General features: G+C 64.6%; 51 protein-coding genes (2 of these 51 running past the window's edge). 28 read left to right on the top strand and 23 right to left on the bottom strand.

What is annotated here, in order from left to right; genetic code table 11:
* The 4 genes from MJ8_RS12710 to MJ8_RS12695 all read right to left on the bottom strand — a co-directional run.
* Window positions 1-942: the 5' portion of an ABC transporter permease gene (locus tag MJ8_RS12710; protein ID WP_201414685.1), read on the bottom strand. It extends 36 nt beyond the left edge of the window; only the first 942 of its 978 coding nucleotides appear in the window; its start codon is at window positions 940-942; its stop codon lies off the left edge, out of view.
* A gap of 79 nt (window positions 943-1,021) precedes the next feature.
* Entirely contained in the window at window positions 1,022-1,999 is a 978-nt protein-coding gene (locus tag MJ8_RS12705; protein WP_201414684.1) for a sugar ABC transporter substrate-binding protein, read from the bottom strand.
* A 23-nt stretch (window positions 2,000-2,022) separates the two neighbouring features.
* Window positions 2,023-3,225, bottom strand: coding sequence for a mandelate racemase/muconate lactonizing enzyme family protein (locus MJ8_RS12700; RefSeq protein WP_201414683.1), 1,203 nt, complete (start codon window positions 3,223-3,225; stop codon window positions 2,023-2,025).
* Entirely contained in the window at window positions 3,225-3,944 is a 720-nt protein-coding gene (locus MJ8_RS12695; protein WP_201414682.1) for a FadR/GntR family transcriptional regulator, read from the bottom strand. The genes MJ8_RS12700 and MJ8_RS12695 overlap by 1 nt, the downstream gene beginning before the upstream one ends.
* Before the next feature lie 106 nt (window positions 3,945-4,050).
* Here MJ8_RS12695 and MJ8_RS12690 point away from each other — a divergent pair, with 106 nt between their 5' ends.
* Window positions 4,051-4,950, top strand: a complete 900-nt coding sequence (locus MJ8_RS12690) for an SMP-30/gluconolactonase/LRE family protein (RefSeq protein WP_201414681.1) — start codon at window positions 4,051-4,053, stop codon at window positions 4,948-4,950.
* A gap of 166 nt (window positions 4,951-5,116) precedes the next feature.
* Window positions 5,117-5,821, top strand: a complete 705-nt coding sequence (locus tag MJ8_RS12685) for an SDR family oxidoreductase (RefSeq protein ID WP_201414680.1) — start codon at window positions 5,117-5,119, stop codon at window positions 5,819-5,821.
* Between the two features lie 45 nt (window positions 5,822-5,866).
* On the opposite strand, the gene MJ8_RS12680 is transcribed toward MJ8_RS12685, so the two are convergent.
* From MJ8_RS12680 to MJ8_RS12670, 3 genes are all read right to left on the bottom strand, one after another.
* Window positions 5,867-6,097, bottom strand: coding sequence for a hypothetical protein (locus MJ8_RS12680; RefSeq protein ID WP_201414679.1), 231 nt, complete (start codon window positions 6,095-6,097; stop codon window positions 5,867-5,869).
* Between the two features lie 64 nt (window positions 6,098-6,161).
* On the bottom strand, window positions 6,162-6,392 hold the full coding sequence (locus MJ8_RS12675) for a hypothetical protein (RefSeq protein ID WP_201414678.1): 231 nt from the start codon (window positions 6,390-6,392) through the stop codon (window positions 6,162-6,164).
* Window positions 6,393-6,481: 89 nt separating this feature from the next.
* Window positions 6,482-6,925, bottom strand: coding sequence for an SRPBCC family protein (locus MJ8_RS12670; protein ID WP_201414677.1), 444 nt, complete (start codon window positions 6,923-6,925; stop codon window positions 6,482-6,484).
* A 531-nt stretch (window positions 6,926-7,456) separates the two neighbouring features.
* Here MJ8_RS12670 and MJ8_RS12665 point away from each other — a divergent pair.
* From MJ8_RS12665 to MJ8_RS12655, 3 genes are read left to right on the top strand one after another with little or no spacing between them, the layout of a single operon-like run.
* A complete protein-coding gene (locus MJ8_RS12665; protein ID WP_201414676.1) occupies window positions 7,457-8,881 on the top strand; it encodes a family 16 glycosylhydrolase in 1,425 nt (474 codons plus the stop codon).
* Window positions 8,882-8,893: 12 nt separating this feature from the next.
* Window positions 8,894-10,639 (top strand): type I secretion system permease/ATPase, encoded by a 1,746-nt coding sequence (locus MJ8_RS12660; protein WP_201414675.1) that lies wholly within the window; start codon window positions 8,894-8,896, stop codon window positions 10,637-10,639.
* A 3-nt stretch (window positions 10,640-10,642) separates the two neighbouring features.
* Window positions 10,643-11,962: an HlyD family type I secretion periplasmic adaptor subunit gene (locus MJ8_RS12655; protein ID WP_201414674.1), complete on the top strand. Its 1,320-nt coding sequence runs from the start codon at window positions 10,643-10,645 to the stop codon at window positions 11,960-11,962.
* A gap of 151 nt (window positions 11,963-12,113) precedes the next feature.
* Here the strand turns inward: MJ8_RS12655 and MJ8_RS12650 are convergent, their stop codons facing one another.
* A complete protein-coding gene (locus MJ8_RS12650) occupies window positions 12,114-15,968 on the bottom strand; it encodes a BTAD domain-containing putative transcriptional regulator (protein WP_201414673.1) in 3,855 nt (1,284 codons plus the stop codon).
* 172 nt (window positions 15,969-16,140) lie between these two features.
* Between MJ8_RS12650 and MJ8_RS12645 the strand changes: the two genes are divergently transcribed.
* The 11 genes from MJ8_RS12645 to MJ8_RS12595 all read left to right on the top strand — a co-directional run bounded on the left by MJ8_RS12645 (window position 16,141) and on the right by MJ8_RS12595 (window position 26,398).
* On the top strand, window positions 16,141-17,199 hold the full coding sequence (locus MJ8_RS12645) for a class I SAM-dependent methyltransferase (protein ID WP_201414672.1): 1,059 nt from the start codon (window positions 16,141-16,143) through the stop codon (window positions 17,197-17,199).
* Window positions 17,200-17,266: 67 nt separating this feature from the next.
* The gene (locus tag MJ8_RS12640; protein ID WP_201414671.1) at window positions 17,267-17,710 is read left to right on the top strand and encodes a nuclear transport factor 2 family protein; all 444 of its coding nucleotides are present in this window, start codon (window positions 17,267-17,269) and stop codon (window positions 17,708-17,710) included.
* A 340-nt stretch (window positions 17,711-18,050) separates the two neighbouring features.
* Window positions 18,051-18,929, top strand: a complete 879-nt coding sequence (locus MJ8_RS12635) for an ABC transporter permease (protein WP_201415407.1) — start codon at window positions 18,051-18,053, stop codon at window positions 18,927-18,929.
* A 13-nt stretch (window positions 18,930-18,942) separates the two neighbouring features.
* Window positions 18,943-19,785 (top strand): ABC transporter permease, encoded by an 843-nt coding sequence (locus MJ8_RS12630; RefSeq protein WP_201414670.1) that lies wholly within the window; start codon window positions 18,943-18,945, stop codon window positions 19,783-19,785.
* Window positions 19,782-20,924: an ABC transporter substrate-binding protein gene (locus tag MJ8_RS12625; protein WP_201414669.1), complete on the top strand. Its 1,143-nt coding sequence runs from the start codon at window positions 19,782-19,784 to the stop codon at window positions 20,922-20,924. The genes MJ8_RS12630 and MJ8_RS12625 overlap by 4 nt, the downstream gene beginning before the upstream one ends.
* A complete protein-coding gene (locus tag MJ8_RS12620) occupies window positions 20,917-22,074 on the top strand; it encodes an ABC transporter ATP-binding protein (protein ID WP_201414668.1) in 1,158 nt (385 codons plus the stop codon). The genes MJ8_RS12625 and MJ8_RS12620 overlap by 8 nt, the downstream gene beginning before the upstream one ends.
* Before the next feature lie 203 nt (window positions 22,075-22,277).
* Complete coding sequence (locus MJ8_RS12615) at window positions 22,278-22,526, top strand: DUF1127 domain-containing protein (protein WP_201414667.1); 249 nt, start codon at window positions 22,278-22,280, stop codon at window positions 22,524-22,526.
* 247 nt (window positions 22,527-22,773) lie between these two features.
* The gene (locus MJ8_RS12610; RefSeq protein ID WP_225248237.1) at window positions 22,774-23,352 is read left to right on the top strand and encodes an OsmC family protein; all 579 of its coding nucleotides are present in this window, start codon (window positions 22,774-22,776) and stop codon (window positions 23,350-23,352) included.
* A gap of 59 nt (window positions 23,353-23,411) precedes the next feature.
* Window positions 23,412-24,638 (top strand): flavin-containing monooxygenase, encoded by a 1,227-nt coding sequence (locus MJ8_RS12605; protein WP_201414665.1) that lies wholly within the window; start codon window positions 23,412-23,414, stop codon window positions 24,636-24,638.
* Between the two features lie 12 nt (window positions 24,639-24,650).
* Window positions 24,651-25,946 (top strand): NAD(P)/FAD-dependent oxidoreductase, encoded by a 1,296-nt coding sequence (locus MJ8_RS12600; RefSeq protein WP_201414664.1) that lies wholly within the window; start codon window positions 24,651-24,653, stop codon window positions 25,944-25,946.
* Window positions 25,943-26,398 (top strand): MaoC family dehydratase, encoded by a 456-nt coding sequence (locus MJ8_RS12595; protein WP_225248236.1) that lies wholly within the window; start codon window positions 25,943-25,945, stop codon window positions 26,396-26,398. Before MJ8_RS12600 ends, MJ8_RS12595 begins: the two co-directional genes overlap by 4 nt.
* Before the next feature lie 18 nt (window positions 26,399-26,416).
* Here the strand turns inward: MJ8_RS12595 and MJ8_RS32305 are convergent, their stop codons facing one another.
* The 7 genes from MJ8_RS32305 to MJ8_RS12560 all read right to left on the bottom strand — a co-directional run bounded on the left by MJ8_RS32305 (window position 26,417) and on the right by MJ8_RS12560 (window position 33,725).
* On the bottom strand, window positions 26,417-27,952 hold the full coding sequence (locus tag MJ8_RS32305; RefSeq protein ID WP_225248235.1) for an alpha/beta hydrolase: 1,536 nt from the start codon (window positions 27,950-27,952) through the stop codon (window positions 26,417-26,419).
* A gap of 168 nt (window positions 27,953-28,120) precedes the next feature.
* Window positions 28,121-29,077, bottom strand: coding sequence for a DMT family transporter (locus tag MJ8_RS12585; protein ID WP_201414663.1), 957 nt, complete (start codon window positions 29,075-29,077; stop codon window positions 28,121-28,123).
* Window positions 29,078-29,180: 103 nt separating this feature from the next.
* Window positions 29,181-29,462 carry a hypothetical protein gene (locus tag MJ8_RS12580; RefSeq protein ID WP_225248234.1) on the bottom strand — a complete coding sequence of 94 codons (282 nt, stop codon included), beginning with the start codon at window positions 29,460-29,462 and terminating at the stop codon, window positions 29,181-29,183.
* A 205-nt stretch (window positions 29,463-29,667) separates the two neighbouring features.
* Window positions 29,668-30,819, bottom strand: coding sequence for an NAD(P)/FAD-dependent oxidoreductase (locus MJ8_RS12575; protein ID WP_201414661.1), 1,152 nt, complete (start codon window positions 30,817-30,819; stop codon window positions 29,668-29,670).
* 13 nt (window positions 30,820-30,832) lie between these two features.
* Entirely contained in the window at window positions 30,833-32,152 is a 1,320-nt protein-coding gene (locus MJ8_RS12570) for an aspartate aminotransferase family protein (protein ID WP_201414660.1), read from the bottom strand.
* Window positions 32,153-32,286: 134 nt separating this feature from the next.
* The gene (locus MJ8_RS12565; protein WP_201414659.1) at window positions 32,287-33,264 is read right to left on the bottom strand and encodes a GlxA family transcriptional regulator; all 978 of its coding nucleotides are present in this window, start codon (window positions 33,262-33,264) and stop codon (window positions 32,287-32,289) included.
* A 113-nt stretch (window positions 33,265-33,377) separates the two neighbouring features.
* Entirely contained in the window at window positions 33,378-33,725 is a 348-nt protein-coding gene (locus tag MJ8_RS12560; protein ID WP_201414658.1) for a VanZ family protein, read from the bottom strand.
* A gap of 206 nt (window positions 33,726-33,931) precedes the next feature.
* On the opposite strand from MJ8_RS12560, the gene MJ8_RS12555 reads away from it, so the two are divergent.
* From MJ8_RS12555 to MJ8_RS12535, 5 genes are all read left to right on the top strand, one after another.
* Entirely contained in the window at window positions 33,932-34,459 is a 528-nt protein-coding gene (locus tag MJ8_RS12555) for an imm11 family protein (protein WP_201414657.1), read from the top strand.
* A 221-nt stretch (window positions 34,460-34,680) separates the two neighbouring features.
* Window positions 34,681-35,541: an FAD binding domain-containing protein gene (locus tag MJ8_RS12550; protein ID WP_201414656.1), complete on the top strand. Its 861-nt coding sequence runs from the start codon at window positions 34,681-34,683 to the stop codon at window positions 35,539-35,541.
* On the top strand, window positions 35,541-36,017 hold the full coding sequence (locus MJ8_RS12545; RefSeq protein ID WP_041001557.1) for a (2Fe-2S)-binding protein: 477 nt from the start codon (window positions 35,541-35,543) through the stop codon (window positions 36,015-36,017). Before MJ8_RS12550 ends, MJ8_RS12545 begins: the two co-directional genes overlap by 1 nt.
* Before the next feature lie 3 nt (window positions 36,018-36,020).
* A complete protein-coding gene (locus MJ8_RS12540) occupies window positions 36,021-38,285 on the top strand; it encodes a xanthine dehydrogenase family protein molybdopterin-binding subunit (RefSeq protein ID WP_201414655.1) in 2,265 nt (754 codons plus the stop codon).
* Between the two features lie 192 nt (window positions 38,286-38,477).
* Entirely contained in the window at window positions 38,478-38,723 is a 246-nt protein-coding gene (locus MJ8_RS12535; RefSeq protein ID WP_041001561.1) for a MoaD/ThiS family protein, read from the top strand.
* 222 nt (window positions 38,724-38,945) lie between these two features.
* Here the strand turns inward: MJ8_RS12535 and MJ8_RS12530 are convergent, their stop codons facing one another.
* The gene (locus MJ8_RS12530; protein WP_201414654.1) at window positions 38,946-39,170 is read right to left on the bottom strand and encodes a DUF768 domain-containing protein; all 225 of its coding nucleotides are present in this window, start codon (window positions 39,168-39,170) and stop codon (window positions 38,946-38,948) included.
* On the bottom strand, window positions 39,167-39,538 hold the full coding sequence (locus MJ8_RS12525; protein ID WP_201414653.1) for a DUF768 domain-containing protein: 372 nt from the start codon (window positions 39,536-39,538) through the stop codon (window positions 39,167-39,169). The genes MJ8_RS12530 and MJ8_RS12525 overlap by 4 nt, the downstream gene beginning before the upstream one ends.
* 233 nt (window positions 39,539-39,771) lie before the next feature.
* On the opposite strand from MJ8_RS12525, the gene MJ8_RS12520 reads away from it, so the two are divergent.
* The 3 genes from MJ8_RS12520 (at window position 39,772) to MJ8_RS12505 (ending at window position 44,658) form a co-directional block, all read left to right on the top strand.
* Window positions 39,772-39,975 (top strand): hypothetical protein, encoded by a 204-nt coding sequence (locus tag MJ8_RS12520; RefSeq protein ID WP_201414652.1) that lies wholly within the window; start codon window positions 39,772-39,774, stop codon window positions 39,973-39,975.
* A gap of 9 nt (window positions 39,976-39,984) precedes the next feature.
* The gene (locus MJ8_RS12515; RefSeq protein ID WP_201415648.1) at window positions 39,985-40,338 is read left to right on the top strand and encodes a hypothetical protein; all 354 of its coding nucleotides are present in this window, start codon (window positions 39,985-39,987) and stop codon (window positions 40,336-40,338) included.
* 639 nt (window positions 40,339-40,977) lie between these two features.
* A complete protein-coding gene (locus MJ8_RS12505; protein WP_201414650.1) occupies window positions 40,978-44,658 on the top strand; it encodes a hypothetical protein in 3,681 nt (1,226 codons plus the stop codon).
* A gap of 32 nt (window positions 44,659-44,690) precedes the next feature.
* Here the strand turns inward: MJ8_RS12505 and MJ8_RS12500 are convergent, their stop codons facing one another.
* Window positions 44,691-45,098 (bottom strand): DOPA 4,5-dioxygenase family protein, encoded by a 408-nt coding sequence (locus MJ8_RS12500; RefSeq protein ID WP_201414649.1) that lies wholly within the window; start codon window positions 45,096-45,098, stop codon window positions 44,691-44,693.
* Between the two features lie 638 nt (window positions 45,099-45,736).
* Here MJ8_RS12500 and MJ8_RS12495 point away from each other — a divergent pair.
* The 3 genes from MJ8_RS12495 (at window position 45,737) to MJ8_RS12485 (ending at window position 47,753) form a co-directional block, all read left to right on the top strand.
* Window positions 45,737-46,282: a hypothetical protein gene (locus MJ8_RS12495; RefSeq protein WP_201414648.1), complete on the top strand. Its 546-nt coding sequence runs from the start codon at window positions 45,737-45,739 to the stop codon at window positions 46,280-46,282.
* A gap of 105 nt (window positions 46,283-46,387) precedes the next feature.
* A complete protein-coding gene (locus MJ8_RS12490; protein WP_201414647.1) occupies window positions 46,388-47,287 on the top strand; it encodes an SPFH domain-containing protein in 900 nt (299 codons plus the stop codon).
* Complete coding sequence (locus MJ8_RS12485; protein WP_201414646.1) at window positions 47,217-47,753, top strand: hypothetical protein; 537 nt, start codon at window positions 47,217-47,219, stop codon at window positions 47,751-47,753. The genes MJ8_RS12490 and MJ8_RS12485 overlap by 71 nt, the downstream gene beginning before the upstream one ends.
* Window positions 47,754-47,804: 51 nt before the next feature.
* Here the strand turns inward: MJ8_RS12485 and MJ8_RS12480 are convergent, their stop codons facing one another.
* The 5 genes from MJ8_RS12480 to MJ8_RS12460 all read right to left on the bottom strand — a co-directional run bounded on the left by MJ8_RS12480 (window position 47,805) and on the right by MJ8_RS12460 (window position 55,121).
* Complete coding sequence (locus MJ8_RS12480) at window positions 47,805-48,566, bottom strand: Stf0 family sulfotransferase (RefSeq protein ID WP_201414645.1); 762 nt, start codon at window positions 48,564-48,566, stop codon at window positions 47,805-47,807.
* Between the two features lie 287 nt (window positions 48,567-48,853).
* Entirely contained in the window at window positions 48,854-49,828 is a 975-nt protein-coding gene (locus tag MJ8_RS12475; protein WP_201414644.1) for a nucleoside hydrolase, read from the bottom strand.
* A 111-nt stretch (window positions 49,829-49,939) separates the two neighbouring features.
* Entirely contained in the window at window positions 49,940-52,093 is a 2,154-nt protein-coding gene (locus tag MJ8_RS12470) for an ABC transporter ATP-binding protein/permease (RefSeq protein WP_412177100.1), read from the bottom strand.
* A gap of 156 nt (window positions 52,094-52,249) precedes the next feature.
* The gene (locus MJ8_RS12465) at window positions 52,250-54,160 is read right to left on the bottom strand and encodes a putative bifunctional diguanylate cyclase/phosphodiesterase (RefSeq protein WP_225248233.1); all 1,911 of its coding nucleotides are present in this window, start codon (window positions 54,158-54,160) and stop codon (window positions 52,250-52,252) included.
* Between the two features lie 205 nt (window positions 54,161-54,365).
* Window positions 54,366-55,121, bottom strand: coding sequence for an alpha/beta fold hydrolase (locus MJ8_RS12460; RefSeq protein WP_225248232.1), 756 nt, complete (start codon window positions 55,119-55,121; stop codon window positions 54,366-54,368).
* A gap of 186 nt (window positions 55,122-55,307) precedes the next feature.
* Between MJ8_RS12460 and MJ8_RS12455 the strand changes: the two genes are divergently transcribed.
* A protein-coding gene (locus MJ8_RS12455) for a winged helix-turn-helix domain-containing tetratricopeptide repeat protein (protein WP_201414641.1) crosses the window boundary here: on the top strand, window positions 55,308-56,748 show its 5' portion. 110 nt of this gene lie beyond the right edge of the window; 1,441 of the gene's 1,551 nt are visible here — the first part of the coding sequence; the start codon lies at window positions 55,308-55,310; its stop codon lies beyond the right edge, outside the window.

Genomic DNA, 56,748 nt, shown 5'->3' with positions numbered 1-56,748 from the left:
CATCCAGGCATTGGCGACGACGGCGAAGATGGTGAGGAAGCCGATGGCGAACTTGAACCAGTTGGCGTCGACGTGGCTGAGCACAAGGCCGTTGTCGATGACGCGGATCAGCGTCGTGCCGATGATGCCGCCCATAACGGTGCCGATGCCGCCGGTCAGCGAAGCGCCGCCTATGACCGCGGCGGCGACAGCCTGCAATTCCAACCCCTCGCCGATCGAGGGCAGCGGCGAGCCCAACCGCAGCACCTGCAGCATGCCGGCGAATCCGGACAGCACCGAGCACAGCATGAAGCAGACGATCTTGACCCTGGCGGTCGGGATACCCATCGAGGCGGCGGCAGGCAGGAAGCCGCCGGTGGCTTTGATCCAGTTGCCGAAATTGGTCCGCGACAGCATGAGCGAGGTCAACACGGCAACCGCTGCGAACCACAGAAACGACATGCGGAACATGTTGCCGGGGCCGACAAAGGAGGTGAACAGCCAGTTGGGCAGGTCGATAGGCAGCAGTGGCGGGAAGCCGCCCGAGACCACGACCGTGAGCGAGCGCGCCATGAACAGCATGCCGAGCGTGGTGATGAAGCTGGGTATCGCGAAGCGGATGGTGACGTAGCCGTTGATGAAGCCGATGGCCGCGCAGACCAGCAGCCCGGCCAGCAACGCCAGCGGGAACGGGGCGCCATGCACCATCAGCACCGCCATGGTCATCGGCATCAGCGCGAAGACCGACCCGACCGAGAGGTCGAACTCGCCGCTGATCATCAGGATGGTGACACCGATGGCGACGAGGCCGGCCTCCGGCAGGATGCCGAGAATGCCGCGCAGATTGTCGGCGTTCAGGAACACGCCGTGCGAGCGCACCTGGAACAGGATGATGAGCAGCACCAGAAGGATCAGCCCCGCCAGTTCCGGCTTTTCGAGATAGGTCTTGAACAGGCGCTTCAACGAAAGGCTCCGGGGTTCGGGATTCGGTCGCACCGGCGGCGTCAGGCGCCGCCGATGCCGGTCTGGCAATTTAGGGAGCTTACCTCATCCCCTGAGCGGACAGCGCCATGATGCTGTCGGCTTCCTTCGGCCGCACGATGCCCTGGCCGGTGTCGATGTCGGAAGGAGCAAGGCCGATCTTCTTGTTGAGATAGGCCTCCATCACCGGCATGAAGCCCTGCATGTAGGGCTGCTGGTCGACGAGCGCCTGGACAAAGCCCTTCTGCATCTGCTGCAGCACTTCCGGAACGAGGTCGAAGCCGCCGAGCAACACCTTGCCGGGCGCCACGCCGCGATCGGCCAGCACGCGCGCGACGCCGGCGCACCAGAAGCCGGTGTCGAAATAGGCCGTGGTGTCGGGATGGGCGTTCAGATAAGCGCCGACCCGGTCGGAGGTGATGGCGAGATCGGTGCCGCTGTCGATGCGCTCCCACGACACGTCGCGGTCCTTATTCGCGGCCTTGTATTCCTCAAGGAACTGCATGATGCCGGCGCCGCGGCTTTCCGACCAGTTCTGGCCGGGCGCGGAAATGCCGACCAGCACCTTGATCGGGCCGTCCTTCGGGAAGCTCTCGGAAATCGCCTTGGCGAGCGAGTAGCCGGCCGGCTTGAAGCCTTGGCCGACAAAGGCCTGCCGCGCATTGCCCTTGGCGCCCTCGGTGTCGTCGACATTGACGGCGATCACCAAAACGCCGGCGTCGCGTGCCTCCTTGATGACGTCGTCGAAAGCGTGATCGTCGACGATGGAGGTCAAAAGCGCGTCAGGCTTGGCGGCGAGCGCGGCGCGCATATTGGCGACCTGCTGCTCGACCGAGCCCTCGGTCTGGGTGAAGACCATGTTGCAGGTCGCCTCGACCTTGCCGCAGGCATCGTCGAAACCCTTCTTCACCGCCTGCCAGAACGTGTTCGAGGCCGACGAATGATGGGTGAAGACGATGTTGAGCCCGTCGGCGCGGGCCACGGACTGGCCGCCGATCAGGGCGGCGCCGAGCAATAGCATTGCGGTGAGTTTCTTCATGTCTGTTCCTCCCTTTGGATTCTTCAGTTGCTTGTCCTGTCGCTGACGCGACGATGGACGGTGTAGGCGCGGCCGAGGTCCGGATTGAGCGCCAGCCCGAGCCCTGGCCCGGGCGGCACGGTGATCATGCCGTCCTTCACTTCCGGCAGCGCGGTCACCAGGTCGCGGTACCAGGTGCGGTAGAAAGCGCGCACGCTTTCCTGGACGAGCGCGTTGGGCGCATTGAGCGACAGATGCGTCGAGGCGGCGAGCACGACCGGACCGGTGCAGTCATGCGGCGCCACCGGCAGCCGCCAGGCCTCGGCCATCGAGGCGATCTTGCGCGCTTCCGACAGGCCGCCGCACCAGGAGATGTCGAGCATGACGATACCGGCCGCTCCCGTTTCCAGCAGGTCGCGAAAAGCCCAGCGACTGCCGAGCGTCTCCGAGGCCGAGATCGGTGCCGGGCTGGCCGCTGCGTAGCGCTTCAGGTCACCGAGGCTGTCCATGCGGATGGGGTCCTCGTGCCAGTAAGTCGCGTAGGGTTGCAGAGCGCGCGCGATCTTCATGGCCGGCAGGAGCTGCCACATGGAGTGGAACTCGACCATGACGTCCATCTTGTCGCCGACGGCTTTGCGAATCTTTTCAAACGGTTCGAGCGCCGCCTTCAAGTCGGCCGCGGAGATGTCGTTGCCGCGCGTCTTTTCGGCCGAGTGATCGAACGGCCAGATCTTCATGGCGGTGATGCCGTCCTCGAGCAGTTCCTCGGCCAGTTCGCCGGCGCGGGTGAGGAAGCCGTTGAGGTCGTCATAGTCCCGCCCGGCGCCGATTCCGTAATTGGCCGTCGTCTGGCCCTTGGCGTCCTTGATGTATTCGGTGCCGGCGCAGGTGTTGTAGGTGCGGATGGAGCGGCGGCTGAAGCCGCCCAGCAATTGCGCGACCGGCTGGCCGGTGGCCTTGCCGAAAATGTCCCACAGCGCGATGTCGAAGGCCGAGTTGCCGCGCACCTCGGCGCCGCTGGAGCGGAAGCCGAGATAGCCGACGAGGTCGGCAGCGAGCAGGTCGATCTCCAGGGGATCGCGGCCGATCACCCTGGGCGCGACATATTCGTGCAGATATTCCTCGACGGTGCGCGACAGGAAGAAGGTCTCGCCGAGCCCGGTGATGCCCTCGTCGGTATGGACTTCGACCCAGAGCAGGTTCGGCCGCTCCTCGATGCGGATGGTCTCTATGGCGCGGATCTTCATCACGCGATCCCCGCGTCGAGCAGTGCCTTGACGCTCTTGTCGAAATGCTCGGCCATGTGCTCGGCCGCCAGCCGTGGGTCGCCCTTGAGGATGGCGTCGGCGATATCCTCATGGCCTTTGATCATCTTGAGCTGTGCCTCGTCGGAGGAACGGGTGCGCCAGCCGATCACCCAGGTGCGGCGGGTGACGCCGCTGAAGGCGGTGACGATCAGCGAAAAGACCGGATTGTGCGAGGCCGCCGCGATCGCCTCGTGGAAGGCGATGTCATGCTCCATGACGGCCTCGGGGTTGCTGAAATTCTCGCGCATCAGCCGGGCCGACCGGCCAATGGCCGCCGCCTCCTGGTCAGTGCGGCGGAGCGCGGCAAGCGCAACGGTGCGCATCTCGATGGTACGCCTGACGTCATAGACCTGCTGCACGCTGATCTGCTGGGTGGTGATGCCGTGCTCGATCACCATCGACATCGCGCCGGTGTCGAGCTTGGCGACGGTGGCGCGGCGCCCTGCGCTCATGTCGATCAGGCGCATCGCCGACAGCGAGCGGAAGGCCTCGCGCACCACGGTGCGGGAGACGTTGAGCTGCCGCGTCATGGCGGCTTCGCTGGGCAGCGGATCGCCGGGCGCGAGACCCTCGGAGCGGATGTGCTGGGTGATCGCCTGAATCGCCGTGCTGACCAGGCCGGGGCTTGCCTCATCCGGTGAGTCCGTCTGCTCCTGCATTCCGCTCCCTCGAAAACCTGTATGACAGGTTATTATCGAATTGCTCATATTTCACGCGAAAGATATATGTCAAGCTGATTTTGGATACCTGCCCGGAGGAGCGCTCATGCACGAAACGGAACCCAAGCTGATCCACGACGCACGCGACATGGTCGGCGAGAGCCTTGTGTGGGACGAGCGCGTCGGCAGGCTGGTCTGGGTCGATATCATCGGCCGCCGGATCCATCGGCTCGATCCATCGAGCGGAGCGCATGAGCGCTGGCCGACGGGCGACCTCGTCACCTCGGTCGGCCTGCGCGCCGATGGCGGCGCCATCGTCGGCCTGCGCAAGGACATCGCGCTTTGGGATTTCGGCGGGCCATTCCGGATGCTGGCGACGATCGAGGCCGACCGGCAAGGCTCGCGGCTCAACGAAGGCGTGGTCGGGCCGGACGGCTCGCTCTGGGTGGGTACGATGGCCAACAATATCGGGCCGGACGACGCGCCGATGGCGATCACAAGCGATGAGGGCCGGCTCTACCGGGTCGGCTCGAGCGGCGATGTGAGGCGCCTCAGCGAGGATCGGTTCGGCATCACCAACACGATGGTATGGCTGCCCGACGGGCGCTTCGTCACCGCCGACACGATGAAGAACGCGCTTTACAGCTATGATTGGGACCGGAAGGCTGGACGGCTCGGCGAAGCGCGTCCCTTCTTCACCGGCTTCGAGCGCGGCCTGCCGGACGGCTCATGCCTGGACGCCGAGGGCTATGTCTGGAACTGCAGGGTGGTTGGCGGAAGCTGCCTCGCCCGCATCGCGCCCGACGGCAGGCTCGACCGAATTGTCGAGCTGCCCTGCAGTTGGCCGACAAGCTGCTCCTTTGGCGGCACGGATTTTGACACGCTGTTCGTGACCTCCGCGCGCTTCACCATGAGCGCCGAGCATCTTGCCGCCAACCCTTTCGAGGGCGGCCTGTTCGCGCTCAAGCCCGGCGTGCGCGGCGTGCCGGCCAACCGCTTCGGATGATCTCCCGGCGGCCAACGCTTGACCGCCCCAGATGACGGTGAGCGCCACTGGAGTGTGACCCGGCGCGCGAACCGCCGACGCCGTGGCGCAATCCAATCCGGTTCATGCCCTGGCCTTGGCATGCTAACAGGGTCGCTTTCAACAATTTCAACAAACGGACAGCGACATGGCAGGCGAAAAAGTAGCTCTGGTGACGGCGGGCGGCAGCGGCATGGGAGCCGCTGCGGCAAAGCGCCTGGCGGCGGATGGGTTCAAAGTCGGCGTGCTCTCCTCCTCCGGCAAGGGCGAGGCGCTGGGCAAGGAACTGGGCGGCTTCGGCGTCACCGGCTCCAACCAGTCGAACGAGGATCTGAAGCGCCTTGCCGACGGCGCGCTGGAGCGCTGGGGCCGCATCGACGTTTTGGTCAACAGCGCCGGCCACGGGCCGCGCGCGCAGATCATCGAGATCAGCGACGAGGACTGGCACAAGGGCATCGACACCTATTTCCTCAACGCCGTGCGCCCGACCCGGCTGGTGACGCCGGTGATGCAGGAACAGAAATCCGGCGTCATCATCAACATCTCGACCGCCTGGACGTTCGAGCCGAGCGTGATGTTCCCGACCTCGGCCGTGGCGCGCGCCGGGCTTGCCGCCTTCACCAAGATCTTCGCCGATACCTATGCGGCCGACAACATCCGCATGAACAACGTGCTGCCCGGCTGGATCGACAGCCTGCCTGCGACCGAGGAGCGTCGCCATGCTGTGCCGATGAAGCGCTACGGCACGTCGGAGGAGATCGCCGCGACGATCTCGTTTCTCGCATCGGACGGGGCCGCCTACATCACCGGACAGAACATCCGCGTGGATGGGGGCATCACGCGGGCAGTGTAAGCCACGCCACAAGCAGGTCGGCGCCCGGCATTGCCGGGCGCAACGTCATTTGCGGCCACGAAGGTGCAGCAGCCAGAGAAAGCCCAGCAAGACAACGACGCCGGCGATATTGCCGAAAACGTTGCTCCAAAAACGCGCCGGGTCGTCCACGCACGAAATCCAGCTGAGCCTTCCCCGGATTTCGCCGGTCTTCAGGCCGTAGGCAAGATTGTAGATCGCGAAGGCGGCGAGCGCCGCCACCAGGACAAAGACGGCGTCGTTTTTGTTGCGGTCCATGGAACACGTCTAGCCGCGTCCGATGAAATTTTGCTTATCGTCGTATGGGGTATCTCGCCTCGGATCATCCGGGCCTGCGGGAGTTGAGGACCCACAAAAAGGCTATCGAAGCCACCAAGACAATCGAATTGCCGATCACGATGTTCCAAAAGCGCGTGGGATCGTCGGCCAGCGCGACCCAATGCAACTTGCCCCGGACTTCGCCGGTCTTGATGCCGCAGGCAATGTTATAGATCGCCAGCGCTGCAAGCGCCGCCATCAGAACAAAGAGGTCGTTGTTCTTGTTGCGATCCATGGGAGCGGCTTTTATCAGCGCTTGGTGAAATTTTGCTTACCTTGGGTAAGCAGGGCGGCCACGGCAACGGCCGCCCTGCGCTTCGCGGCCTACTGATTGATCTCCGGCTCGACGAGCTTGGCAAGGTTGCGCAGCGATTCCTGCCAGCCGAGATAGCAGGCCTCGGCGGGGATGGCGTCCGGGATGCCGGCCTGGGTGATGTTGATCTCGGTGCCGACCGACACTTTCTTCAATGTCACCGTCACCTCGATCTGGCCCGGCAGGTTGGGGTCGTCGAAGCGGTCGGTGTAGCGCAGGCGCTCGCCCGGAACGAACTCGACGAACTCGCCGCCGAAGGAATGGCTGTCGCCGGTGGTGAAGTTGCGGAAGGACATCTTGTAGGCGCCGCCGACCTTGCCGTCGAACTCATGCACCGTGCAGGTGAAGCCGTTCGGCGGCAGCCACTTGGCCAGCGCATCGGCCTCGACGAATGCGCGGTAGACCTTCTCCGGCTTGGTCGCCAGGACGCGGTGCAGTTGGATGGTGCTCGGCATATCTCGGTATCCTTCCTTTTGTTGATCGATGCCCCAAGGACGAGCGGCCCCCAGCCGATCCGACAGCGGCTGTCAAATTTTTTGCCGGGCGGCTGTCATGCGTCCCGAAATGGACACAAAAGAAATGAGCGCTGCTGCGCCGGTCGGCTGGCCGGCGCCATCGCAAGCGCCGCGCTGCAAGCCAGCATCGGCCGCGACGGCGAGGCCTAAGCGGACGGTCCAATCCTGAAGCCAAACTCGACCGGCCACGACTTGAGGCCCGCTGCGACAGATACATCCATCCATGGCTATCTGCACAACCTTTGGCAGAAAACCTTGCAAAAATTAAGTAAAATTGAGAACAACTCACGCCCTAATTGCATTAGTCACCGCTTATTCTATCTTTTCAAAATATCGACAAAAAAACCGGCAATTTTCTCTGTACTATTTGCTTATTTTCGGGAACGATAGTCCGTGTTGCAAATTGGTTCGAAGCAGGTGCTCGAACCTGCAATGAGCCATCCGGGCGGGGCAGCGCGGAAGGAGTGTCCGATGAGCTTCGTCGTCAACGCGATAGGCGTTCCTCTCTACTATAGTGGCGCTTCCAATCATTGGTTTTCGGCAACGTCCGGACCGACATTCAACGGAAGCAGCGGCAACGACTCAATCTGGGCCTCCAGCGGCGTCAACGTCACCATGTATGGCGGCGCCGGCGACGACATCTATTACCTCTATTCGGCGGGCAACAAGGTGGTCGAGAACCCTGGCGAGGGCATCGACACGATCAACACATGGATGAGCTACACGCTGCCAGACAACGTCGAGAACCTCGTCGTCACCAACGCCCACAATTACGCCTTCGGCAATGCGTTGGACAACATCATCACCGCCACGGCGGGCGGCCAGACGATCGACGGCGGCGCGGGCAACGATGTGCTGATCGATGGCGGCGGCGGCGCCGATGTTTTCATTGTCGCGAAGGGCAACGGCAGCGACTCGATCGTCAATTTCGCCTCGAACGATGCCGTGCGGCTCGACGGTTACGGATTCACGTCGTTCGCCGCCGTCCACAACGCCATGATCCAGGCGGGACCCAATGTGGTGCTGAACCTCGGATCGGGCGAAATCCTCGAATTCAAGAACACCACCATCGACAAACTGCAGCCCAACAATTTCCAGCTGCCAATCGACAAGTCCGGCATGACGCTGTCCTTCAGCGACGAGTTCAACACGCTGAACCTGCACAACAGCCAAGGCGGCACCTGGGACACCAACTTCTGGTGGGGCGCGGCGAACGGCAGCACGCTCACCCGCAATGGCGAGCTGCAGTGGTATATCGACGCCAATTACGGCCCGACCAGCTCGGTGCATCCGTTCAGCACCGACAATGGCGTGCTGACGATCACCGCGGCGCAGGCGCCGGCCGACATCAGGCCTCTGATCAACAATTACGAATACACCTCCGGCATCCTGACCACCCATGACTCGTTCTCGCAGACCTACGGCTATTTCGAAATGCGCGCCGACCTGCCGGAACACGCAGGCGCTTGGCCGGCTTTCTGGCTGTTGCCGGAAGACGGCTCGTGGCCGCCGGAGCTCGACGTGATGGAGATGTACGGACAGAAGCCGAATTCGCTGCTGGTGACCGCGCACACCAACGAGACGGGCCAGCACACGACGGTCGGATCCACGGTGAACGTCATGGACACCGCCGGCTTCCATACCTATGGCCTGTTGTGGACGCCGGACAAGCTGGTCTGGACCTATGACGGCGTGCAGGTCGCCGAAGCGGCGACGCCGTCCGACATGAACAAGCCGATGTACATGCTGGTGGACCTTGCAATCGGCGGACAGGCCGGCGCGCCGCCCGACCATCTCGCCACGCCCGCCCAGATGAAGATCGACTATATCCACGCTTACACGCTGAATGAGCTGCAGCAGAGCCACTTGAACGTCACGGGCGAGCACACAGCCTAGGCGGCCGGGCCAATGTCACAGGAGAGCGCTCCGGATGCGATCAGGCAGGCCGGCCTGCGGCCGATGTTCCCGCGCGCCGTAACCGATGTCGGCCTGTTCTCGCTGCTTATCAACCTTCTGCTGCTGGTGATCCCGCTCTACCTGCTCCAGGTCTATGATCGGGTGCTGCCCTCCTCCAGCGTCGAGACGCTCGTCTACCTGTCGGTCATGGCGGTCGCGGCGCTTGGTTTCCTAGGCTTCCTCGATGCCATCCGCGCCGTCTACACGCAGCGCGTCGCAGCAATGGTCAATGACAGGCTGGGCACCAGAGCGTTCGCGGCTTCGCTCGGCTCCCGGGATGCTTCGTCGCCGCTCGCCGACCTTGCCTCGGTCTGCGCCTTCATCCGCTCGCGCGGCGTTTCGGTGCTGTTCGACCTGCCCTTCGCGCCGGTCTTCCTCGCCTTGCTCTACCTGATCCACCCGCTGTTGTTCTGGGTCACGTTCGGCGGCGCGGCGCTGCTCGTCGTGCTGGTCTTCGCCAACCAGCTTGCCATCGGCAGGAACGATGCGCTCTCGGCGGAGCGCTCGGCTTTGGCCAGCCGGGTCGAGCAGGCCTTTGCCCGCAACGCCGACACGCTGCGCGCCATGGGCATGGTGGAAAATGCCGCGCGCGCATGGGGACGGCACGTGGCCGAGGCGCTTGTCCTGCATGACCGCTCGGCCGGCGCCAACGCCGTCTTCAGCGGCGCTTCCAGGGCGCTGCGCATGATGTTGCAGCTGGCGATCCTCGGCACCGGCGCCTGGCTGGTGCTCAAAGGCGAGATGACGGCCGGCATGATCTTCGCTTCCTCGCTGGTGTCGTCGCGCGCGCTGCAGCCGCTCGACCAGTTGATCGGTTCCTGGCGGCAGCTCGTCGAAGCCAGGCGCGCATGGACGCGCCTCAGAGGAGCCTTGGCGGCGCAGCCGGCTCAGGCGATCAAGCTCATCCTGCCCGAACCGACCGGCGCGATCTCCGCGCAGGATCTTTTCTTCATCGCCCCGAATGCCACGTTCGGCGCCGAGCCGATCCTGAAGCGGTTGAGCTTCGCGATAGCCGCGGGCGAAGCGGTGGCGATCGTCGGCCCGAGCGGCGCAGGCAAATCGACACTGGCGCGGCTGCTCGTTGGCGCAGCCCAGCCAAGCGGCGGCTCGGTCAGGATCGACGGCGCCGAGCTCAGGACCTGGGACGGAAACCAACTCGGCCGGCATATCGGCTATCTGGCGCAGGAGGTGGAGCTTTTCCCCGGTTCGATCGCCGAGAACATCGCGCGCTTCGACGCAAAGGCCGACGACGCGGCGATCGTGGAAGCGGCGAAACGCGCGGAGGCGCATGAGTTGATCCTTTCGCTGCGCGACGGCTACCAGACGGCGATCGCCGGCACGCTGTCGGGCGGCGAGCGGCAGCGGATCGGGCTCGCGCGCGCCTTTTACGGCAATCCGCGCATCCTGGTTCTGGACGAGCCCAGCACGCATCTCGACGGGGCCGGTGAGACAGCGCTGGAAGCGGTGCTCGCGGCGGCCCGCGCCGCGGGGGTCACCACAATCGTGATCACGCATCGCCCCGCAATCGCAGCAGCATGCGACCGTGTGATGGTCTTGCGCGGCGGCGTGATCGAGGCGTTCGGGCCGAGCGCAGAGGTGCTGCGGCAGCCGGGTAAAGCCGCGCAGCGGAGCACGGTGGTGACCGGATCGTTCGCGCCGACCATCCGCGCCGCGCCAACTGTCGGTTACGGTTCGTAGGCGATGTCCACCCAGAGCCTCGCCTTAGACGGCCGCCCGCGCACCGATTTCCGTCGCACCGCCTTCGCCGGCTACGCAGCGATCGCGCTGCTTGCCGGCGGCTTCGGCATTTGGGCAGCGAGCGCGCCGCTGGCAGGCGCGGTGATCACCCAAGGCACGATCGCGGCGACCGGCGGCAACATCCTCGTCCAGCACCGCGAAGGCGGCATCATCAGGCAATTGCTGGTGCATGAGGGCGACCATGTGCGCGAGGGCCAGGACCTTATCCTGCTCGACCGGACCGCCGCGGAGGCCGATCTCAACCGGCTGACGAGACAGTGGATCGCGCTCAAGGCAAGTGCTGCGCGGCTGGAGGCCGAGCGCGACGGCCTCGCGACGCTGGCACCGATCGCCGAGCCTGCGCCGGCGCCGTTCCAGCAGGAGTTCCGGAACCTCATCCGCGAACAGCAGAAGGAGTTCGACGCGAGGCTTGCGCGGTTCCGCTCGGAGCAGTCGATCCTGGCGCAGCGCGTCGCCATGCATCGCGAGTCGGTCAAAGGGCTGAATGCGCAGAAAGCGGCCATCGAGCAGCAGGCCGAGGTGGTGAAGAAGGAGCTCGGCATCAAGACCGACCTGCTCGACAAGGGCCTCACCAACCGGACCGAATATTCGCAGCTCTTGCGCTCGGAGGCCGACCTGATCGGCCAGGCCGGCGCGCTGGAGGCCGACCTTGCTTCCGCCAACACGCAGATCGTCGAGGCCGAGGCGCAGACCGAGCGCGCCACGACGCAGCGCGTCGAGGAAGCGCTGACCAAGCTCGACGACGTGCGCACCAACCTCGCCGACGTCGAGGAGCGGATGCGCGCGGCAGAAGCCGTGCTGAAGCGCACGACGATCACCGCGCCGGCGGCGGGCATCGTCGTGTCCTCGACCTACAACGCGCAAGGCAGCGTGGTCGCGCCCGGCGAAAAGATCATGGAGATCCTGCCCACGTCATCCGGCCTGGTGGTGGACGCCCGGCTGCGGCCGAAGGACATTGACCAGGTGCATGTCGGCCAGCCGGCAAAGCTCCGCCTGTCGGCGCTCAACACACGGCTCACGCCGGAAGTGCCTGCCACGGTGAGCGAGATTTCCGCCGATCGGCTGATCGATCAGACCACGCACGAACCCTATTTCCGCGCCAAGCTGAAGATCACGGAGGCCCTGCCCGCCGGCGTGAAGGCCGAGCAGCTTTATCCCGGAACCCCGGTCGATGCCTTCATCAGCACGGGCGACCGGACTTTCTTCGAGTATCTGGTACGCCCGATGATGGATTCCTTCGCGCGGGCGTTCAGGGAAAGGTAGGCAACGTCAGCTCATAGCCGCGTTTAGCTTGCCGCGGTAAGCTGGATTTCGACACGGATATCAGGCAACGCGAAGCTCGCTCCGACCGTAGCGCGCGCCGGCTCCGCGCCGTCGAGCCAGTCGACCCAGGCCTTATTCTCTCGCTACGCAGTTAAGCCAGCGCTTCGACAGCGGCATCTATCGGTCGGGTAGCTTCGATAAGGCCGAGCCGCCGTCCCTCTGCGGACATTCTTCGAAGCTCCGTTTGCAAGGAAGGAGAAATTTGCTTTAAGCCGTATGCTACCAGCGCACGGCCGCGTGCCGCAAAAAAATTTGCCCAGGGCAAGGGTTCGGCTGCGGTGAACGCCTCGAGACGATCCACGTGATGGCTGGCTCCCGCCCAGTTCTCGCAGGCGAGGCAAGCGTCGATCGCGTAACGGCGAAACTGCAGATGATTGTGGCTCACCGCATTTGAAGCCAGGATCGCCTCTCCCTCTTCCAGGGCAGCGGCGCGTATCCCGGGATCATCAGTGGCCACGGCTAGAAGGCCGAGATACCAAGGGCCGAGATACGCCATCCCGGTGCGGCGGCTGACGCGCAACGCTTCTTCCAGGTCGGCGACGCCCCGCCCCTTTCGGCCGGCCAACCGATGCACGTCGCCACGAAACGCCAGAGCCTCCGCCTCGAACCGCGGCGCCTGGATCTCGCGGGCCAGGCGGAGGGACGCTTCGGCGCTATCCAACGCCCTGTCGAACTCCGTCAATGACGACCAGGCGAGGTAGGCGTTCATATGCGCGATCAGTTCGGCGCGTTTGTGGACGATCTTCCTCGACGCTTCGATCGCCGCCAGCGCCTCACTGAGCAGGCTATTGATGTCGCCGATGTAGAGGCTGGTCGCCACGACCATCGAGCGGTTCGCTGCCGCGATCCGGCCGAAGCCATTGCGTTCGGCGAGTTCCACGCATGACCGATACTGCCGATGCGCGCTGATCATCTGGCCGCGCATATATTGGGCGTCGCCGATGCCACCCAACGATGCAGCCTCGATCTCGGCAAGCCCTGCCCGTCGCGCGAGTTCGAGGCTTGACCGATGGTGCTCCAGGCAGCCGTCGATGTCCCCGCGGGGAAATAGCAGATTGCCATGGAGGAAGTGGGCGCGGGCGGCTTCCTCGTCCAGCTCGGAGCGTTCGGAAATCTCTTCCACGGCCTGTACGTCCGCCAAGGCCCGGTCAACATCGTCGGCTATGCGCTTGACCGCTGCGGCACCGAGCAGCGCCCGGCAGCGTCCGCGCTCGCCGTCCGCCAGGGCCAGCGCCTCGTTGTATGCGGCGCCGGCTTCGCCGGTGCGACCGAGGTTTAGCAAAATGTCGCCGCGACATGAGAGGAGCGCGGACCGGGTTTCGTTATCCCCCGCAAGCCGCAGGCCGCGCTCCACCAGTTCCAATGCTCGCCCATAGCGGTAAGCGCGGTTCTCGCTGGTGGCAGCGTCGAGGAAAGCCTGGGGTGCGGCCTGGTCTTCGGCCCGTTCCAGATGCTCGGCGCGCATGGTCGGATCGCGCTCGGCAAACCACTGCGCGGCGCGGCGGTGCAGCGCTTGGCGTTCCATCCGCGGTAAAGACAGATATGCGCCATCGCGCACGAGCGCATGCGCGAACAGAAGGTCGTTGCCGACGGGCTTCAGAAATCCGCGCCGGATCAGGGCCCTGCAGTCCTGCCCGGGATTTCCCAGCAAATGGCCGAGGGCATCGGGCGCAAAAAGCTGGCCGAGCACAGCGGCAACGCGCAGCGCGTGACGGTCGCCGGGCGGCAGCATGTCCAGCCGGGCAAGCACGACGCTGTGGATGGTGTCGGGCAACCGGTCCGGCCCCCGGTCGCCGCCGCGAAGCAGTTGTTCGAGAAAGAGAGGATTCCCTCCAGCGCGCTCGACGCAATTGATTGCGAAGACATCGGTCGGCGCAAGGAACTTGGCCGCCATGGCCAAGGCCTCCTGACGGTAAAGCGGTGCGAGATCCAACGTAAGCCTCGGCCCATCGCCGGCCCGCATTTGCCGGGCCGGGTCGGAAGGTTCTTCTTCAGTTCGGGCAGTCGTGACGACGAGTACTGGTCCCGTGCTTGCCGAGGCGGCAAGCGCATCCAGTTGCGCCAATGTCTCGGCGTCCGCCCACTGCACGTCCTCGACGATCAGGACGAGCGGCCGGCGAGCGCTTGCGCGCCCGACCAGTTGCAACAGCGTCTGTTCCAGCCCCTTGGCGCGCGTCGCATTATCCATCGCGTCATAGAGCGCCCGCTGGCCCTCGGACAAGGAATGCTGCATCAACCGGTGAAGGTGGATTTCCAGATCGGCGTCGACGAGGCCGCTGTCAACGCCGATGCGCGGCTCGATCGCGAGACCTTGGACGAGAGCCGGGATTGCATTGCGCTTGGCGCCGAAGTCGAGAACGAGGCCGGTGTGACATTCGAATCCCTGCTCGACGGCAAGCTTCTGAAACTCCTCAACCAGCCGGGTCTTGCCGATTCCGGCTTCGCCGCGGACATGCACGACGAGCCCCCGCCCGGTATCGAGGCACGCCTTCAGGGCGCCGGCAAACTGCGCCAGTTCGACCTGCCGGCCGACGAAGGCGGTTTTGGCGACACCCTCGAATGAGAGGCCAGCCGGCCGCCAAGCCCCGATCGGCTTTTCCGAGCCCCGGGCGACGATTGAGCGGCGTTCGGCGCGGTCTACGAGGTGCGCTACCGACTGGTGCACGGCGTCCGAGAGCAGTACCTCCCCAGCATCCGCCGCTCCGGCGAGTGCGCCGGCCAGATGGATGGCAACGCCGGTTACGCTAAACGTGCCGGCGCCATCTCGATCGAGTCTCGTGACCAGCAACCGGCCGCTCGCCAATCCAATCCGGGCCGGAGGAATGCGGTCTTCCGTCGCCGGAACCGCCCCCACGATCTCGAGGCCAGCCTGCAATGCGCGTTGCGCATCGTTGCTGTGGGCAACCGGCAAGCCGAAGAAGGCAATAGTGGTGCTGCCGAGCTGCCTGTAGACCATCCCCGCGTGGTCCGCGACGGCCTTGTAAACGATGTCTGCGAAGCGCGCGGAGAGGTCCCGCTCTCGCTCAGGATCGTCTTCGTCGGCGAGAACTGACAGGTCGCCCATCTCGACAAACATGACGACGAGCTGACGCAATTCCGATGCCGGTCCGGTCGGCTCCGGCACGATGGCAGCTTCTGGGCCGGGGGTCTGAGGCTCCTGATGTGGAGACCTTGCCGCTTCAGCAGGGTTGGCAGCGCCGGGCCGGTCCTGCTCGCGCCGCCTTTGCTGAATCTCTTGATAGATCTGCTCGGTTTCCGGTTCGGGCCGCACGCCGAGCTCGCGCTGCAGTATCTCGCGACAGACGTGAAACTGCCGAAGGGCGGCGCCGATCCGGCCCTGCCGGACATAAAGCTGCATCAATGCCCGATGGACATTTTCCTCCAGCGGGTCGAGCGGCAGCAGGCGCAGCGCCAGTTCGAGCGCCGGCGCGGACGAGCCGGACGCCATCCGGTTTTTCAACAAAGCCGTCAGCGCCTTGACGGCCATTTCGTTAAGATGTTGACGCATAGCCGCGAGCCAACTTTCGAAAGCCGGAGCCTTCGGATTGAAGGCTTCCATGAACGGCCCCTGGTAGAGCGCCGCTGCCTGCTCGTCGGATTGCGGTGTTCGGGCCGCCATCAGTTGCTCGAACTGGAGCGCGTCGACGTCGAGACAATCAGGGGCGAGAACGATCCCCTCCCCCGAGCCCCCCGCCAATTCCGACCCTTTCAATCCGAGGGCCTTGCGCAGCACGAGAAGTTCCTGGCGCAGGCTTGCCCGCGCCTGGGCCTCGCCACGATCCTCCCACAGCAATGCGGCCAGCTTGTCGCGCGACTGCGGGCGACCTCCAGCCATGGCGAGGTAGACGAGCAGCGCTTGCGCCTTGCGTGAGGCAACCGCGATCTGCCGGCCTTCCGGTGAGAAGACCTGAAGACCTCCGAAGGTGCTGAGCCGGATCTTCGCCATCGCGCTTCACCCTACGGGTGCAGGATAGAGGCGCCCACGGGCGGACAAAAGATGACAGTTATCTTTTTTGACGAGGCTTTGACGCTCGCCGCGACTTTCTTTGACGGCACCCCGCTAAACCACCCTCCCAAGACGCCAGCGATCGCCGGCTGACTCACCAAGGAGGATCAAAATGCAAGTCTATCAGGACAAACTCAACGCCTTTCTCGGCAAGATGCTTGACGACATCGGCGCCGCGATGAACGCGTCGCTGGTGCATTTGGGCGACAAGCTCGGTCTCTACAAGGCGCTCGCCGACGGCGGGCCGATGACCCCGTCGGAACTCGCCGGACGGACGGGCACCGCCGAACGCTACATCCGCGAGTGGCTGGCAGCCCAGGCAGCGTCAGGATATGTCACATACGACGCCGCCTCCGGCAGGTTTTCGATGGCGCCGGAACAGGCAACCGTTTTCGCCGACGACGACAGCCCCGTCTTCATGGCCGCGCTCGGCGACATCGTCGCTGCTACGGTGCTCGACTGCGACAAGGTCGAAGACGCCTTCCGCACCGGCCGCGGCGTCGGCTGGAACAAGCGGCATCCTTGCCTGTTCTGCGGCACCGCGCGCTTCTTCCGTACCAGCTATCTGCATCACCTGGTGCAGGAATGGCTGCCGGCGCTCGACGGTGTCGTTGAGAAGCTCGAACGCGGAGCGATCGTTGCCGATGTCGGCTGCGGGCACGGCGTCTCGACATTGCTGATGGCGGAAGCCTTTCCCAACTCGCGCTTCTTCGGCTTCGATGCCCATCCCGGCTCGATCGAAGCAGCACGCAAGGCCGCCGACGCGGCCGGCGTCGCTGACCGTGCGACGTTCGAAATTCAAAGCGCCAAAACCTTCACCGGCGATGGCTACGACCTCGTCTGCTTCTTCGATTGCCTGCACGACATGGGCGATCCCGTGGGCGCCTTGAAGCATGTGCGCAAGACAATCGCGCCGGACGGCTCCCTGATGATCATCGAGCCGTTCGCCGGCGATCGACTGGAGGACAACCTCAACCCGGTCGGCCGCATTTACTACGCCGGCTCGACCATGGTCTGCACGCCGACGTCGCTCGACCAGGAGGTCGGCCTCGCGCTCGGTGCCCAGGCCGGCGAGGCAAGGCTGCGCGAGGTGGCGAAGGCCGGCGGCTTCAGCCAGTTGCGCCGCGCCACCGAGACGCCATTCAACATGATCCTCGAAGCGCGCCCCTGAAACCGCGGCATTCGCTGCCGCCACGGCAACATCCAAGAAGCAAATCCACCACGCAAGGAGAAGAACGATGACCAGATTGATGCAAATGCTTATCGCCGCCACCGTGCTTGTCGCAACGGCTGGTGTGCCAGCGGTCGCAATGGCCGGTGACGCCGCCAGCGAAGCGCCGGTCAGGCAGTATCTGAAGGCCTGGGACGCCCGCGACGTCGAGGCGATGCTAAAGACATTCACCGACGACGCCGTCGTGATACTGCCCGCCCAGGCGCCGATCAGCGGGATGCAAAACCTGCGTGGACTGCTGACAGCATTCGTGAAGAGCTTCTCGGCGCCGGGCGCGACGTTTACGCCCGGCCAATTCACAGCAAACGGCTCCGTGGCCTATTTCCTCTGGCAGGGCGACACGCCATCCGGCCGCTATCCCTTCGGCGCCGACACCTTCGTGGTCCGCGACGGCCACATCGCCTACCTGACGCTCGCTTTCATCGCCGAACCGAAGCCGGCCAAGAACTGATCGCGCATCTTCGAGATCAATTCGGACAGAGCCGGCGCCAAACGCCGGCTCGCACTCCATTCAATCGACCGAGAACCACTCAGTTTGCGCTTGGAACGGCCCGCCAAGTCTTCATGGAGGCAGAAATGGAGCCGCCCGCAAGCGCGCGCCAACGGTCAAGCGCTAAGGCTGAATTCGCGCCGTATCGGACGTCCGGCGGCGTAATGGTGGGCTCCAGCGTTCGACTGGCCCTGGCTGAATCGAATTTGGGCCAGCGCCTGTAGACATCGCGGTGGCAATGAAACAATCTTCACTGCGGGAACATAAGCGCCTCGAAGAAGGCGCCTACCTTCGGGTGCGCATGAAGAATCGCTGGACCTTGTACGATCCACGCCTGGCCTGGATGCTGGTTGCACCGGTGCTTCTGCTGCTGATCTTCTTCCTGGTGCTGCCGATCGCGGTGATGGCGGCCTACACGTTCTTCACCTTCGTCACCGCCGGCGTCGAAAGCAGCGCGCTGACCACCGCCAACTGGCAGGAATTCTTCACCGACAGCTATTATTCCGGCTTCCTTCTGAAGACGCTGAGGGTCGGTGCGATCACCGCGCTGCTGTGCGGGGTGCTCGGCTATTTCCCGGCCTATTTCATCTGGGCGACGAGCTTCAGGCATAAGTGGCTGCTCTTGCTCCTGCTCATCGTGCCGTTCTGGATCAGCTTCACCATCCGCACCTTTTCCTGGATCAACATCCTGGGCGAACAGGGCGTCATCAACGTGGCGCTGCTCAAGATGGGCATCATCAGCGAGCCGCTGCCGATGCTCTACAACGAGGGCGCGGTGATCCTGGGGCTGCTGCACTTCCTCCTGCCCTACATGATCCTCAACGTCTATGTGAGCCTCGAGGGCATCGACCGCACGCTGATCTCCGCGGCCCGCTCGATGGGCTGCACCAGCGCGCAGGCATTCCGCGAGGTGACCTTGCCTCTCTCCCTGCCGGGGCTGGCGGCGGGGCTGCTGCTCTGCTTCGTGCTGGCGGCCGGCAGCTATGTGACGCCGCAGCTCCTCGGCTCCGGCCGCGACGCTCTGTTCGGCAACCTGATCTACGATACGATCATGGGCGAATTGAACTGGCCGATGGGCGCCACGCTGTCCATCGTGCTGTTCCTAGTGCTCGGCTTCTTCGCCGCCATCTACACCCGTTACATGGGCATGTCGCAGATCGTGAAGGGCCTTGGTGGATGATGGGATTGGGCGGATGAAGGCTGGACGACCGAACAAGGAAGGCAAATGGGCCTGGCGGCTGACCGGTTTCGTCACGCTCTTAGTCTACATCTTCATGTTCGCGCCGATCGCGGCGACCGTCATCCTGTCGTTCAACGCCTCGATGTTCGGCGGCTTTCCGATGACCGGCTTTTCGCTGCAATGGTACGCCAAGCTTATGAACAATGACGCGGTGCTGACCGCCTTCCGCACCTCGCTGTGGATCGCGCTCGTCACGGCGATAGCCACCACGGCGATCGGCGTCGCCACGGCCTTCGCGCTGGTGCGCTTCGACTTCCGCGGCAAGCAGGCGCTGAGCACGCTGGTGATCCTGCCGGCGCTGGTGCCGGAAACCATCCTGGGCGTCGGCCTCTTGGTGCTGATCAAGGCGATCGACCAGCCGCGCACCATGCTGCTTCTCGTCCTCGGCCATATCCTGTTAGCCGTGCCTTATGTGGTGCTGATCGCGCAGGCGCGCATGGTGGGCATAAGGCGGGTCTATGAGGAGGCGGCGCTGTCGCTTGGCGCCTCGCGCTTTTCGTCCTTCCGCGAGATCACGCTGCCGCTGCTCATCCCGGCGGTCGTCGGCGGCGCGCTGCTCGCCTTCACCATCTCGTTCGACAACACCTCGGCCAGCCTGTTCTGGCGGCCGGCGGGTGTCGAGACCATGCCCACCCAGATCCTTTCCATGCTCAAGATTTCGATCAGCCCGGAGATCAACGCGCTCGGCACCGTGATGATCCTGGTGACCGTCGGCATCCCGTTGATCGGCGGCGTGATCCTGCAGAGCCTGACCAAGTTGAAGAGACGCGGCGAACCAAAGGAGGAAGCACGATGAAACTGACGACTACCAAGCGGCTGGAACGGCTGCACGACCGGTATGCCAACGGCGATCTGAGCCGCCGCACTTTCCTGACGCTGACGGCGGCGGCCGCCGCATCGGCGGGCCTTTCCATGCCGTGGATGGGCCGGGCGCTCGCCGCAGTCGAAGAAGTCCGCTTCGACGGCTGGGGCGGCACGGTGCAGGACGCGATCGACAAGTTCGCCTTCCAGCCCTACACGGCCAAGACCAAGATCAAAGTGGTGCAGGGCACGTTCGGCGACGAGGACGAGATCATCACCAAGATCAAGACCGCGAAGCCCGGCGACTACCAGGTCATCCACTCCTCGGGCGTCAATTACTACATCAAATATGTCAATGGCGGCCTGACCTCGGAGATCAACGAAGCCAACATTCCCAACATGGTGAATGTGCTGCAGCCGATGATCGAGCCGTTCCGCAAGCTGACACCGAAACTGTCGGCCGTGCCCTACGATTACGGCACCACCGGCATCGCCTACAACACCAAGGTGATCTCGCCGGAGGAAGCGAAGGAAAAGGGCGCGGCACTGCTGCTCGACAAGAAATATGCCGGCAAGGTGGGCGGCTATTCCGACATGACGACGCGCGTCTGGTACGCGGCCCTCGCCACCGGACAGGATCCCAACAATCTCAAGGACATGGACACGATCTGGGCCAAGGTGCGCGAGACGCGCGACCTCGCCAAGAAGTTCTGGAGCTCCGGCGCCGAGCTGATGGACCTGCTCTCCAAGGGCGAGATCGTGGTGACCGACGCGTGGTCGGGCCGCGTCGCGGCACTACAGGATCAGGGCCACCCGATCGGCTATCTCGATCCGGCCGGCTCCTATGCCTGGATGGAGGACATGCTCATCCTGAAAGGCTCGCCGATGGCCGAGTGCGAGGAGCTGATCAACTTCATGCTCGACCCGGCGACTTCGATCGCAGTGGCCGAAGGGCAGAGCTATCCGCCGTCGCTCGACCCGACCAAGGTCAAGCTCACCGACAAGATCGCGAAGCTTCCGGCCTTCGACCCGACGGGCACGATGAAGGCGCTGACCTTCGCCGATCCCGTCTACTGGGCGACCAACGAGGACGCCTGGACCAAGCAGTGGAACAGGATCTCGAAAGGTGCCTGACAGCCAGGACACGCTATCCCATCCCCGGCCGGCCTCGGCCGGGGCGGAAGGTGCGAGCGCGGCCGCCGGGGCGAACAGCCCGGCGGTCGAGTTCCGCAACATCGACATCGCCTATGGCAAGTTCGTTGCCGTGCGCGATTTCTCTTTGTCGATCCGCAAGGGCAGCTTCGTCACGCTGCTTGGCCCTTCGGGCTGTGGCAAGACAACGATCCTGCGCTCCATCGCCGGCCTGGTCGACATCTCGGCCGGCCAGATCATGATCGGCGGCCAGCGCGTCGACGACGTGCCGATCTACAAGCGCAACATCGGCCTTGTCTTCCAGAGCTATGCGCTGTTCCCGCACAAGACCGTGTTCGACAATGTCGCCTTCGGCCTGAAATACCGCAACGTCGCCAAGCCCGAGATCAAGCGCAAAGTGAGCCAGGCGCTCGACATGGTGCGGCTGCCGGGCAGCGAGAAGAAACTGCCCTCGCAATTGTCGGGCGGCCAACAGCAGCGCATCGCGCTGGCGCGCGCCATCGTTTTCGAGCCGCAGGTGCTTCTGCTCGACGAGCCGCTCTCGGCGCTTGACGCGAACATGCGTGAGGAGATGCGCGTCGAGATCAAGAAGATCCAGAAGGAGACGGGCATCACCGCCATCTTCGTCACGCATGACCAGGAAGAAGCGCTCTCCATGTCGGACCGCATCGTGGTGATGAATGCGGGCTCAGCCGAGCAGATCGGCACACCGGAAGAGGTCTATGAGCGGCCGGCCACCGCCTTCGTCGCCGACTTCCTCGGCAAGGCCAACATGCTTTCGGGCACCGTGAGCCGATCCGACGGGCCGATACTTGTCGCCCTGGCCAGCGGCCAGACGGTGAATGTGCAGGCGCCCAAACCTCTGGCGCAAGGCAGTGCCGTCACCGTCGTGGTGCGGCCGCAGAAACTGTCGGTCGGTGGAGCGAGCGCCAACCGGTTGCCTGGCCGGATCGTGTCGGCCTCCTATCTCGGCGGCAGTGCCATCTACGAGGTCGACATAGGCGGCAAGACGAACATCCGGGCCAATGCCGCGATCGACGGCCGCGTTCTGCGCGAAGGCGAAGCAATCGAACTCGGCTTCGACCCGGACGACTGCGTCTTGCTGGATGAGGACGGACGGCGGATTTCCTAAGGTCAGAACGCCTCCGCAAAGCATCGCGGTCACCACGATCTCGGCCCGGTTCCAATCGACGCGCGGCCGGCAAGGCGTCAGTCGCAAACCTCGATTTCCACGGCAATTTCGACGCCCGTTCCAACGCTGGCTCCCCCGCCTATAAGTCACAGGTCATCCCATCGACGACGCGAACGGTCGCGCCGCAAAGGATGGAGACGACGATGACGAGTTTGGAACGCACCGCGAATGAAACCAGCCGATCGGGCGGCGGCCCGATCGACTTTGCCATCCGCGCCCTCAGGCTTTTCTACCGCGCGATGAGGATGCGCAGCGACCGCGCCGCCATGCAGGCCATGCCCGATTACCTGCTCAAGGACATGGGTATCGCCCGTTCGGAAATCGACCATTACACCTCGATGCGCTACGCGGCGTCCGACACCGACCGGATGGATATCGGCAACGTCAGATGACCGCCCAGGGCGGGGCATGGCCAGGCCGTCGACAGGCGCCGTGCGCTTCCCAACGCCCGGTTTTTATCGCTTCGGCGCATTCGGTTCCGGCGTGGGCCATACCGTTTCAAACGATACGTCAAACACCAATTTCCACGGTAGGCGTATGAAAAATTCCACGGTCGCACCCACTCTCGCTCACACGCTGCGTCGGCAAACAGAGGCCGTCACGGCAACCAAGCCGCAAACGAACCTTTTGGAGATGAAGATGCAACCCAACACCAAACCTGCACGGCTTCCGCTCAATGGCGTCGACACGCCGAACCTGATGGCGACGATCAATTTCGTCGCCGGGCAGCCGGAACTGGCGAAGTTCCAGTTCCGCGCCCACAATGAGTGGATCGAGGGCACGCACAGCAAGACTGTCATGAATGGCTTCTTCGGCGCGGGCAACGAGCAGAAGCACGAGAAGCCGCATTATGCCGATGCCGACCACCCGGCGATCCTGTGCGGCGCCGACAATGCGCCGACCCCGGTCGAGTGGCTGCTGCACGGGCTGGCGGGCTGCCTGATGGCGGGCGTCGCCAATATCGCCGCCGCGCGCGGCATCAAGCTCAGCAAGGTGAAGTGCTCGGTTGACGGCGACATCGACCTGCGCGGCATCCTCGGCATTTCCGACGAGGTCCGCAACGGCTTCCAGAACATCCAAGTGTCGTTCGAGATCGAAGGCGATGCGCCGGCCGAGAAGCTCAAGCAACTGGTCGAGCAGTCGCGCGCCCGTTCGGCGGTCTTCGACGTGCTGACCAAGGGGGTGCCGGTCACCGTCGGCATCAAGACCATCCAGTAAGCCCGCGGGCGGCCCGGAGCCGATCCGGGCCGCCTCCCCTCCTACCACCGGAATGAACCATGAGACGCGCGGACGTCGTCATCATCGGCGCGGGCCAGGCCGGCCTTGCACTCAGCCATTGCCTGGGCCAGGCCGGCATCGACCATGCCGTGCTGGAGCGCGGCCGCATCGGCGAGCGCTGGCGCTCGCAGAGCTGGCGTTCGCTTCGACTGCTCACGCCGAACTGGCTGAATGCGCTCCCCGGCTCGCCCTATAAGGGCGGCGACCCCGACGGCTTCATGAGCAAAGCGGCTTTCGTGGAAAGCCTGGAGCGCTACGCCTGGCATTGGCATGCGCCCGTCGAGACCAATGTCGAGGTTCTCGCCGCCAAGCGGACCAGCGACGGCTTCGCCTTGCGCACCGGCGCCGGCGACTGGTCGGCACGCGCGGTCGTCGTCGCGACGGGACATTGCGACCGGCCGGTCATCCCTTTTTCGAGAGAGACGCTTCGCGAACCGCTCAGCATCCACGCTTCGGACTATCGCTCGCCTGGCGAGCTGCCGGGTGGCGGCGTGCTGGTCGTCGGCGCCTCGTCCTCCGGCGTGCAGATCGCCGACGAGCTCGCCCGCGCCGGGCGGCGCGTGGTGCTTTCGGTCGGCAAGCATACTCGCCTGCCCAGGACATGGCGCGGCCAGGATATCTTCTTCTGGCTCTGCGCAATGGGCCTGATGGCGCAGCGCCTGGAAGACCTGGCCAATCCCGAAGGCGCCCGGAGCCAGCCATCGCTGCAGCTCGCGGGCCGACCGGACAGGGCCGATGTCGATCTCGCCACGCTGCAGGCGCTCGGCGTGGAGTTGACCGGGCGGGTGCAGGGCGCCAGCGACCGCGCGATAGCCTTCGCCGGCGATCTCGGCCAGCACATCGCGGCGGCCGATGCGAAGCAGACGCGCCTGCTCGACCAAATCGACCGCTTCGCCGGCGCCACGACACCATACCGGCCCGAGCGAGTGGCGCTGCCATCGGCCGCGAGCGAGCGGCTGTCGCTGACCGACGGATCGATCCGCACCATCATCTGGGCGACAGGTTATGCGCGCTCGTTCGGCTGGCTGGAGCCGTTGGCGCTCGGCGCCAATGGCGAGCTTGCGCATCAGGGCGGCATCACCAGCGTGCCCGGCCTCTATGCGCTCGGCTTCCGCTTCCTGCGCAAGCGCGACTCCAACTTCATCGGCGGCGTCGGCGCGGATGCCGAGGCGATCGCCGCGGAAATCTCCCGTCATCTCGATCGTAACGGCCGCAAGGCGGCCTGAGGAACCACGACCATGACAACCAATGCCATTTCCCTTATGGCCTCCCCCAGGCGCGGCCATTACGACGCCATTGTCGTCGGCGCGCGCTGCGCGGGGGCGGCGACCGCGATGCTGCTTGCCCGCGCGGGCCTCAAGGTGCTTGCGATCGACCGAAAGCCCTATGGCTCCGATACGCTGTCGACGCATGCGCTGATGCGGCCAGCGGTGATGCAATTGTGGCGCTGGGGCCTGCTCGAGCCGCTGCTCAAGGCCGGCACGCCGCTGATCGAGACGACGACCTTCCACTACGGCGACAACGAGATCACCATCCCGCTCGCCCCCGGCTCGGAGCTTCCCGGCCTGATCGCGCCGCGGCGCACCGTGCTCGACCGCATCCTGGTCGACGCGGCGCGCAAGGCCGGCGCGGAGATCCTGCACGAAGTGGCCGTCGGCGATCTCTTCGCCGACACGCGCGGCCGGGTGCGCGGCATCGAGATCCGCGCCGCCGGCCGTGCCGCCGTGCGGGTCGGCGCCGATATCGTGGTCGGCGCCGACGGCATCGGCTCGCTGGTGGCAAAATGCGTCGACGCACAGCCCTTGCGACGCGGCGTGGTGTCGGCCGCCCATGTCTATGGCTATGCGCCGGTTGAGCCCGGCGCCGGCTATCACTGGTATTTCCGCGACGGGATCGCGGGCTCCTTCATCCCGACCAATGACGGCCTCGCCTGCATCGTCGCCTCGGTGCCGACGGGCCTGTTCGACCAGCGCTTCCGTCTCGGCCATGCCCGGGCCCGCATGGACGTGCTCGAAGCGCTATCGCCGGTGCTGGCCGCACAAGCGGCCCAGGCGCCAAAGGACGCCCGCCTGCAGGCCTTCCGGGGCGTGCCGGGTTATATCCGCCAGGCGCACGGTCCCGGCTGGGCGCTGGTGGGTGACGCGGGTTTCTTCCGCGACCCGATCACCTCGCACGGCATTTCCGATGCGCTGCGCGATGCCGAGAGCCTGGAGCGCGCCATCCTCGACGGTTCGGAGGCGGCATTCGCGGTCTGGCAGCGGCAGCGCGACATGATCGCCAACCAGATCCTCGACACCACGGACGCCGTCGCCGGCTTCGACTGGACGCTCGACGATATCGGCGAGCGGCATCGCCGCTTCAGCGCCGTCCTCAAGGCCGAAGTGCAGGCGCTGGCCGGGCAACCCATGCCGACCCGCCGTGCCCACTCCCCGGCATCGCGGTCGAGAACCCACCGGGCGCCGGCCAATCAGGACGAGCCGCCGGCCTCGGTCGGCCAGACCCTCAATCGCAACCGAACCGGAGCAAGACGATGACTGTGCATGTGATGAAGGACGGCTGGGTCGGCGTCATCAAAGGGCGGCCAAAGGTGGGCGCCTATGCCGAACGCTCGCGGCGCACGCAGCCTCAGGATATAGACGCCTTCGCCGAGATGACCGGCGACCGCAACCCGCTGCATTACGACAAGGCGCTGGCCGAGGCCTCGGTGTTCGGCAAGCTCATCGTGCAGGGCGGCGTCACCTCCGGCATCTTGAACGCGGTGGTGGCGGAGGACCTGCCCGGCCCCGGCTCGGTGTTCCTCGAAGTGTCGTGGAGATTCGTCAAGGCAGTCGGCGTCGGCGAACTGATCACCGGCCGCGTCGAGGTCAAGGAGGTGCGGGCCGACAAGCCGATCACCAAGCTGGAGACATCGGTGCGCAATGAAGCCGGCGAACTTTGCCTCACCGGCACCGCGACGGTGTTCACCGTGCCTTTGGCCAAGGGCTGAGAGCTCTTCGACGCCCCGTCACGCGCCCGCCGTCTCGGCGATGAAGGCACGGACGTGGTCGATGAACTCCTCGAAGGCGGGCTCGCCTTCGAGCAGGATGTGGTTCTGGCTTTCGAGCTCGATGAAGCGGGCGCCCGGAATGCCGGCGGCCATCGTGCGGCCCGACTCCACCGGCGCCACGTTATCGTCCCGCGCGTGCAGCACCAGCGTCGGCACGCGCACCTTCTCCAGCAAGTCGCTGACATCGATCACCGAAGAGGCGCTCTGCAGCCGCCAGGCATCATCGGGCGAGACGGTGCGCAGCATCAGATCATCCATCCAGGCGAAATGCTCGTGCGTGGCGCCGGGGATGAACATCGAGCAGAAGGCCTGACGGAACATCGGGTTCGGCTTGCCCCAGTTCTCGCGCATCAGGGTCGCGGCGGCCTCGCGCATCGCGATCTCGCCGGCGTCGCCGCGCGCCCGCCAGCCTTTGACGTAGCCGCCATAGAGGATCATGGCCGACACTTTCTCGGGGTGGCGGATGGCATAGGCGATCGAAACTGCGCAGCTCTGCGACAGGCCGAGCAAGGTGAAGCGGTCGAGCCCTGCCGCCTCGACAACGCATTCGAGGTCCGACACCATCGTCTCGAACGAGATGTCGACGACGTGCCGCTGCGACAGGCCGTTGCAGCGCTGGTCATAGCGCACCAGCCGGTTATGGCGCGACAGTTCCCGCATCCAGTGCCGCCAGATCGGGCTGTCCCAGTCGAAGGTGAGATGCGACATCCAGTGGGCAGCGCGCAGGATCGCCGGGCCGCCGCCGGTGCTGGCATAGGCGAGCCTGGTGCCGTCGAGAGCCCGGCAGAATTGCACGGCGCGGCCGGGATCCTGCGCCGACGCCGCCGGTTTCGACGGTCCCTGCGCCGGTCGCGCGGCGCCGGACCGGGGCGCGCGGCTCGTGGCTTGAGCGGCGGCAGACCGGACCTGGCCCTCCAGCGCCTGGATCTCGGCGGCGAGGCTGGCGTCGTCGGGAACGAGGCGGCGCAGGCGCTGCGCAAGCGGCAGCGCCCGCCGGGGCTGATCCGCCAGGCGCTCGACCAGCTCGCGCAGGATGCCGAGTTCGACGATCTCCACTTCGCTGGCGATCGCCTGCCGCCAGGACTCGTATTCGAAGCATCGTTCGAGCGAGAGATCGGCGAGAAAGCCGCCGCGCATCGAGGCAAGGACGGCTTCGAGCTCCTCGGTCGGGCGGGACGACAGGTCGGCCTTCACCAGTGGCGCCAGCCGCGCATAGTCCGTGTCGAGGTTGAGCGTCACGGCGTTGCGATCGGCGACAAGCGAGGATTCGCCGCCGTCCAGCACCTGGCGGATCTTGGAGAGGCTCCAGCGCAAGGCGCCGCGCGGATCGTCGGGGATGTCCCAAAATATCTCGCACAACCGCTCGCGCTGGTGCTGCCTGCCGGTGACGGCGAGGTAGGCGAGCAGCGCTCGCGTCTTGCGCGACGGCGGCAAGTCGAGCGGCTTGCCGTCGCGCGTCACCTGGAAATCGCCAAGCACGCGCAGTTGAAGCATGTGCCGACCGCCGTTCATGCGTTCTCGCGCTTGTCGATCGCCATGATCCCCCTTCGGCCTTGGCCGGCGCTGCGAAGGGGCAGCCAATAGCAAAAATGGCTAATTTAGGAAAGCGTGGCGCACGGCATCCAGGGCGCGTGGACCTGAAATGACGCTGTTTGCCGTTCCTCACGTTCTTGACGGAAGCGCTCGCGGCTTGATTGCTGTCGCCAGCACGACCCCGACCACAATGAACGCCGCGCCGCCGAGATCGTAGTCGTGCAGGCTCTCGCCGAGCAGGAGATAGGCGAGAATGGCGACGAACAAGGTCTGCAGGTAGAGCAGCATGCTTGCCCGGCTGGCGCCCAGCGTCTCGACGCTTTTGTTGTAGAGATAATACATCAGCGCGCCGCCGGGGCCGGCCAGGTAAGCGAGCGCCAGCAGGCCGTGGGCATTGAGGGTCGAGCGCTCGTCGTTGACGATTTCCCAGAGATGGAACGGCAGTGCCACCAGCGCGCCTGCGCCGAGCAGGAGCACGACCAGCGGCAGGAGTTCGAGGCCGAATTTGGAACGGCGCAGCAGCACCGTGTAGAGCGCCCAGCAGAAGGCGCTGCCGACGATCCACAACTCGCCGAGATTGAAGCGCAGTTGCACCAGCGCGTCCAGCTTGCCATGGGCGACGATCACCAGCATGCCGGCCAGTGCCGCAACCGCGCCGAGCGCCTTCCACAGGCCGAGCGGCTCGCCGAGCACGAGGCGCGCGAGCACCATCGTCATGATCGGCGACATCGCCATGATGATGCCGGCCGTGGTCGCGTCGGTGTCGTTCAAGCCATGGTAGATCATGCCCTGGCAAAACGTCAGGCCGATCGCGCCGACGGCGATGATCTCAAAAGGCCGGGATTTGAGGAGCGTCAGCATGGCGCTGTGATGGCGGTGCACGATCGGCAACAGGATGGCGCAGGCCAGCAGGAGCCGCCAGAAGCACAACCCCCAGGGCGGCATTTCCGGCGCCACCCATTTGGCCGCGATATAGACGCCGGCCGAAAGCAGCCAGCACAAGAGGGCGGTCGGATAACCGCCTAGCGAAGGTATCGAGATCGCGGCAGGTTGCTCCGCCGGATGCGCTATCGGTATCGCCTGCATCGCATGCCCCCGTTCGATGAACGCCAGCCCAGACGCAAGCGTCAGTCTACCTCATCCCGAGGTTGTTACATATGGCCGGCGATGGAGGGCCACCGTCCAAAGATCAGTGCGACTTGTCGCCGGCCGGATGCAGACGATCCCAGGCCGAGCCGACGCGGCCGTTGAACTGCGATGCAAAACGTTCGGCTTCGATGTCTTCGAGGCCGTCGTCGACAAGAGCCTCGATGCTTCGGCGCAGCAGGGCGAGTTGCATCTGCCGCGCATGGCTCCTGTCGGTTTCGCGCATGATGGCCGTGACGTGATAGGCCACGACCGGCTGGCCAAGACAGGAGAGAAGCGCTCCCGACCCCGCCGTCGCCGCAGTGACTGCTTCCTCGATGTTCATTCCGGCGCTCCTCATCAAAGATGCTGGGCGCCTCCCCGGCAGATGGCGGCAATAGCGCCGCTCTTTTCTAATCCCGGCGTCGCGAGACCATCGCGCGGCCAAAATCAGTATCCTCCAGAACCCTATTAAAGGCGACCGGATAGTTAATCGATGGTTAACACGAACGGTCGCATCTTAGACGTTCAGCCTCGTCAAAACGCATCAGTCAGTGACCCAGGACATTGCGCTCGGCCGATGGCGCCAGGCTCTGTGAGCCGGGCACCGAGACCGGCGCGCCGTGAAGCACCCAGTCGGCGGCGATCTGGCCGATCACCGGGGCGAGCTGGATGCCGTAGCCGCCGGCGCCCGCGGCCGTGACCAGCGCCGGCTCCGAGGCATCGACAGGCCCGACGAAGGGGCGATGGTCGGCCGTGACGGGATAAAGGCCCGCCCAACCCCGGCCGAGCCGGGCGCCCGGCAGGTCGGGCACACGTTCCAGAAGCAGCTCCGCCAGATCGACCTTCGACTGCTCCTCGCACTGGTCGTTGTAATTGTCGGGATCTTCCGGCGCGATGGAGTTCACCTTGTGTATCTCGGCGATCAGCTCGCCCGGCTTTTCGTGGCGGAAGTTGAGGCCGCTGCCCTCGCCGTTCACCAGATCCATCACCATCGGCATGGTGTAGCCGAGCGGCTCGTCGAGATGGATGACGACGGCCTCATGGCGCTCGGGCCAGATGTGCAGGCGCTGGCCGAAAAGCGCGGCGACCTGCGGCGCCCAGGCGCCGCCCGCATTGACCACGACATCGCAATCGACCGGGTCGCCATTGGTTTCCAGCCTGTAGCCGCCTGGCCGCCGTTTCACGCCGAGCAGCTTGCGGTACTGGCGGATCTCGCCGCCCTTGGCGCGGACGATGCCGGCCAGGAAATTGCACATCTCGTGCGGGTCGAGAAAGCCGTTGTCGGGCCCGAACAATCCGCCTTCGAGGCCGTCGGGATTGATGTGCGGCACAAGATCCCTGAGTTCGCCGGCGCGGACCAGGCGCGACCTCAGCCCCGCCTCGGCCTGGATCTCGACCGATCTCGCGAACAGCTCCATCTGCGCGGGCGTACGGGCCAGCCGCAGATAGCCGATATGGTTGAAGCGAAGCCCCTCGCCCTCCCACTGGCGGAACCGGCACAGCGAATGGACGCGCAGCAGGATCTCGAACGGGTCGGTCAGTTGCGATCCGACGACGCCGACGGACCGGCCGCTCGACCCCGAAGCGATCGACTGGGCTTCGAGCACGGTGACACGCGCGCCCTGTTCGACGAGATTGAGCGCCGTGCACATGCCCAGCGTGCCAGCGCCGATCACCACGACATGAGGAGAAGCTGTCATCTGTGGCCCGCTTTCAGGACTGCGCGGCGATGTCGCCCAGGGTCTGGTCGATGGCTTGAAGGATGGCGCCGGCATCCGCCTCTGTCATCGGCGTCGACAGCGCGAACAGGCCGTAGCTGGCGGAGAGCACGCCACGGCCAAGCAAACCCTTGTGGAAGGCCTCGAACTTCGCGCGCTCGGCCTGACCCGGATAGACGGACCGGTAGTCCGTGACCGGATGCGACGTGAAATGAACCTTGAACAGCGAGCCGAGGCCGACGCATTGGCCGGCAAGCCCATGCTTTTCGAATGAGGCCGTGATCCCGTCGCGCAGGAACGCGCCCAGACGATCGAGATGAGCAAAGCTCTCTTCCGTCAGCGCCCGCATAGAGGCAAGGCCGGCGCGCATGGTGACCGGATTGGCGGTGAAGGTGCCGCCATGCGGAAGCGCCGGCTTGCCCTGGGTCGGGTCGAACACCGCCATGACATCGGCGCGCCCGCCCACGGCGCCCACAGGGAAGCCGCCGCCGATGATTTTTCCAAGCGCCGTCAGGTCCGGCTCGATGCCCCACAGGCCTTGCGCGCCGGACCATCCGAGCCGAAACGAGATGACCTCGTCGAAAATCACCAGCGCGCCCGCCGCATGGGCGATCTCGACCATGGCCTGAAGATAGTCACGACGCGCCGGGATGAGACCGGCACGGTTGGGCATCGGATCGATCAGCACGGCCGCGATAGTCTCGCCCTCGGCGGCGAAGACGGCGCGCAACGCCTCGGTGTCGTTGAAGGGCACGGCGATCACGTCCTCCAGCACGCCGCGCGGCGTGCCCTTGGCATAGGGCGTCGACCTCGGCAGGTCGCCCCAATTGGCTGGCGAGGAATCCAGGCTGACCTCGGCGAAATCGTAGGAGCCGTGATAGGCGCCCTCGATCTTGACGATCTTCGGCCGCAAGGTGAAGGCGCGCGCGGCCTTGATCGCCATCATCACGCCCTCGGTGCCGGAGTTGGTGAAGCGGATCTGGTCGACCGAGGGCAGCCGCTCGACCAGCAATTCGGCAAGCTCGATCTCGCTCGGCGTCGGGGCGCCGAAGGCGGTGCCGAGCGGCAGCTGGCCGGCCACGGACGCGGTGACGTCCGGATGCGCGTGGCCATGGATCATCGCGGTGAAATTGTTGATGCAGTCGTAATAGGCGTTGCCGTCGACATCCCAGACCCTGCAGCCCTCGCCGCGCGCGGCATAGATCGGGAACGGATCGACAAAGACCGTGGTGCGCGTGTTGCCGCCCGGCATCACCTTCCTGGCGCGCTCGAACAGGGCTTTCGATCCGGGCATGGCGTCGGGATAATGCGGCATGGCTCTCCGAGGCGACTTCGACCGTTGAAACGGCGGCGTAACCGCCGCGCTTCACGAAGCTACGGTTGGCTTCCACGCCGGCGCAATCGGCCAGGCCGGGCATGCGACTCGACCAGGGTCGCGACGGATCCGCATCATTTCGCGGCGGCAGCAACCGCGCGGTTCGGGTGCCTAAGATGGGTCGGCGTGATGCCGGTCTGCTGACGGAAGACGCGGCTGAAATGGCCGGCATTGGGGAACCCGCAGCGATAGGCGATCTCCCCGATGGCGAGGTCGCTGCCCTCCAGCAGCGACTTCGCGTAATGGATACGCAGCGCCAGATAGGCTGCCATCGGGCCGATGCCGAGCTCGGCGCCAAACAGGCGCTCGAGCTGGCGGCGCGAGCAGTTCAACCTGGCGGCGATCTCGGCGACCGAGAGCGTCTCCTGCAAATTGCTTTCCATCAGGAGCAGCGCCCGCTTCACCGCGCGGCTGGCGGCCGCGGGAAAAAGATCGCCGACCGGCTGCACGTCGCGGCTGGAGCGGATGCGGTCGAGCACCAGAATCTTGGCCGCCTTCTCCGCCGCCTTCTGGCCGATGAATTGCGAGACGAAATAGCCGGCGAGGTCGGCGGCACCCGTGCCGCCGGCGCAGGTGGCGCGGCCCCTGTCGACGGAATAGAGGCTGTCGGCATGCGCGCTCACATCCGGGAACTCAGCACGGAAATCCTTGATGTGGAACCAGCTCACGGCGGCGCTATAGCCGTCGAGCAACCCGTAGCGCGCCAAGACGAAGCTGCCGGTGCAGAGCGCGGTGAGCGGCACGCCCTTTTCGGCGGCGCGCATCAGGAACGCCTCCTTTTCCGAACTCAGCCTGCGGCTGGTGTCGAGCAGGCCGCCGACCACCACCACATTGTCGAAATCCTCCGGATTGCCGATCGCCTTCGTCGGCAGCAATTCGACGCCGCAGCTTGCGCGGATCGGCAGGCCGCGCTCCCCGACGATCTCCCAGTCGAACTCGACCCGGCGGCTGCGGTCGCCCTCGTCCCCGGCGAGCCTCAGCGTGTCGATGAACAGAGACAGCGGCGAGAGCGTGAAATCGCGCACCAGCAGAAATGCGAACTTCTTGGCCATCTACTTCCGGGATCGTCCATCGTTCGACCGCAGCTTATGCGGAAATCCTTGCTGCGAGCCCTCTGAATACGACGTGCATGAGGTCGCAACCCAATTCAGCCGTGAGCCGCGGTTTAGCGTCGCTCCGCGGCGCGGCTCACCCACGTGATGATGAAGCGCCCCAGGACAATCCCCGCGACACCCGCCGCGGCCTTGAGCAGGCCATCGACAACCCGCGCGTGCCGGCCAGGGTCGAACAGCTGCAGGAATTCGAGAATGCCGGCCACCGCGCAAACGAACAGCACCGTCTGCATCACCCGGGAGGGGAACCCGAGCGCCAGGGCAGCCCCGAGCAGGATGTAAGCCAAAGCGCGTTCCACATTGGCGTCGCCCAGATGCGGCCGGAGCTGGATTGGCGACAGCGTTGCGAAGGTGATGAGAGCCAGCAGGGCGAACGCGGCGAGACGGGACATGGAGGTCATGCCCGCTCTTACAGGCCGCTGGCCGTGATAACAATATTGCCGGCGCCAGCCGTGGATCGGTTCCGCGCGAGGGCCCGCAGCCGGCCTGCTCCGCAGTCAGGCCCGAGCTTCCTTGAACGGCGCGCGCGGCCGGTGCATGCTTGCCCGCGCTTCGGTGACCGCCTGGAGCCGCGACCCTCGGACGAAACCAGCGGAGCCATCGGGCGATGACGACCATCCATCAATTCGCCGTGTCGGAGGGGCAGGAATGGGTGCTGCCGGCCGATGACGACGCTTACGAGGAATTTTTCAGCCTCGACGGACGATCGCTGGAGGGCTGGGAGCCGCCGGTGATGCGGCGCGTCGAGGAAGGCGAACGGCTCTATTCCGACTTCCCGTGGCTCGGCGAGCACGCGCCGCTGTTGCGGCGGCCGGCCGTCGATGCGCTCGCCGTGGCGCTCGGCCCCTATGGCGAGCTCGTCGCGCTGCGCGGCGAGGAGGTCTGGCTGCTCAATGTCACCAATGTGATCGACGCGCTGGACGAGGCGCACTCGCAAATCGTGCGGTTCGACGACGGCGGCATCCTGGCGATCGAGCGATACGCCTTCGACGCCAAGAAGATCGGCACGGCGGAGGTGTTCAAGCTGCCGATGCGGGCTTCCCCCGTCTTCGTCAATGACGTGTTCGTCGAGCGGGTGCGCAAGGCCGGGTTGCGGAACGTATCGTTCGAGCCGGTATGGAGTTCGAACGAATAACAGTTTTGTGGCTTGCGGCAGCGACAGCAAACCACCAACGCCGGCGCCGCCCCTCATCCGCCCTTCGGGCGCCTTCTGCCCCATGCCATGTCGCCCTGGCCTGCCCTCTGGGCGCATCTGGAACAGGGCTCTGGCCCAACCCGGACATGCACGAACGGGATGGCCATTATAACCAGAGGCTTTATAACGGTCGCTGACAAAGCGATCACCAAGGGGAGACGATGCGTTACATACGTCCGCTTTCAATCGAAGATGCCGTTGGCGAGCTCGCCAAGGCAGTAGGACCGGCCGCCATCCTGGCCGGGGGCAGCGACCTTTTGGTCAGGATGAAGGGCGGCTTCATCGAGCCCGAGCTGATCGTCGACATCAAGCGCATAGGCGGCCTGAGCGACGTCACTGAAACGGCCGAAGGCTTCCGCATCGGCGCCGCCGTACCCTGCGCGGTGCTGGGCGAGAACAAGGCGCTCCGCAAGGCGTGGCCGGGCGTGGTCGAGGCGGCCAATTTGATCGGCTCCAAGCAGGTGCAGGGCCGCTGTACCATCACCGGCAATCTGTGCAACGCCTCGCCCGCCGCCGACAGCGTGCCGGCGCTGGTGGCGGCCGGGGCCAAGGCGGTGGTCGCCGGGCCTTCTGGCAAGCGCACCATTGCCGTGGAAACTGTGCCGACCGGGCCGGGCCGCACCTCGCTCGCCAAGGGCGAGATCATCGAGGCGATCCTGCTCGACAAGCGGCCCGACCATGCGGGCGACGCCTATCTGCGCTTCATTCCGCGCACCGAGATGGACATCGCGGTGGTGAGCGCCGGCGTGAACCTGACGCTGGATGATCACGGCGCGATCAAGACCGCGCGCGTGGCGCTGGGCGCCGCGGCGCCCACGGTGCTTCTGGTCGAGGAAGCGGGGCAGGTGCTGGTCGGCTCCAAGCTCGACGAAGCGACGCTGGAGCGGCTGGCCAAGATCTGCTCCGGCGCCTGCCGGCCGATCGACGACAAGCGCGGAACCATCGAATTCAGACGGAAAGTGGCGGGCGTGCTGGCAAGGCGCGTCGCGGCAATCGCCTACAAGCGTGCGGGAGGCAAATAATGGCCGGTGTAGCTGTATCAACCACGATCAACGGCGACGCCGTCGAATATCTGTGCCAGCCCGACGAGACGCTGCTGGAAGTGCTGCGCGACCGTCTCGGCCTGACCGGCGCCAAGGAAGGCTGCGGCACCGGCGACTGCGGCGCCTGCAGCGTCATCGTCGATGGCCGCCTGGTCTGCTCCTGCCTGGTGCTGGGCGCGGAAGCCGAAGGCCGTGAGGTCGAGACCATCGAAGGCATGGCGCATGGCGACCAGTTGCACCCGCTGCAGCAGAAATTCCTGGAGCACGCGGCCTTGCAATGCGGCATCTGCACGCCAGGTTTCCTGATTGCGGCCAAGGACCTTCTGGCGAAGAACCCCTCGCCCACCGAGGAGGAAATCCGCTTCGGGCTCGCGGGCAATCTGTGCCGCTGCACCGGCTATGACAAGATCGTGCGCGCCGTCCAGGACGCTGCCAACGTGATGAAGGGAGCCTGATCCATGAATTTCGATCCGCGCTTTTCAGGACGCAAGTTCGCTTCCGTCGGCACGCGCCCGATCCGCCCCGACGGCATCGACAAGGTGACCGGACGCGCCCGCTACGGCGCCGACTTCAACATGGCCGGCCAGCTCGTCGGCCGAATCCTGCGCAGCCCGCATGCGCATGCGGTGATCAGGAGCATCGATACGTCCAAGGCGGAAAAGCTCGCCGGCGTGAAGGCGGTGATCACGGCGAAGGACCTGCCGGACCTCACCGACGGCGACGCCGCCATGTACGACATCCTCGACAACTCGATGGCGCGCAAGAAGGCGCTCTATGACGGCCATGCGGTGGCCGCGGTGGCGGCGATCGACGCCCGCACCGCCCGCCAGGCGCTCAAGCTGATCGAGGTCGACTATGAGGTACTGCCGCATGTCACCGATGTCGACGAGGCCGCGCAGCATCACGCGCCGCTGATCAACGACCAGGTCTTTACGGAAGGCCTCGAGGAAAAGCCGGCCAAGCCCTCCAACATCACCAAGCGCACGCAGTTCGGCCATGGCGATGTCCACAAGGGTTTCGCCGAGGCCGATTTCGTCGTCGAACGCTCCTTCAAGACCGAGCAGACGCATCAGGGCTATATCGAGCCGCATGCCTGCGTGGCGAGCGTCAACGCCGACGGCACGGCGGACCTCTGGGTCTGCACGCAAGGGCATTTCGTCTACCGCCAGCATTGCGCCCAGCTGCTTGGGCTGGAGGCATCGAAGCTGCGCGTCACCTCGTCGGAGATCGGCGGCGGCTTCGGCGGCAAGACCCATGTGTGGGCCGAACCGGTGGCGCTGGCCCTCTCCCGCAAGGCCGGCCGTCCCGTGAAGCTGGTGATGACCCGCGACGAGGTGTTCCGCGCCTCGGGCCCGACCAGCGCCACCTCGATCGACGTCAAGATCGGCGCGAAGAAGGACGGCACCATCACCGCCGCGGAAGCGACGCTGCGCTATAGCTGCGGCCCCTATGCCGGCTCTTGGGCCGAGATCGGCGCGATGACGGCGTTCGCCTGCTACAAGCTCGAGAACGTCAAGACCGTCGGCTACGAAGTGCTGGTCAACCGGCCGAAGACCGCGGCCTATCGCGCGCCCTCCGCACCCATGGCGGCCTTCGCCGTGGAAAGCGTGGTGGACGAGCTCGCCAAGAAGCTCGGCATGGATGCGGTGGACTTCCGCATCAAGAACGCCGCCCAGGAAGGCACGCGCTCGTCCTACGGTCCGGTCTACGGGCCGATCGGCATCGGGCCGACGCTGGAGGCGGTGAAGAACCATCCGCACATGAAGGCGCCGTTGAAGGCCAACCAGGGGCGCGGCATGGCCTGCGGCTTCTGGTTCAATTTCGGCGGCCAGACCTGTACGGACCTCAACATCGGCATGGACGGCTCTGTCTCGCTGGCCGTGGGCACGGTGGATGTGGGCGGCTCCCGCGCCTCGCTGTCACTGGTGGCGGCGGAGGAGCTCGGCATCGACTACTCCCAGGTCAAGGCGATCGTCGCCGACACCTCCTCGCTCGGCTACAACGACATGACCGACGGCAGCCGCGGCACCTTCTCCTCCTCGATGGCGACGATCTCGGCCGCGCGCAACGCGATCAAGATCCTGCGCGAGCGCGCGGCGCAGATGTGGGATGTCCCGGTGGACGACGTCGTCTGGGAAAAGGGCCATGCGATTGCCAAGGGCGAGAAATACGGCAACCTGTCGCCGCTGTCGCTGAAGGAGATCGCCGCCGCCTCCGGCAAGACCGGCGGCCCGATCGCCGGCCATAGCGAGCTCGTGGCCGACGGCGCGGGCGTCTCCTTCGCCACGCATATCTGCGACGTCGAGGTCGACCCCGAGACCGGCTCGACCCGCGTGATCCGCTATACGGTGGTGCAGGATGCCGGCAAGGCGGTGCACCCGACCTATGTCGAGGGCCAGTACCAGGGCGGTGCGGCGCAAGGCATCGGCTGGGCGCTCAACGAGGAGTATATCTACGGCAAGGACGGGCGGCTGCAGAATGCGGGCTTCCTCGACTACCGCATCCCGGTCTGCTCCGACCTGCCGATGATCGACACGCAGATCCTGGAAATCCCCAACCCCAACCACCCCTATGGCGTGCGCGGCGTGGGCGAAACCTCGATCGTGCCGCCGCTGGCGGCGATCGCCAACGCGGTGTCGAACGCGGTGGGCGTGCGCATGACCCACATCCCGATGTCGCCGCCGCGGATTCTGGCGGCGCTGGACGCAGAGCGGGAAGGCTGAGAGAGCTAGGGCAAGGTGTGTTGAGATTCAGGTCAAGCCGAGCCGGAGTCGAAGACGGGCGCGAAGCGACCAGACAAGGTGGCTTCCGAGAACCGGAGCGGAGCGTACTTGAAGTACGTGAGCACCGGAAGCGCAGGAAGCCGTCATTCGCAAGCCGGCCTCACCTGAATATCGGCGCACCTTGAGGCGGTAATGGTCGAAGTCACCCTTTGGGGCTCGCTCAGCGCCGTCGCCGGAGGCAAGGCCAAGCACGACATCGAGGCCAAGGACATCAGGGAACTGTTCCGCAAGCTGGCGGAACAGTATCCCGGCATAGAGCCCTGGATCGACCGCGGCATCGCGGTGGCGATAGACGGGACGATCTATCGGGATACCTGGAGCAAGGAATTGCCGAAGGACGCGGAGATTTTCCTGCTGCCGAGATTGGCGGGGGGATAGCGGCCGAGCGGCCTGCCGGCATCGCTGGCTCGCAGATCCCGCGCTGACCGCTCGGGTAACCGCCTATCGCCTGAGCCCGAAAAAGCTCAGGACGGCGAGAATGACGACGACGAGGCCGACGATATAGATAATGCTGTGCATGGCATATCCTCCTATCGAGGATTAATAATTAGCGTGCACTAATGTTCCGCCGGTCGGCCTATCAGGGTGGCGGTCCGACCATTACGGTTTCCCGGTCTCCTTGGAACCGACGATCGCCGCCAGGATCGCCTCGTAGGCGCTTCCAACCTCCTCTTCGATCTCCTCCTCGGAAATACCTGCCGCCCTGGCATCGGCGAACAGCTTGCTGGTCAGCTCGGAGACCGAGATGATGTCCGCGCCCACGCTGCCGCGCAGCACATTATCGGTGATCCATTGGCCAAAGAACGCCACGCCACGCTCGCTCATCCGCCCTGCTCTTTCAGGAAATGCGCTTCGCGAAGAAGCGAGCTCCAGTCGGTTCCGGTCGTTTCGATCAGCTCGCCGGCTTGCTCCTGAGTGATGCCGGTTTCCCTTGCCAGGCGTCCTGCAAGCAATTCGAAGACGGCCTGGTCGCCCTCCCCCAGGCTGCCTTCGCGATGCTGCAGCGCCTCGAAGATCACCTCGAAAACGCTGTCGACTTCCTCGTCGATCTCGCTGGCCGCGATGCCTTCGCGCCCGGCCGCCTTCATCATCTCGTCGGCGAGATCAGCCACCGCGACGCGGTCATCCGTCAGCAGGTTGGGCAGATGCTCCGCCATCCATTTGTCGAAAAAATCGAGACCGCGCCTGCTCATCTGGCCATAAGCGCGCGACGGACATTAGGTTCCGCTGATACGGCCCTCGATCCGACTGAGGTCCCATTCGACGGCGCATTGGTCCATCGCGTGAAACATAAACCCTGCGATCTCATTAGGACTGCGCTGACGAGCAATCAGTCCCTTCATCGTCAGCCGGCTGGATCGCCGGCCACTTGCCCACAGGTGGCCGGCATCCGATGAAAGAACAAGGGCCGGGGCAGAGGTGAACAGTGTCGATTTCCAATGAGTTGCGGGACGCCCGTCTCCGCTATGAATGCCCGAATTGCCATCAGCAGATCGTTCGAAACGGTTCGTGGTTCAAGGCGGTGAGCACCTTCCCCTGCGACGCCTGCAAGGCCAAGCTCAGGCTCGGCTATTCGGCCAAGCTGGCGCTTTTCGAACGTCACAGCAAGGCGGCGTTCTCGGGGGCGTGATCCATGCGGATGAGCTCCCGCGACCCTTTTGCCGGGCAGCAGCTTCTTTTTCGGGAGCCGTTCGAAATGCCCGCGAACGACAACGGCGCGTTCCATCGCCGCGATCTATCCCTGCTCGATCTCATCCCGGCCGATGACGGACTTCCAAAGATCTCCGGAAAAGCGGAGCGCATGGGCATCGCGGCGGCCGTGGGCGTAGCAATCAGCCTTTTCATCGGGCCGGTGGTGTTCACCTGCCTGATGCTAGGCGTCTGGAACGCGGCCCTGGAAAAGAACGGAGGCAAGCATGATCACCACGACTTTGGAAACCAGGGTGGCGGGTTTGCAGGACAGGCTGAGACAAGCCAATCTCAGCATGGATGACATGCTGGCCTTCCAAAAGGTCGCGGACGTGCTCGACAACGGCCATGGCGGCATCGACGTCGACGACCTGATCGCGCTGTCGTTCGTGGTGGAGGAGGAGGATTGAGGGCGAGACGGTCCCCGGTCCAACCTGGTCGAAGTCCCCCTTTGGCGTCCGCTCAGCGCCGTCGCCGGAGGCAGCCAGGTACGACGCCAAGGACATCAGGGAGCTGTTTCGCAAACTGGCGGAACAGTATCCCGCATAGAGCCTTGGGTCGATCGCGGAATCGCGGTGGCAATTAACGGGACGATTGATCGAGGTACGTCGAGTAAAGAGCTGCCACGAAGTGGCGGAGACATTCCTGCGGCGGTTGGCCGGAGGTTGTGAGGGCGGAGCCAAAGCAACTACGTCAGCCAGCCTTGGCGATGGTGTGACTACTAGTAGCCTAGCGCCGTGCCGCTCGTCCAGCAAGCCTTAGCACATTCCTACCGGACGACATTGTTTGCCTCTTGGCGGCTCTGCCACAGCGGCGCAGATGCGATAACAGGTAACCGCGCATAAACGGCCATGTCGCCATTATCAGTATTGTTCATGCAGAGCTGCAAAAATATATTCGCATTATGCATGAGATTCCTGACAATTTATTTGCAGCGCAGCAAATGCTGACCGACACGATAAAGCTGCAGACCGAGAGCCTCGGAGCGATTTTTCGCTCGTACGATGTGAGAGCTGGTGTTGCTGCCGCTGGCGGACTGCTTACAGTTCCGGAACTTCAAGCCAACACCGTCAGGCTTGAGGCCATTGCGCATCTGATTGTCGCAAGCGCGACCGGAAAGAAGAAGCCGAATAAGCAGGATGCAGCGAGATGGTTCAAGCAGGTGGGGCAAGCTTTCGCGCACATGGAGGATGCGGCCGAGGACGTGTTTGTAGCGCGCGTGCACATGCAGGGACGAAACTACCGGATACTCGAAGGGCTGGCGGAGGCTAACGGCCATCATCTGCAACATATGCTGACGGCCGTTGAGCATATGCCCGACCATGGAGTGTATGCCGCGCTCAAGCAGGCTTGCCTAGCGATGCTTTTGCTATCCGACCTCGTCTGCGCCCGTTCAGAACTGGCGGCCTTTTGCTGTGGTGGTGAATATGGTCTCGATGCATTGCCCCTAGATCATCTTCCGACCATGAAGACACTAGCGGCGCGTGTTACCTTTTCGAGCGGCGATCTGGCCGATGCGGGCGTTAGCTGGCGAGCCCTTGAGCGGTTTTGTTTGTCGCCAACACAGCGCAACGTAGGCTTCGGCGGCGATGGCGACAGTTGGCTTGAAAGGCGACCGTTGATCGATTTCCAAGATGAAATCGTCGTTGCGCTGCCTTCTGCTATGGGAGTTGCGATACGCAGAGCTGTGATAGAGACCTGCCAGGAGGCCGGAGCGATGTTCGCACTCTGGACCGGCCTGCTTGTTGCCCAGACTGACGAACTCTCGCTGAACCCGTCAATTTCGAATATCGGCATTCCTCCTACGGAAATGAAGCGAGATTCGTATGTGGTTCCCTCTGAGCCCGTCGAGTTTCAGCCGGGGTTGTGGTTTCAACTCGTCCTCCTGACGGATGACTTCGCCGGCTTCCATGAAACTGGTTTCAGCCGACCTGGGCCATCTAGTGAGAAGGCGCAGGCGGAGCTCCAGCAAACGATACACAAAGCAGCTGACGACGTTCGAAACCGGCCTGGCTTCAAACTTGGATTTACACTAGTCGTGTTGTGCGGCTTCGGTCGCGGACAACTTGTAAAGTTTACCCGGCCTATCAATTGGCTAGTTGAAGGTATTAGCAGCTACGATCTCGATGTGCTCGGGTGGCGGCACGACTTCAATATTGCCGAGCTGTTGAAATTCCTTTTGGCTGAAATTACAGCGGAACATATGGGCTTTCCATTGTTAGCGATAAATGGGCTCCTTGCTCGTATCGGCTTCGCGTACGACAACAGAGGTCATGTCGTGCCACATGAGGCCATGCCGGATGGCACGGAGAGAGCAACGCTCATGGTGCCAACTAATGCGCATTTGCGGCTCAGAACTAAGCACCATGCTCGCTTCGACAAGCACGCAGTCAGCGATGCAGCAGGCAATGTGCTGATAGTCCGCCGCAAGGATGGCGGTAAACGTTCACCCCAGAATGTACAACGGATCTACGTCTCGCATGTTGACGCCCGAGCGCTACGCTATCGTGGGGTATGGAGATCGGGCCGTCGAACCTGGTGGCTCGAAACCATCCCCTCTGCGGAGCGCTCGCATCTTTACCCTATCTTTGAAATGCAGATGGTTTGGATGGAGCGCCTTGCCCCAATTCTTGCGCAGCGCTTACCAAATCTCCCGGATATTCTGACATGGAAGCTTATTACTCCCGCATGGCCGGTTATCCGATCTGAGGAGATCAGCCCACCGTCGGTAGACGACCTAAAGGCCGCCATCCGTTCGTCCTGCGATCACAACGGGTATGTCATCACTACCGAAATCGGACTGCCGTTCTTTCACGGTCTCTCTCACCGCGACAATGTTTCGGAAGTTAGTTTGATAGAAGCTTTCGTTACGCAAGTTGTTACTCTTGCAGAAGAGGTCAAAGTAGGCATTGCTGAGCTTTTGTGTGAAATCGTTCCTTCATCCGAGGCGCGGCAACTACATGCGTTCGCGCCTCAGGACTTCCGTGATCATGTACGAGAATCGGTTTCGCAGAAGGTAGTAAAAATTAGCCAGTTCGATGATGCTGCCATTCGCTTGGGACTTGGCTGGCATGGGCTCCCGCGACCGGGCGGCACGGTGAAAGGACGCGACGAGTGCACTAGGGTGCTAAACGCGATCACAACGGCGGCAGAGGAAATGTTTTGCGAGTATCTGAGGCAGTTCGAGCGACGCGCACTCATTCGCCGAGTCATAGAAAATCACGAAGCGTCCATCATCGACAAGTCCCGGTGGGAGCGGACCTCAGGCGCTGTCCTCGACCTTTCGGCCAATCCAGAGGAATCCCGCCAAGAGATTTACGAGAGCATTTTGAAAGCAAACGCCACGGGGTTTGCAAGCCGTGTCATTTTGGAGGCCGCACTTTGTGAATGTCCGGTGGATGCCGGCTTCGAGGTTGCAGATTTTGACCTGTCCAATCTGATGGCGCTCGCGATGATGATCCATCACCTCGGCGGTTATTCCGATGCCATTCGCTACGAGGGCATGCGACCCGAAATACGCATCTCGCCAGCCGGCGAGGTGCAGATCGACGTATCATTCTTCGACGCCATCGTAACGCCGGTGGGTGAATCGTTCGTCAGCGATCGGATCGACCGAAGCCGCCGCGACTATTCAGAATTGCTGCATGATCCTGAACTGGTCACCGAAGAACAAGCAAACAACCGAACGGACGAGCGTTTCGTGGCCGCATGGCAGGCGGAAATGGGCATATCCCTGAAGGATTTCCGCACGGCGCTCGAAGCGCTGGAAAATCGCCTTTTCAAGACGGGGCAGGCCTGGGAGATATTGCCCAGATCGGAACTGCTTCGCTACCTCGCTGAACATGTCGATTCTGCGGAACAGTTTATCTCGTCAGTAGAGCTGCGACCGCGTGACGGCTGGAAGAATATCCCACCGCCTTACACCGATCAGGATAGACAGCCGTGGCGGTTCAGGCGGCGATTGTCTGTCGTGCAACGGCCCATTCTTCGTCTGGAACCGTCCGCTGAATCAGACGTGTTAGTTGCGCCAGGCATGATCCGGGATGCCTTCCGCGTCCAGCTTCACAATTTCTACCATGGTCAGTATGATCTCAGTTCTATTGCTACGAAAGAGATGCGAAGCTGGCGAGATCACATCGTTGCGAAAGAAGCGGCCGAGTTTGAAGAGCGAGTTGTCGCGCGCCTAAAGGAACTCGGATGGCAAGCAAAACGAGGTGCGAAATTCTCACACGTTCTTGGCCGCAAATTATCTGAGGACCCCGGCGACATCGATGTTCTGGCATGGCATTCGGACGGGCGCGTTATGCTCCTCGAATGCAAGGATCTTCAGTTCGCCAAAACTTCCAGCGAAATTGCCAAGCAACTTTACAAATTTCGAGGCAAGGCGGATGAAAAAGGCCGCCCGGACCTGCTTGGCAAGCACCTCAAGCGAATGGAACTTGCACAGGGCAACGCAGTTGCGTTTCAATCCCATCTTAAGCTCCGCGACGTGCGGATGGGTGGCGCTCTGGTCTTTGCCCACACTGTTCCAATGAGCTTTGCTGCAGAACGGATAGGCCACACCATAACGTTGCTGACGTATGACCAACTCGAAATAGCTTTTGGAGTCCACTCCAGCCCCTGAAACAACCCCAATGAGGCCAGTTAGAGACCCCCTCACACCCCCAGCGTCGGCGCCGTATTCACCTCCAGAGCCTCTTCCGCTTCGTCCTCCTCGCCCAGCACCTCGCCCTTCACCGGCAGTGGGCGGCCGATCCAGATCGGGTCGATCAGGTGGTCGCGCTTGGGGTTGGTGGTGTTGGGGTGGATGAGGATGCTCAGGCCCCCGTGGTTCAGCATCAGCCAGGGAACCAGCGTGGCGAAGATCTCGGTGGCGAAGGAGACCTGGTACATGGCCTGCTCGTGCGGGCCGACCGGCTCGTCGCGCCAGTTGCCGAGGCGCACGCGGAAACGCTCGCCGATGCGTTCGCGCAGCCATTCGGCCTGCCGGCGCTCGGCCGCGTCGCCGTAATAGATGTGAGCGTGATAGCTGGCGATCTCGGCGAGTTGCCTGACGTCTTTCATCGCGTGCTCCGCTCCCTGGTGGTTCCAATACGCAGCGGAACTCTAGGCGGTTCTTCGTTTCCTGGAAACGGCTGGCCGCTCTACAGACTGTTTAGCATCGGGGTGGTTGGCGCGCGATCGCGGACGCCGGCGCTGCCCCTCATCCGGCCGCTACGCGGCCACCTTCTCCCCGTCGGGGAGAAGAGACTGGCGCTCATGCCGACAATCTCCTCTGCCCTCTCTGCGCGTGCGAGGAAAAGGGCGGCCGCCCGCCGCTCGCGACAATGTGTATGGCCGCCATTTCAGACTTCGCTTATCAACGATGCAGCATGCCATCCAGATTTCCCGGACAGCCCCGTCCGGCGAACGAGACGTCTTTGTAAATGAGGCAAGGGATGGAGGGGGAGCGGCGACGGAACGGGCTTTGACACGCCTCTGGCGTGGTCGTTGGCGCCCGGAAGCGGGCGGCAAGGCGCGCTGAGGCGGGCGCGTTCCGGCATCTTCGAAGCGGGCAATCACGGCGAGAGCGTGCCGGTCGAAACGGCACGCCCAACACCAACACGCAAACCCGGGCGCCAGCCCGAGGGCGCGTGACAGGTCTGCTTTGCCCTCTCCCTCAGTCCGAGTGCGTTTTGGCGGTTTTCCAGCGGGGGTTCGGCATGTCGCATCTACTGTTTCTGCTCGCGCTCGGCTTCGTCGCCTGGCAATGGTTCGCCAAGGGGCGAAGCGAGGCGAAAGGCGCTCGACGGGAAAATGTGCGGCCGAAAGGCGGCCGGCGCGCCGCGCTCCGGACCGCGCCGTCCGGCGATGCCGACGACGACAGCGAAGGCGACGAGGTCGGCGATGTCGCCAAGGCGGTGTCGAGCTTCCTCGGCGAGAAAGGTTTTCTGGGCGAGAAAGGCCTGCTTGGCGATGCCCTGCTTGGCGAGACAGGGCGGGAACTGCTCGGCCAGGCGGTCAGCCGCGCCTTGCAGGACTCCGGTGTCGCCAAGGAGATCGAGCGCAAAGCGGCCGAGGCGCTGAAGCCGATCAGGCAGGCGGCGGCCAGGCAGACGGCAGGCCGGCAGGCGCAGGGGAAGCAGGCGCAGGGCAAGCAGCGGGCCAGATACCTGCTCGACGGCGATGGCGGCTACCGGCAGCGGACGGACCGCACCGCGCGGCTCCAACAATCCTTCAGGGGCAAGGGCCTCTGCTCGCCGCGTTAACGCGGCTCGCATCTTGAATCGGCTATCCGCTCCAACTCTCTGTTTTTAAACGTAAATCCTTGAGGCCCGCGCGGGGCGTGCCTCCAACCAAGCGAGGGAATGAAAATGGCAATCACCAGGCAGGTCATCACGTCTCTGCAACGCGACGGCACCGATGCGCTGGGCACCAGGACGGTCGCGATGAAGATCGTCGACGAGAGCATCGTCTCGGGCTCGCTGCTCACCGTGGAAAGCAACCATTTCTGCATCCTGAAATCGCGCGGCGCGGTGCTCAATGTCTACGAGACCGGGCAATATGCGCTGCAGACGCCGGACAAGCCGCTGGTCGGCTCGGTGGTGCAGGGCTTCTTCGGCGGCTCGTCGCCCTGGGTCTACGAGGTCATCTACATCAACCGCTCGAAGCTCCTGGTGCGCAACGAGGGCGTGGCGACCAGCGCCGAGATGGCGGAGATGTCCTATGTGGTGGACTACTATATCCACATCGACAGCAAGGAAGAGGCGCTCGACCTCATCACCCACATGCCCTTCGCGGGCTCGGTGATCGACACCAAGGAGATCGCCGACTATGCCGGGCCGGCCATCGAGCAGGCGATCAACCAGATCATCCAGATCACCAAGATGGAGAACGTCAACGAGCGCATTAGCGACGTGCGCGAGGCGGTGAAGGCGCATCTCACCGATTTCCTGAAGGTCTACGGCATCATGCTGAACGACCTCAAGGTGCTGATCATGCCGCGCGACGAGCGCATGCGCGAATTGATCTCGCTGCAAGCGATCGGCCTCACCCCCATCGAGGCGGTGCGCTATTACCTGGCGCTGCGCATGGCGGACAAAGGCCTGGTGTCGGCGCCCAATGCGGCTGCCGGCGTGCGTTCCAGATCGGCGGCCAGCCGACAGGCTTCTACCCGCTGGGCGACGAAGTGGGCGCCACAAGATGAGCCGCTTCTACGAGGCCGGGCTGCTGGCGCAGGTCGGGATCAACCTGTTCTACGGCTACGGCTATAATTTCTACCGGCAGGAGAACCAGCTGCGTGCCGACGACCAGCGGGTGCGCCAGATGGCGTGCTCGCTGCTTGGCCGGGCACGCGCGGGGCTCGACGCGGCCGAGAGCCGCTACCGGCGCGAGAACATCGCGCCGCCCACCCGGGCCAATCCCTTCCCCGATCCGGCCGTCGTCGCCAACGCCCAGGCGCTGGAGCGGCTCGGCCGCGAGGTGGGCGGGCTGGAAGGGCTGATCCGTCACCAGCCGGTGCCGGAGAACGACCGCATGGCGCAGCGCTACCGGCGGGAAGCCGCGACGCTCGCCACGCTCGCCGAAAAGGATGCGGTGCTGGTGGGCCAGGCGGAGCTCTTGCGCTCGCTGGTCGAGGGCGCCGCGGCCGAAGCGATCCTCGCCAGCAAGAGCGAGATCGAGACCGGCATCGCCGCCATCGCGACGACCTTGCGCGACCGGCAGACGTTCTTGCTGTGAGGCGAGCAACGTATCGAATCGCGCTCCGGCGGGTCGCCAGAGCGCGGTTGGTCAGAACCGTCTTCTGTTCAAAGGCCGCTTCATGGCGATGCGGGCGAAATTCTCCAGCGTGCGCGGCACCGGCGCCTCCTCGATCGCCTCGATGGCGCCTTTCATCGCGGCCTCCTGCCGAAAGCGCGCCACCCAATCCTCGGTCAGGTCATCGCGCTGGATCCTGAGTTGAGAGACCGGCACGGTTGCCGGCGCCGGAACATCGAGCAATTCAGCGACGGCTTCGAGGTAGGGCCTCGGTTCCGGCAACAGATCCTCGTAGAAGAAATGCCGGTGGTGCAATTGCGAAAGATCCACATAGGCCCGCCAGAACGCATAGCTCTGCTCGATCTGGAAGAAGGCCTGGCTGATGCCGGCGAAGCTGTAGGGAACGGGCGATTCGGCTCCCTTGTCGCGGCTCGTCCATAAGAGCGAGACGCTGGCGCGGTAGAAGGAAATGGCCTGCCTCAGCCGATCGCGGCGTTCGAGCAGGATGAAGCCCAGATCGCTTTTCTTTCGAACTTCCAGCAGGAAGTCCTTGCCGCACTTGCCCTTCGACCAGCTCAGATGGCGCGGAAACACCTTGATGGCGAAGCGGCCGTTGGCGGTCGAGGCTTCGCGGATCACCGTCTCCTCGAGCACATCGTATCGGCGCGGCTCCGGACCGAGATGGAGCTGCTTCAGCCATTCTCCTGAGCGGCCCATGATGCCCGTCGCATTGGTGAGACTTCCAAGCCAGTTCGAACCGCTTCTTCCCTCGGTTAAAACCGCAACCCCCTTCAATATGTCCTGTCCTCCTTTGCCCGCCGCCGGTAATGCCGCAGGAACGCGCGGGCTCGGCGCTCCATTCCCGCCACCCCTTCCTTTTCGCCCGAGCGGATCGGCCGCTCCCAACCGACATCCGTCTCGATGCTCTTCCGCGGCTGCAGCTCCCGGCAGCCTTTCGAAAGGGGGTTCGGCGCTTCATCGAACCGCCGAGCCAATATTTTCTTTTACGCAATTCTGGACGGAAGGCTACGCCCAGGCGCCCGCCCGACTGTTTTATACCCGTTTTGAAAGTGCGAGGCGGCTCATGCCTTCTTGCTGGCGAGCCGCTCGAGCGCGTCGACGATGAGGTCGCAGAATTTCCGGTGGTCGAGCTTCATCGCCACGGTGTGGCGGAAGTTCACCTGCTCGCTCGACGTGCCGCCGAAATGGCGCATGCCGCCCATCTTCTCGAAATTGCAGACCGTCATGCCCTTGGTCCAGCGGCCGGCTGTCTCGACGCGGATATCGGCCTTCTCGGTGGTGAAGACGCCCGGGTCGATTATGGCCGCGACGCAGCAGGCGTCATGGACGGCGGGATATGCGATCTGCAAGAGACCGCCATGGGTGGTCGCGATGAACTCCCAGATGTCGAGGATGAACTTGGCGATCGGGCCGCCGACGGCGCGCACCCTGTCCTGCAACTCGGGCGTGGCCAGGGCCTGGTGCGTCAGGTCGAGCCCCACCATGGTGACGTCCCAGCCGGCGCGGAACACCACGTCGGCCGCCTCGGGATCGGCATAGACGTTGAACTCTGCCGCGGGCGTGATGTTGCCGCGCGTGAAGCTGCCGCCCATGGCTACCACCTTCTTCACCCGCCCGACGATGCGCGGGTCCTTGCGGGCGGCGAGCGCGATGTTGGTATAGGGGCCGACCGGCACCAGCGTGACGGTTTTCGGCTCATGCGCCATGACGGTGTCGATGATGAAGTCGACCGCATGGCGCCTGTCGAGATCGAAGGAGGCCGGCGGCAGCTCGGGGCCGTCGAGCCCGGTCTCGCCATGGATCTCGACGGCCAGCACCTGGTCGCTGACCAAGGGACCGGGCGAGCCCTTCGCCACCGGCACCTTGATGCCGTAGGCAGTGCAGGTCGAGAGCGCGTTGCGCGTGGTGTTCTCGACATTGTGGTTGCCCGAAACCGTGGTGATGCCGAGCAGGTCGATGTTTGGATTGCCGGCCGCCAGCAGGATGGCGATGGCGTCGTCGTGCCCCGGATCGCAGTCGAGGATGATCTTTTCCATGGGTGGCGTCCTCCTGTCGGCGGGGTTCGCCGCGATTACAGACGCCGTGCCGGACGGCGTCAAGCTTGTCGGCCGGTGCGGAGGTTGTGCCAGGTCGCGGACGGCGCTCCCCTACCCTTTGCCATTGACCCCGCTCCCCCACAGCGCGCGCTGGAACAGCCCGCGCTTCCGCTTCCTCGAAACCAGCTCCACATCGCTGACCAGCCGCGCGCCGCCTTCGCGCCGCTCCAGCGTGATCTTTCGCGTATGAAACGCCTCCAGCTCTGCGCGGTGGGCGACGCTGACGATGGTGACCCTTGGCAATTCCTGGATCACCGTCTGCATCATCTTGTCCTGGCTCTTCTCGTCCAGCGCCGAGGTCGCCTCGTCGAGCACGACGATGTCGGGCGCGTGCAGCAGAAGGCGGGCGAAGGCCAGGCGCTGCTTCTCGCCGCCCGACAGCGTCTGGTCCCACGGCGCCTCCTCCTCCAGCCGGTCCTTCAGATAGGCAAGGCCGACCTTGTCGAGGGCAGCCTCGATCTCTTTCGTCTTCCAGTTGTCGGCGGCGGCCGGATAGGCGGTGGCGCGGCGCAGCGTGCCCGACGGGATATAGGGGCGCTGCGGCAGCATGAAGAGGCGCTTGCCCGGGTGGAAATCGACGTTGCCGCTGCCCCAGGGCCACAGCCCCGCGATGGCGCGCACCAGCGTCGACTTGCCGGTGCCGGATTCACCCGAGACCAGCACGCGCTCGCCAGGCTCGATCTCGACCTCGGTTTCCTTCACCACCGAGGTGCCGTCGTCGAGCGTCACGGAAAGATTTTTGAGGCTGAGCATGGCGCCGTCCTCGGTCTCGCCGCGCTGGATACGGCCCAGCCGGTCGTTCTTCTCGGCGCGCTCCAGCCCGTCGAGCGACATCATCAGCGAGGCGATGCGGTGGGCAGAGGCGTTCCAGTCGGCGAGCCGGGGATAATTGTCGACCAGCCAGCCGAACGCGCCCTGCACCAGCGCGAAGGCGGAGGCTGCCTGCATGACCTGTCCAAGGCTCATCGAGCCGTCGAGGAATTTCGGCGCGCATAGAAGCACCGGCACCACCGGCGCGAACAGGCTGGAGCCTTGCGAGACCAGCGTGGTGCGCATGTGCTGGCCGGTGAGCCGCGCCCAGCGGCCGAGCACGCCGGCGAAAGTGCGGTCGATGCCGGCGTTCTCCTCTTCCTCGCCGCCCAGCAGCGCGATGCTCTCGCCATTCTCGCGCACACGCGTCAGCACGTAGCGGAACTCGGCTTCGGCCTGGTTCTTGTCCTCGGAAAGCTGGACGAAGCGGCGGCCGATGACGAACATCGAGGTCGAGGTGATGGCCGCGTAGATGACCGCGGTGACGACGAGAAAGCCGGGCACGGTGATTGTGGAGCCGCCAAGGGTAAAACTCAGCGCGCCGCCGATGGTCCACAAGACGACGATGAAGGTCGAGGCCGACAGGAAAGCGTTGAGGACGCCGGCGACGAAATCGACCGGCGATTCGGTCGCGATGCGCAGATCCTCGGTGAGGCGGGCCTCGGGATTGGCGTGGTCGCCCTTGACGAGGTTGAGCTGGTAGTAGCGGCCGCTGGCCAGCCAGCGTTGGATCACCGCCGTGGTCAGCCAGGAGCGCCAGCGGCGCTGCATGGTCATGCGCAGGTAGACTTGCGCGACGACCAGGCTGATGCTGCCGGCGACCAGCGGCAGGAAGATGGCGCTGAGCCAATAGACGGTGTGGGCGTCGCGCTGCTCGATGGCATCGAAGATCGCGCGGTTCCAGCGGTTGATGCCGTACTGAAAACCGACATTGACGCAGATCAGCGTGAGCAGCCCGATCGTGAGCGGCCAGGCGAGCTTGTCGCCACGCAAACCCCAATAGCCCCGCCCGCTGATCCAGAAGCGCCTGAGCAGGTATTTCTTGCGGGCGCGCTCGGCCTCCTCGGGCGAAAGCGCGGGACCGGGCTCGGCGGCCTCGGGCGGCGGCGACCCGGCATGACCGATGGCCTCCGGCGCGGCATCGGCGGGTGCTTTCTCTTTGGGCGGGTTCTCGTCGGTCTGTGGCTTGCGCCGCCGGGCCTTGTCCTCCGTCGCCTTGGCATCCGGAACTTTGGCATCCGGAATTTTGTCCGGCACCTTGTCTTCCAGCGTCCTATCCGCGCGCGGCTTCGCTTCCCCGCGCTGCTTCACCTGGCGCGGCTTTACCGGACGCTTGTTTGTGGCGCGCGGTGTGGCTCTGTCAGCCGGTTTCAGTTTGCGCTTGGCCGGGGGCATCGCGCGACAACGGCCCAAAAATCAAAAGGTTTCACCTGTAGGACCAGCAGGGCAATCGCCGAGGGCCGTCTCGACTTCGCCGGGACGGAGCGGGGGCTGCGCTGCCGTACACGATTGATCTGGCGGAATCGTGCCGCGTGCCGAAGCAGGCTCCCTCTAAGCGGCGTTGCCGCCACGGGAACTACGCAGCGGCTCGAAAAGCGCCTCGGAGGCGACGTCGAAGGCGAGCGCGTCGGGCATCGGGAGCGCCGCCGAAAACAGATAGCCCTGCCCGATCATGCAGCCCAGCGAGCGCAGGATCATGCGGTCGGCGTCGGTCTCGACGCCCTCGGCCATCACCTCGATGCCCAGCGTCCGGCCGAGGCCGATCACCGCCTCGACCACGGCCTGGTCCTCGACGGATTTCGCCAGGTCGCGCACGAAATCCTTGTCGATCTTGATCTTGCGGATGCGTCTGTCCTTGAGCGACACCAGGGTCGAGAAGCCGGTGCCGAAATCGTCGAGCACGATCGATATGCCCGCATCGGCCAGGCGCCCGACCTTTTCGTCGACCCGGTCGCGGTCGACCGGCGCCTCCTCGGTGATTTCGATCTCGAGCATGGCGGCCGGCACATTCCTCGTCTTCAGGCCGGTCAGGATCATGTCGTCGACGTTGCCGGCCTCGAGCTCGCGCGGCGAGAGGTTCATCGCGACACGGACATCGCGGCGCCCGTGTGTCACGAGCTCGCCGATCATGGCGCAGCAATTCAAGAACACCGTCTCGGTCAATAGCGAAAGCAGCCCGGTTTCACGCGCGGCGGTGACGATCTCGGGCGGAGAGATGGCACCATGGACATGGTGATGCCAGCGCAGCAGCGCCTCGAAGCCGACGACCGCGTTGGTGTCGAGCCGCACCAGCGGCTGGAACCAGCAACAAAGAGTGCCGGTTTCAATGGCCCCACGCAAATCGCGTTCGATGCGGTTCTTGCGCTCCAGGGCAGCGTCCAGCCCGGCGTCGAAGAGGCAGTGTTCGTTCCGGCCGCCGCGCTTGGCCGCGTATAGCGCGAAATCCGCTTTGAGCAGCATCTCGGTCAATTGCGGCTTTTCCGCCTGGTATATGCCGATCGAGGCGCCGACGCGCACCGAGTTCAGCTCCGGATCCGGATTGGCGATCGCCGCAATGATGGCGGAGGCGAGCGCGCCCGCCGCTTGCTGCGACCTGACGGCGGAGAAAAGCAGCACGAATTCGTCGCCGCCGATGCGCGCGATCGTAGCGCCTTGCGGGGCGTGGTCCTCGATCCGGCGCGCCACCTTGACCAGAAGGCCGTCGCCGATGGTGTGGCCGTAAGTGTCGTTGACGGATTTGAAGCCATCGAGGTCGATCAGCATGGCCACGAACGGGCCGTCGGAAAGGCCGAGCTTGGCGATGGCCTGTTCCAGCCCGTAGCGGTTGAGCAGGTTGGTCAGCGGGTCGCGCCAGGAGTTGCGCTCCATCTCGGCGGCGAATTCGCGCGCCTCGTATTTAAGACGGCTCGTTTCGCGGAAGCGGTATTGTCCGAGCAGCGCGCTCCTGATCATGCCGCCGAGGAAAAGCAGGATCGTGAAGGCGAGCACGTAGTTTTCGACGCCGCCCCTGGCCAGGACGAAACCGGCGGCGGTGAGGAGCGGCAGGGTGACGAAATTGATCGAAGCCGGTGCGTAGGAGTTGCCGTAGGTGACCGAACCGGCCGCAGTGCCGGCAAGCACGATGAGATAGAGCGGCGCCTGGCTGGTCGTGTATCCGTCGCTCAGCAGCGCCAGAAACGACCAGGCGATGCCCGAGGCAAGCGCCAGCAGGCCATAGAGGGAAAGCCGGGCGCCCACCGCCTGAGGCCTGTCGTCGGCCGCGCCTGATTGGGCGACGGCAAGCACGACCCGCGCGCCGTTGATCAAGGCGATCGCGATAAACCACAGCACCGCGGCAAGGCCGCCGCCCGACAAGAGCTGCACCGCCAGGATCAGGCCCGAGAGCACCGTGCCTATGGGCATCGAGATGAAGACGCCCTTGCTCAGATCCGCAAGCTGGTCGCGCAAGATGCCTGCGTCCACGGCTCCGCCGCGTCCCCCGGAAGAGGGACCCGCCGCCAGCCGCTCGTCATGCCTGTCCATGCCCTAGTGGGTAGGCAAGCGGGATGAAAATCGTGTTAAGGATTTCAGCGGTTTACGTCGCATTTTTGCGATTGGCGACGCACAGTGGACAGAAAACCCGGGCGCCGCCAGGCGCCCGGGTTGTATTTGGTGGTCCGTATGCGGTTCACTTCGTCCCGGCTGCCGCCTTTTCGATGAGGTCGGCGACGGCCTTGGGATTGGAGACGTAGACGGCGTGGCTGCCGGGCACTTCCACCGTCGTCGCCTTGGCGCGGCCGGCCATCTGGCGCTGCGCCGGCGGCGGGATCATGTGGTCGTCGGTGGCAACGAGGTACCATGACGGCTTCACCTTCCAGGCCGGCTTGGTGACCTTGCCTTCAAGCGCGGCCACACCCCACGGAACCTGCGAGTCGGCCATGAACGAGGCGAGCTCGGGCCTGACGTCGGCGGCGAACGAAGCGGCGAACTTCGCCTTGTCCAGCATCAGGAAGCCGTCGACAGGCGGAAGGATCGGCGGCACCGCGGCGCCGGGAGGCGGGTTGGCGATCAGGCTCGAGACCGACTCGCCGGCATCGGCGGCGAAGGCCGCGATGTAGACGACGCTCTTCACTTTAGGATCGGTGCCGGCTTCCGAGACCACGACGCCGCCATAGGAATGGCCGACCAGGATGACGTCGCCCTTGGCGGCGGCGATGGCGCGCTTGGTGACGGCGACGTCGTCGGCGAGCGATGTGGTCGGGTTCTGGACGATGGTGACGTCGTAACCGTCCTTCTTGAGGATCTTATAGACACCCTCCCAGCCGGAACCGTCGACGAAGCCGCCATGGACGAGGACGACGGATTTCGCAGGCTGGGCACTTGCCGTTCCGGCGGCGACGCCGAGGGCCAAGGCGGCGGAAGCGATGATTGCAGCGGTAGACATTTGAGTTCTCCTTTTCAAAAGCGTTTGTTTGCGTTGCTTGCAGGAGAACTATGCGACGGAGAGGCCGAGCTCGCTTTCAGGCGGCCTTCAGGACCTCTTGATTTTCCCTTGAGATCGCTTTGATTTTGCATGCCCGACGCGATTAGAGTGTCCGCATATTCACGGCGCGGCCCGGAGCAATCGATTTTGGCGTATCATTTCGAGGACTTTGCCCTGGACGGCGACCGGCGCGAATTGCGCCGAGGCAACGACCTGATCGCCGTCGAGCCGCAAGTATTCGATCTTCTGCAATATCTGATCCGCAACCGCGACAGGGTCGTGAGCAAGGACGATCTGGTCGACGCCGTCTGGCAGGGCCGGATCGTGTCCGACGCCACCTTGGCCAGCCGCATCAATGCCGCCCGCGGCGCGCTCAGCGACAATGGCGAGGACCAGCGGCTGATCCGCACCATCCTGCGCAGGGGGCTGCGCTTCGTCGGCACGGTGCGCGAGGACGGCGGCGCGCAGGGTGCCGGCACGGCGGAGCAAGCTGCCCCCTGCCCCGAAATTCCCGGTCGTCCCTCCATTGCCGTGCTGCCCTTCCAGAACATGAGCGGCGATCCGGAGCAGGATTATTTCGCCGACGGCATGGTCGAGGACATCATCACCGGCCTATCACGCATCCGCTGGCTGTTCGTCATCGCGCGGAACTCGAGCTTCACCTACAAGGGCCGCGCGGTGGATGTGAAGCAGGTCGGGCGGGAACTCGGCGTGCGCTATGTGCTGGAAGGCTCGGTGCGCAAGGTGGGCAGCCGCGTGCGCATCACCGGCCAGTTGATCGACGCCGAGGATGGCGGCCATCTTTGGGCCGAGCGCTACGATCGCGATCTTACCGATGTGTTCGCGCTGCAGGACGAGATCACCGTCGCCGTGGTGGCGGCGATCGAGCCCAACCTGCGTCGCGTCGAGATCGAGCGTGTCAGGCGCAAGCGCCCCGACAGCCTCGACGCCTATGATCTTCTGTTGCGGGCGCTTCCCGACGTCTACACCTTCATGCCTCAGGGCGCGGCCAAGGGACTGCCACTGCTCGACCAGGCCCTCGCCATAGAGCCGACCTATGCGCTGGCGCACGGCTTCGCCGCCTGGGCGCACCAGACGCTGTTCATCCGCGGCGGCCTGAAGGCCGAGCATCGCGACAAGGCGGCCCGCCATGCCCACGCGGCGATCGAGCACGGCTCGGGCGACGCGATGGCGCTGGCCCTGGCCGGCTTCACCATCGGCCTGGTCGAGCACGACCGCGGGCTGGCCGACGAGGCCTTTGCTGCAGCGCTTTCGCTCAGCGCCTCCTGCGCTTTCGTCTATGCCTTCGGCTGCGTGCCGGTGGCCTATGGCGGCGACGCAGCGCGCGCCATCGACTGGTGCGAAAAGGCGATGCGGCTCAGCCCGATGGACGCCATGAGCTGCGTGCCGCAAGGCATTATCGGCTTTGCCAATTTCCTGGCCGGCCGACATGAGCAGGCGGTCGCCGCCGGCCGCCGGGCAGTCGAGATGAATCCGGGCTTCAGCATCCTGCATGGCTGGCTGGCGGCGCCGCTGGCGCGGCTTGGACGGATCGATGAGGCAAAGGTCTCGGCCAAGCGGCTGATGG

The organism is Mesorhizobium sp. J8 (assembly GCF_016591715.1).
Lineage (GTDB): Bacteria > Pseudomonadota > Alphaproteobacteria > Rhizobiales > Rhizobiaceae > Mesorhizobium.
Note: the sequence above shows the minus strand (reverse complement) of the source record. Positions and strands in the feature narration are given on the sequence as shown.

Excerpts from the sequence above, each read along its gene's own strand:
- MJ8_RS12705 (WP_201414684.1), bottom strand. The coding sequence starts at position 1,999 with ATGAAGAAACTCACCGCAATGCTATTGCTCGGCGCCGCCCTGATCGGC.
- MJ8_RS12700 (WP_201414683.1), bottom strand. The coding sequence starts at position 3,225 with ATGAAGATCCGCGCCATAGAGACCATCCGCATCGAGGAGCGGCCGAAC.
- MJ8_RS12695 (WP_201414682.1), bottom strand. The coding sequence starts at position 3,944 with ATGCAGGAGCAGACGGACTCACCGGATGAGGCAAGCCCCGGCCTGGTC.
- MJ8_RS12690 (WP_201414681.1), top strand. The coding sequence starts at position 4,051 with ATGCACGAAACGGAACCCAAGCTGATCCACGACGCACGCGACATGGTC.
- MJ8_RS12685 (WP_201414680.1), top strand. The coding sequence starts at position 5,117 with ATGGCAGGCGAAAAAGTAGCTCTGGTGACGGCGGGCGGCAGCGGCATG.
- MJ8_RS12680 (WP_201414679.1), bottom strand. The coding sequence starts at position 6,097 with ATGGACCGCAACAAAAACGACGCCGTCTTTGTCCTGGTGGCGGCGCTC.
- MJ8_RS12675 (WP_201414678.1), bottom strand. The coding sequence starts at position 6,392 with ATGGATCGCAACAAGAACAACGACCTCTTTGTTCTGATGGCGGCGCTT.
- MJ8_RS12670 (WP_201414677.1), bottom strand. The coding sequence starts at position 6,925 with ATGCCGAGCACCATCCAACTGCACCGCGTCCTGGCGACCAAGCCGGAG.
- MJ8_RS12665 (WP_201414676.1), top strand. The coding sequence starts at position 7,457 with ATGAGCTTCGTCGTCAACGCGATAGGCGTTCCTCTCTACTATAGTGGC.
- MJ8_RS12660 (WP_201414675.1), top strand. The coding sequence starts at position 8,894 with ATGTCACAGGAGAGCGCTCCGGATGCGATCAGGCAGGCCGGCCTGCGG.
- MJ8_RS12655 (WP_201414674.1), top strand. The coding sequence starts at position 10,643 with ATGTCCACCCAGAGCCTCGCCTTAGACGGCCGCCCGCGCACCGATTTC.
- MJ8_RS12650 (WP_201414673.1), bottom strand. The coding sequence starts at position 15,968 with ATGGCGAAGATCCGGCTCAGCACCTTCGGAGGTCTTCAGGTCTTCTCA.
- MJ8_RS12645 (WP_201414672.1), top strand. The coding sequence starts at position 16,141 with ATGCAAGTCTATCAGGACAAACTCAACGCCTTTCTCGGCAAGATGCTT.
- MJ8_RS12640 (WP_201414671.1), top strand. The coding sequence starts at position 17,267 with ATGACCAGATTGATGCAAATGCTTATCGCCGCCACCGTGCTTGTCGCA.
- MJ8_RS12635 (WP_201415407.1), top strand. The coding sequence starts at position 18,051 with ATGAAGAATCGCTGGACCTTGTACGATCCACGCCTGGCCTGGATGCTG.
- MJ8_RS12630 (WP_201414670.1), top strand. The coding sequence starts at position 18,943 with ATGAAGGCTGGACGACCGAACAAGGAAGGCAAATGGGCCTGGCGGCTG.
- MJ8_RS12625 (WP_201414669.1), top strand. The coding sequence starts at position 19,782 with ATGAAACTGACGACTACCAAGCGGCTGGAACGGCTGCACGACCGGTAT.
- MJ8_RS12615 (WP_201414667.1), top strand. The coding sequence starts at position 22,278 with ATGACGAGTTTGGAACGCACCGCGAATGAAACCAGCCGATCGGGCGGC.
- MJ8_RS12610 (WP_225248237.1), top strand. The coding sequence starts at position 22,774 with ATGCAACCCAACACCAAACCTGCACGGCTTCCGCTCAATGGCGTCGAC.
- MJ8_RS12605 (WP_201414665.1), top strand. The coding sequence starts at position 23,412 with ATGAGACGCGCGGACGTCGTCATCATCGGCGCGGGCCAGGCCGGCCTT.
- MJ8_RS12600 (WP_201414664.1), top strand. The coding sequence starts at position 24,651 with ATGACAACCAATGCCATTTCCCTTATGGCCTCCCCCAGGCGCGGCCAT.
- MJ8_RS12595 (WP_225248236.1), top strand. The coding sequence starts at position 25,943 with ATGACTGTGCATGTGATGAAGGACGGCTGGGTCGGCGTCATCAAAGGG.
- MJ8_RS32305 (WP_225248235.1), bottom strand. The coding sequence starts at position 27,952 with ATGCTTCAACTGCGCGTGCTTGGCGATTTCCAGGTGACGCGCGACGGC.
- MJ8_RS12585 (WP_201414663.1), bottom strand. The coding sequence starts at position 29,077 with ATGCAGGCGATACCGATAGCGCATCCGGCGGAGCAACCTGCCGCGATC.
- MJ8_RS12580 (WP_225248234.1), bottom strand. The coding sequence starts at position 29,462 with ATGAACATCGAGGAAGCAGTCACTGCGGCGACGGCGGGGTCGGGAGCG.
- MJ8_RS12575 (WP_201414661.1), bottom strand. The coding sequence starts at position 30,819 with ATGACAGCTTCTCCTCATGTCGTGGTGATCGGCGCTGGCACGCTGGGC.
- MJ8_RS12570 (WP_201414660.1), bottom strand. The coding sequence starts at position 32,152 with ATGCCGCATTATCCCGACGCCATGCCCGGATCGAAAGCCCTGTTCGAG.
- MJ8_RS12565 (WP_201414659.1), bottom strand. The coding sequence starts at position 33,264 with ATGGCCAAGAAGTTCGCATTTCTGCTGGTGCGCGATTTCACGCTCTCG.
- MJ8_RS12560 (WP_201414658.1), bottom strand. The coding sequence starts at position 33,725 with ATGACCTCCATGTCCCGTCTCGCCGCGTTCGCCCTGCTGGCTCTCATC.
- MJ8_RS12555 (WP_201414657.1), top strand. The coding sequence starts at position 33,932 with ATGACGACCATCCATCAATTCGCCGTGTCGGAGGGGCAGGAATGGGTG.
- MJ8_RS12550 (WP_201414656.1), top strand. The coding sequence starts at position 34,681 with ATGCGTTACATACGTCCGCTTTCAATCGAAGATGCCGTTGGCGAGCTC.
- MJ8_RS12545 (WP_041001557.1), top strand. The coding sequence starts at position 35,541 with ATGGCCGGTGTAGCTGTATCAACCACGATCAACGGCGACGCCGTCGAA.
- MJ8_RS12540 (WP_201414655.1), top strand. The coding sequence starts at position 36,021 with ATGAATTTCGATCCGCGCTTTTCAGGACGCAAGTTCGCTTCCGTCGGC.
- MJ8_RS12535 (WP_041001561.1), top strand. The coding sequence starts at position 38,478 with ATGGTCGAAGTCACCCTTTGGGGCTCGCTCAGCGCCGTCGCCGGAGGC.
- MJ8_RS12530 (WP_201414654.1), bottom strand. The coding sequence starts at position 39,170 with ATGAGCGAGCGTGGCGTGGCGTTCTTTGGCCAATGGATCACCGATAAT.
- MJ8_RS12525 (WP_201414653.1), bottom strand. The coding sequence starts at position 39,538 with ATGAGCAGGCGCGGTCTCGATTTTTTCGACAAATGGATGGCGGAGCAT.
- MJ8_RS12515 (WP_201415648.1), top strand. The coding sequence starts at position 39,985 with ATGAGCTCCCGCGACCCTTTTGCCGGGCAGCAGCTTCTTTTTCGGGAG.
- MJ8_RS12505 (WP_201414650.1), top strand. The coding sequence starts at position 40,978 with ATGCTGACCGACACGATAAAGCTGCAGACCGAGAGCCTCGGAGCGATT.
- MJ8_RS12500 (WP_201414649.1), bottom strand. The coding sequence starts at position 45,098 with ATGAAAGACGTCAGGCAACTCGCCGAGATCGCCAGCTATCACGCTCAC.
- MJ8_RS12495 (WP_201414648.1), top strand. The coding sequence starts at position 45,737 with ATGTCGCATCTACTGTTTCTGCTCGCGCTCGGCTTCGTCGCCTGGCAA.
- MJ8_RS12490 (WP_201414647.1), top strand. The coding sequence starts at position 46,388 with ATGGCAATCACCAGGCAGGTCATCACGTCTCTGCAACGCGACGGCACC.
- MJ8_RS12485 (WP_201414646.1), top strand. The coding sequence starts at position 47,217 with ATGAGCCGCTTCTACGAGGCCGGGCTGCTGGCGCAGGTCGGGATCAAC.
- MJ8_RS12475 (WP_201414644.1), bottom strand. The coding sequence starts at position 49,828 with ATGGAAAAGATCATCCTCGACTGCGATCCGGGGCACGACGACGCCATC.
- MJ8_RS12470 (WP_412177100.1), bottom strand. The coding sequence starts at position 52,093 with ATGCCCCCGGCCAAGCGCAAACTGAAACCGGCTGACAGAGCCACACCG.
- MJ8_RS12460 (WP_225248232.1), bottom strand. The coding sequence starts at position 55,121 with ATGTCTACCGCTGCAATCATCGCTTCCGCCGCCTTGGCCCTCGGCGTC.